The organism is Butyrivibrio sp. AE2005, assembly GCF_000686965.1.
Taxonomy (GTDB): domain Bacteria; phylum Bacillota; class Clostridia; order Lachnospirales; family Lachnospiraceae; genus Butyrivibrio; species Butyrivibrio hungatei_A.
The window spans coordinates 115,072-156,056 of sequence record NZ_KK366043.1; the positions used below are offsets into that span (position 1 = coordinate 115,072).

Annotated in this window: 37 protein-coding genes; 33 read left to right on the plus strand and 4 right to left on the minus strand. The window is 41.6% G+C overall.

Annotation, left to right across the window (positions count from 1 at the left end):
* Positions 1-124 precede the first annotated feature (124 nt).
* Complete coding sequence (locus tag DL92_RS0116345; protein WP_026668316.1) at positions 125-409, minus strand: helix-turn-helix domain-containing protein; 285 nt, start codon at positions 407-409, stop codon at positions 125-127.
* A 378-nt stretch (positions 410-787) separates the two neighbouring features.
* Here DL92_RS0116345 and uvrB point away from each other — a divergent pair, with 378 nt between their 5' ends.
* The 18 genes from uvrB to DL92_RS0116440 all read left to right on the plus strand — a co-directional run bounded on the left by uvrB (position 788) and on the right by DL92_RS0116440 (position 21,182).
* On the plus strand, positions 788-2,779 hold the full coding sequence (gene uvrB, locus DL92_RS0116355) for an excinuclease ABC subunit UvrB (protein ID WP_026656596.1): 1,992 nt from the start codon (positions 788-790) through the stop codon (positions 2,777-2,779).
* 46 nt (positions 2,780-2,825) lie between these two features.
* Entirely contained in the window at positions 2,826-5,702 is a 2,877-nt protein-coding gene (gene uvrA / locus DL92_RS0116360) for an excinuclease ABC subunit UvrA (RefSeq protein ID WP_051625399.1), read from the plus strand.
* Positions 5,703-5,962: 260 nt separating this feature from the next.
* Positions 5,963-6,955: a rod shape-determining protein gene (locus tag DL92_RS0116365; protein WP_026656599.1), complete on the plus strand. Its 993-nt coding sequence runs from the start codon at positions 5,963-5,965 to the stop codon at positions 6,953-6,955.
* Between the two features lie 68 nt (positions 6,956-7,023).
* Complete coding sequence (locus tag DL92_RS0116370; protein WP_026656600.1) at positions 7,024-7,854, plus strand: flagellar hook-basal body protein; 831 nt, start codon at positions 7,024-7,026, stop codon at positions 7,852-7,854.
* A gap of 88 nt (positions 7,855-7,942) precedes the next feature.
* The gene (locus DL92_RS0116375) at positions 7,943-8,773 is read left to right on the plus strand and encodes a flagellar hook-basal body protein (protein WP_026656601.1); all 831 of its coding nucleotides are present in this window, start codon (positions 7,943-7,945) and stop codon (positions 8,771-8,773) included.
* Between the two features lie 16 nt (positions 8,774-8,789).
* Entirely contained in the window at positions 8,790-9,200 is a 411-nt protein-coding gene (locus DL92_RS19770) for a hypothetical protein (protein ID WP_051199173.1), read from the plus strand.
* Between the two features lie 46 nt (positions 9,201-9,246).
* The gene (recD2, locus tag DL92_RS0116385; RefSeq protein ID WP_026668318.1) at positions 9,247-11,508 is read left to right on the plus strand and encodes an SF1B family DNA helicase RecD2; all 2,262 of its coding nucleotides are present in this window, start codon (positions 9,247-9,249) and stop codon (positions 11,506-11,508) included.
* On the plus strand, positions 11,492-12,259 hold the full coding sequence (locus tag DL92_RS0116390; RefSeq protein WP_051625396.1) for a ComF family protein: 768 nt from the start codon (positions 11,492-11,494) through the stop codon (positions 12,257-12,259). Before recD2 ends, DL92_RS0116390 begins: the two co-directional genes overlap by 17 nt.
* 19 nt (positions 12,260-12,278) lie before the next feature.
* On the plus strand, positions 12,279-12,686 hold the full coding sequence (locus tag DL92_RS0116395; RefSeq protein WP_026668320.1) for a flagellar protein: 408 nt from the start codon (positions 12,279-12,281) through the stop codon (positions 12,684-12,686).
* Positions 12,687-12,695: 9 nt separating this feature from the next.
* Positions 12,696-13,091 (plus strand): hypothetical protein, encoded by a 396-nt coding sequence (locus tag DL92_RS0116400; protein ID WP_026656605.1) that lies wholly within the window; start codon positions 12,696-12,698, stop codon positions 13,089-13,091.
* An 88-nt stretch (positions 13,092-13,179) separates the two neighbouring features.
* Complete coding sequence (locus tag DL92_RS19775; RefSeq protein WP_242838981.1) at positions 13,180-14,034, plus strand: hypothetical protein; 855 nt, start codon at positions 13,180-13,182, stop codon at positions 14,032-14,034.
* A gap of 16 nt (positions 14,035-14,050) precedes the next feature.
* Complete coding sequence (cdaA, locus tag DL92_RS0116410; RefSeq protein WP_026668321.1) at positions 14,051-14,911, plus strand: diadenylate cyclase CdaA; 861 nt, start codon at positions 14,051-14,053, stop codon at positions 14,909-14,911.
* Positions 14,908-16,233 (plus strand): CdaR family protein, encoded by a 1,326-nt coding sequence (locus DL92_RS0116415; protein WP_026668322.1) that lies wholly within the window; start codon positions 14,908-14,910, stop codon positions 16,231-16,233. The genes cdaA and DL92_RS0116415 overlap by 4 nt, the downstream gene beginning before the upstream one ends.
* A 14-nt stretch (positions 16,234-16,247) precedes the next feature.
* Positions 16,248-17,597, plus strand: a complete 1,350-nt coding sequence (glmM, locus tag DL92_RS0116420; RefSeq protein WP_026656609.1) for a phosphoglucosamine mutase — start codon at positions 16,248-16,250, stop codon at positions 17,595-17,597.
* Positions 17,598-17,861 (plus strand): HPr family phosphocarrier protein, encoded by a 264-nt coding sequence (locus tag DL92_RS0116425; protein WP_026656610.1) that lies wholly within the window; start codon positions 17,598-17,600, stop codon positions 17,859-17,861. It abuts the gene before it with no gap.
* A gap of 127 nt (positions 17,862-17,988) precedes the next feature.
* On the plus strand, positions 17,989-18,864 hold the full coding sequence (gene rfbD, locus DL92_RS0116430; protein WP_026656611.1) for a dTDP-4-dehydrorhamnose reductase: 876 nt from the start codon (positions 17,989-17,991) through the stop codon (positions 18,862-18,864).
* A gap of 32 nt (positions 18,865-18,896) precedes the next feature.
* Complete coding sequence (locus DL92_RS0116435) at positions 18,897-19,349, plus strand: divergent PAP2 family protein (RefSeq protein ID WP_026656612.1); 453 nt, start codon at positions 18,897-18,899, stop codon at positions 19,347-19,349.
* 30 nt (positions 19,350-19,379) lie between these two features.
* Positions 19,380-21,182, plus strand: a complete 1,803-nt coding sequence (locus tag DL92_RS0116440; protein WP_026668323.1) for a DUF8201 family protein — start codon at positions 19,380-19,382, stop codon at positions 21,180-21,182.
* Positions 21,183-21,302: 120 nt separating this feature from the next.
* Here the strand turns inward: DL92_RS0116440 and DL92_RS0116445 are convergent, their stop codons facing one another.
* Both DL92_RS0116445 and gmd read right to left on the minus strand, forming a co-directional pair.
* The gene (locus DL92_RS0116445; RefSeq protein ID WP_334291141.1) at positions 21,303-22,244 is read right to left on the minus strand and encodes a GDP-L-fucose synthase family protein; all 942 of its coding nucleotides are present in this window, start codon (positions 22,242-22,244) and stop codon (positions 21,303-21,305) included.
* Between the two features lie 24 nt (positions 22,245-22,268).
* Complete coding sequence (gene gmd / locus DL92_RS19780; protein ID WP_051625397.1) at positions 22,269-23,360, minus strand: GDP-mannose 4,6-dehydratase; 1,092 nt, start codon at positions 23,358-23,360, stop codon at positions 22,269-22,271.
* A gap of 181 nt (positions 23,361-23,541) precedes the next feature.
* Here gmd and DL92_RS0116455 point away from each other — a divergent pair, with 181 nt between their 5' ends.
* The 13 genes from DL92_RS0116455 to DL92_RS20535 all read left to right on the plus strand — a co-directional run bounded on the left by DL92_RS0116455 (position 23,542) and on the right by DL92_RS20535 (position 38,339).
* Entirely contained in the window at positions 23,542-24,474 is a 933-nt protein-coding gene (locus tag DL92_RS0116455) for a glycosyltransferase family 2 protein (RefSeq protein ID WP_026656616.1), read from the plus strand.
* Entirely contained in the window at positions 24,474-25,220 is a 747-nt protein-coding gene (locus tag DL92_RS0116460) for a glycosyltransferase family 2 protein (protein ID WP_026656617.1), read from the plus strand. The genes DL92_RS0116455 and DL92_RS0116460 overlap by 1 nt, the downstream gene beginning before the upstream one ends.
* Positions 25,221-26,666 carry a sugar transferase gene (locus tag DL92_RS0116465; protein WP_026668324.1) on the plus strand — a complete coding sequence of 482 codons (1,446 nt, stop codon included), beginning with the start codon at positions 25,221-25,223 and terminating at the stop codon, positions 26,664-26,666.
* Positions 26,667-26,727: 61 nt separating this feature from the next.
* A complete protein-coding gene (locus DL92_RS0116470; RefSeq protein WP_026668325.1) occupies positions 26,728-27,909 on the plus strand; it encodes a YveK family protein in 1,182 nt (393 codons plus the stop codon).
* Between the two features lie 60 nt (positions 27,910-27,969).
* Positions 27,970-28,782 (plus strand): glycosyltransferase family A protein, encoded by an 813-nt coding sequence (locus tag DL92_RS0116475; RefSeq protein WP_026668326.1) that lies wholly within the window; start codon positions 27,970-27,972, stop codon positions 28,780-28,782.
* On the plus strand, positions 28,779-29,957 hold the full coding sequence (locus DL92_RS0116480) for an EpsG family protein (protein WP_026668327.1): 1,179 nt from the start codon (positions 28,779-28,781) through the stop codon (positions 29,955-29,957). Before DL92_RS0116475 ends, DL92_RS0116480 begins: the two co-directional genes overlap by 4 nt.
* A 14-nt stretch (positions 29,958-29,971) precedes the next feature.
* Positions 29,972-30,880, plus strand: coding sequence for a glycosyltransferase (locus DL92_RS0116485; protein ID WP_026668328.1), 909 nt, complete (start codon positions 29,972-29,974; stop codon positions 30,878-30,880).
* Between the two features lie 2 nt (positions 30,881-30,882).
* The gene (locus DL92_RS0116490; protein ID WP_026668329.1) at positions 30,883-32,172 is read left to right on the plus strand and encodes a glycosyltransferase family 4 protein; all 1,290 of its coding nucleotides are present in this window, start codon (positions 30,883-30,885) and stop codon (positions 32,170-32,172) included.
* 11 nt (positions 32,173-32,183) lie between these two features.
* Entirely contained in the window at positions 32,184-33,374 is a 1,191-nt protein-coding gene (locus DL92_RS19785) for a glycosyltransferase family 4 protein (protein ID WP_051594228.1), read from the plus strand.
* 7 nt (positions 33,375-33,381) lie between these two features.
* A complete protein-coding gene (locus tag DL92_RS0116500; RefSeq protein WP_026656625.1) occupies positions 33,382-34,605 on the plus strand; it encodes a hypothetical protein in 1,224 nt (407 codons plus the stop codon).
* Positions 34,598-35,605 (plus strand): glycosyltransferase family 2 protein, encoded by a 1,008-nt coding sequence (locus DL92_RS0116505; RefSeq protein WP_026668330.1) that lies wholly within the window; start codon positions 34,598-34,600, stop codon positions 35,603-35,605. The genes DL92_RS0116500 and DL92_RS0116505 overlap by 8 nt, the downstream gene beginning before the upstream one ends.
* Positions 35,606-35,610: 5 nt before the next feature.
* Complete coding sequence (locus tag DL92_RS0116510; RefSeq protein ID WP_026668331.1) at positions 35,611-37,221, plus strand: hypothetical protein; 1,611 nt, start codon at positions 35,611-35,613, stop codon at positions 37,219-37,221.
* 161 nt (positions 37,222-37,382) lie between these two features.
* Positions 37,383-38,339: a helix-turn-helix domain-containing protein gene (locus tag DL92_RS20535; RefSeq protein WP_051625398.1), complete on the plus strand. Its 957-nt coding sequence runs from the start codon at positions 37,383-37,385 to the stop codon at positions 38,337-38,339.
* A gap of 94 nt (positions 38,340-38,433) precedes the next feature.
* Here the strand turns inward: DL92_RS20535 and DL92_RS0116520 are convergent, their stop codons facing one another.
* Positions 38,434-39,933: a hypothetical protein gene (locus DL92_RS0116520; protein ID WP_026668332.1), complete on the minus strand. Its 1,500-nt coding sequence runs from the start codon at positions 39,931-39,933 to the stop codon at positions 38,434-38,436.
* Positions 39,934-40,237: 304 nt separating this feature from the next.
* Here DL92_RS0116520 and DL92_RS0116525 point away from each other — a divergent pair, with 304 nt between their 5' ends.
* Together DL92_RS0116525 and DL92_RS0116530 are read left to right on the plus strand one after the other, a co-directional pair.
* On the plus strand, positions 40,238-40,624 hold the full coding sequence (locus DL92_RS0116525; RefSeq protein ID WP_026656629.1) for a DUF5082 domain-containing protein: 387 nt from the start codon (positions 40,238-40,240) through the stop codon (positions 40,622-40,624).
* Positions 40,625-40,645: 21 nt separating this feature from the next.
* Positions 40,646-40,948, plus strand: coding sequence for a hypothetical protein (locus DL92_RS0116530; RefSeq protein WP_026656630.1), 303 nt, complete (start codon positions 40,646-40,648; stop codon positions 40,946-40,948).
* Positions 40,949-40,985 lie beyond the last annotated feature (37 nt).

Consider the following 40,985-nt stretch of genomic DNA (forward strand, 5'->3'; position numbering starts at 1 on the left):
AATTGTTTTAGTACCTGAAGAGATTAAGTGATTAGAATTTTAAAATCTGCGACGGCAGAATGTATTTTATGATAGTAATATAGAAGCCGGAGATTATCATATTCTTTGGCTTTTTGAGAACATATTATTTTTGCGGATCAATAAATTCTACTTTTAACTGCATGCCGAGACCGCGAGCCAGTCTTTTAAGCATTTCGAGGCTTGGATTGCGTGTTCCTTTCTCGATTCGACTTATGTCGGCTTGTGTAATACCGGTGCGGTCGGACAATTCTTTTTGAGTGAGATTTTGACTCTTACGGGCATCAATCATTGCTTGAATGATGTCGTATTCAGGAGCGAGAGCATCATATTCTTTCTTTACTTCAGGGTTTTGAAGAGCTTTCTTTTTATAATCTTTATAACTACTCATTTGGATACCTTCTTAAGTGGTGCAGAATAAGGCCGCCGAAGGGCAGTGCCATTAGCTTCGAGAAGGTCGATTGTTCGAAGCATCTTTGCGAGCATTTTAGGATCCAGTGAGTCGAGAAATTCTTGCACCGGTTCCGTACCGTCCTCGCGTTTATAAAACTCAATATCCATTTATAGATATTCTTTCAATTAAATTATATGTTGCATACGACATATTGACAATTCTCTATAATTATAACAGAATAAAGAAAATATCGCGAACATGTGTTCAATTTTTTATAGACGCGTGAATTCTGAAATGATATACTGTAACGGCAGTATATCATTTCTTTTTTGTTTGATAGAAGATACTTATCAAATTATCGAGGGGAACTGAGATATGGATTTCAAATTACACTCTGAGTTTAAGCCCACAGGAGACCAGCCCCAAGCAATAGAGGAGTTGGTTAAGGGGTTTAAGGAAGGCAATCAATTTCAGACTTTACTTGGTGTTACGGGATCGGGTAAGACGTTCACTATGGCAAATGTCATAGCGGCGCTAAATAAACCCACGCTGATCATCAGCCACAATAAAACTCTGGCAGGCCAGCTCTATGGCGAGATGAAGGAGTTTTTTCCCGAAAACGCAGTTGAGTATTTTGTATCCTACTACGATTACTATCAGCCTGAAGCGTATGTTCCTCAGACAGATACATATATTGCAAAAGACTCGTCGATAAATGATGAGATTGATAAGCTCAGGCTTTCGGCAACGGCATCACTTTCGGAGAGGAAGGATGTTATCGTTGTTGCCAGCGTATCTTGTATATACGGACTTGGAAGCCCTGATGAATTTAAGGGAATGTCAATTTCACTTCGCCCGGGAATGCAGAAGGATAGAGACAAGACGATAGAAGAGCTTGTTGCGATACAGTATACGAGAAACGATCTTGAGCTCGGAAGATGCAATTTCAGGGTAAGGGGCGATACGATAGAGGTTTTCCCTGCTAATGCGGATGATTATCTGATAAGGATAGAGTTCTTTGGCGATGAGATAGACAGGATTACTGAGATTGAACCTGTCACAGCTAAGGTAAGAAGTGAGCTTTCGCACGTTATGATCTATCCTGCTTCACACTATGTTGTTCCTCAGGAGAAGATCAACATGGCGTGCGTTGAAATTGAGAAAGAGCTTGAGGAACAGATCAAGTTCTTTAAGGGAGAGGACAGACTTATTGAAGCCCAGAGAATCTCTGAGCGAACCAATTTTGATATAGAGATGCTTAAGGAGACGGGCTTTTGCTCGGGAATTGAGAACTATTCAAGACACCTTAACTTTATGGCGCCTGGTGAACCGCCGCTTACTCTTTTGGACTTCTTTGACAGAGATTTCCTGATAATCGTTGATGAGTCGCATATGACGATTCCGCAGGTCGGTGCTATGTATCACGGAGACAGGAGCAGGAAACTTACGCTTGTTGATTATGGATTCAGGCTTCCGTCTGCGCTTGATAACAGACCGCTAAATTTTGAGGAGTTCGAATCGCACATTGACCAGATGCTCTTTTGCTCCGCTACTCCGGGAAAATATGAGGAAGAGCATGAACTTCTAAGAACCGAGCAGGTAATAAGGCCTACGGGACTTCTCGATCCCGAGATTTCCGTACGCCCTGTTGAGGGACAGATTGACGATCTCATAGGTGAGATTCGTACAGAGATAGATAAGAAGAATAAGGTTCTTGTGACTACGCTCACCAAGAGAATGGCTGAGGATCTGACAGAGTACCTTGCAGAGTCGGGAATAAGGGTAAAATACCTTCATTCCGATATCGATACGCTTGAAAGAGCTGAGATAATCAGAGATATGCGTCTTGATGTCTTTGATGTTCTTGTCGGAATCAACCTTTTGAGAGAGGGACTTGATATTCCTGAAATATCACTTGTTGCGATAATCGATGCGGACAAAGAGGGATTTCTTCGTTCGGAGACGTCGCTTATTCAGACAATCGGACGTGCTGCGCGTAATGCGGAAGGACACGTTATCATGTACGCCGATAATATGACGGAGTCGATGCAGAAAGCCATCGATGAAACGGCGAGAAGACGTAAGATACAGGAAGAATACAATAAGGAACACGGAATAACTCCGCAGACAATAAAGAAGGCGGTAAGAGAGCTTATCGCAGTTACCAAGGCTATCGCCAAGGAAGAAGTTAAGTTTGAAAAAGATCCTGAGGCAATGGATAAGGATGAACTTGAGAAACTTATCGGACAGGTTCAGAAGAAGATGAAACGTGCGGCCACAGAGCTGGATTTTGAAACGGCGGCGACACTCAGAGACCAAATGATTGAACTCAAGAAAATATATAATGATCTGACGGAAGGTAAATAACCTGAGATAGGTGACAGGAGATAAATATATGCCGGATAACAGTAGAATGACAAAAAAGAATACGACAGCAAAGAGAATTCTTCCCACGGATATTCATGATTACATCAGAGTCCGCGGTGCAGATGAACATAATCTTAAGCATGTGAGTGTTAAGATCCCGAGGGAGACTCTGACAGTTTTTACGGGACTGTCGGGATCGGGTAAGTCTTCACTTGCTTTTGATACTATTTTTGCGGAAGGTCAAAGAAGGTACATGGAGTCGCTTTCATCTTACGCAAGAATGTTTCTGGGACAGATGGATAAGCCTAATGTCGAGAGAATCGAAGGACTTTCTCCTACAATCTCGATTGACCAGAAGTCCACTAACAAGAATCCCAGATCGACTGTGGGAACGGTTACCGAGATATACGATCATTTCAGGTTGTTGTATGCAAGAATAGGTATACCGCACTGTCCGAACTGCGGAAGAGAGATAAGAAGACAGACGGTTGATGAGATGTGCGACCAGATCATGGCTCTCGGTGACGGAACCAAGCTCCAGCTTCTTGCACCTGTTGTAAGAGGCAAAAAAGGTGAGCATGCCAAGACTCTGGACAGGGCAAAAAGAGCGGGTTATGTCAGAGTAAGAATTGACGGAAGTCAGTATGAGCTTTCTGAAGAAATCAAGCTTGATAAGAACATCAAGCATAACATAGAAGTAATAGTTGACAGAATTGTCATAAGAGATGACAACGAGAATCTAAGGAAGAGACTTGCCGATTCAATAGAGAGTGCCCTGCAGCTTGCGGAGGGACTTCTTACTGTTGATGTGGTGGATGGAAAAGAGCTTAATTTCAGCCAGAATTTTGCCTGCCCCGATTGTGGGATCAGTATTCCCGAGATTGAACCCAGAAGTTTTTCGTTCAATAATCCTTTCGGAGCCTGCCCTGACTGTGCGGGACTTGGATATAAGATGGAGTTTGACGAAGATCTCATGATCCCCGACAAGACTCTTTCAATAAATGACGGATGTATCGTTGTTATGGGATGGCAGTCTGCAAATAAGGAGGGAAGTTTTAGTAATGCGACTTTGAAAGCGCTTGCCAAAGCTTATAAATTCAGCCTTGATACTCCTTTCTGCGATCTTCCCGAGAAGGTAAGACATATGCTCATACACGGAGCTGACAAGACTGTCAATGTTCACTACAAGGGTTCAAGAGGTGAGGGTGATTACCCGATTCTTTTTGACGGACTTATCAAGAATGTTGAACAGAGATACAGAGAGACTTTTTCTGAGACGGCGAAGGCTGAATATCAGGAGTTTATGAGAATCACGCCCTGTCAGCTTTGCGGCGGACAGAGGCTTAAGAAGGAATCACTGGCGGTTACCATAGACGATAAGAATATCTATGAGATCACATCAATGTCGGTTGATGAACTTCAGAACTACCTTGAAAATCTCAAACTTAGTGAGCATCAGGAACTTGTCGGTGCACAGGTTCTGAAAGAAATCAGGGCGAGAGTGGGATTTCTTGTGGATGTAGGATTGGGTTACCTTTCGCTTTCGAGAGCCACGGGAACACTTTCAGGCGGCGAGGCACAGAGAATAAGACTCGCTACACAGATCGGTTCGGGTCTTTGCGGAGTATGCTATATCCTTGATGAGCCGAGTATCGGACTTCATCAGAGGGATAACGATAAGCTTCTTAATACGCTTAAGAATCTCAGAGACCTTGGAAATACTCTTATTGTAGTAGAACATGATGAAGATACTATGAGAGAGGCTGATTATATCGTCGATGTGGGACCGGGAGCGGGCTCAAGAGGCGGTAAGATCGTTGCTACGGGAACTGCCGAAGATATCATGAAAGTTGAGGAGTCGATAACCGGCCAGTATCTGGCAGGCAAACTTAAGATTGACGTTCCGGAAGTCAGAAGAGAGCCGAAGGGATGGCTTAAGGTGCTAGGTGCGAGTGAGAATAACTTAAGAAATATAGATATTGATGTTCCGCTTGGCGTACTTACCATAGTTACGGGAGTTTCGGGCTCCGGAAAGAGCTCTTTTGTCAATGAGATACTCTACAAGCATCTTGCGAGAGATCTTAACAGGGCTAGATGTATACCCGGAAAACACAAGGGAATTGAAGGGCTTGAGCAGGTTGATAAGGTCATTGCTATAGATCAGTCGCCTATCGGAAGAACTCCGAGATCAAACCCTGCGACATATACGGGCGTGTTTGATATGATAAGGGATCTTTTTGCAGGTACCCCCGATGCGAAAGCAAGAGGATACAAGAAGGGAAGGTTCTCGTTTAACGTTAAAGGCGGAAGATGTGAAGCCTGCGGCGGTGACGGAATTATCAAGATTGAAATGCATTTCCTTCCGGATGTATATGTTCCGTGTGAGGTCTGCGGAGGAAAACGTTATAACCACGAAACTCTTGAAGTCAGATATAAAGGAAAGAATATTTATGATGTCCTTGATATGACGGTTGAAGAGGCGCTTACTTTCTTTGAGAATGTTAAGACGATTAAGAGAAAGATACAGACTCTTTACGATGTGGGACTTGGATATGTTAAGCTTGGACAGCCCAGTACAGAGCTTTCAGGTGGTGAGGCGCAGAGAATAAAGCTTGCGACGGAGCTTAGTAAGGTGGGAACGGGCAAGACAGTCTATATTCTTGATGAGCCTACGACGGGACTTCATTTTGCCGATGTTCAGAAGCTTGTGAAGATAATGCATGAGCTGGTAGAACAGGGAAATACGGTTGTTGTTATCGAGCATAATCTGGATGTCATCAAAACAGGAGATTACATCATAGATATGGGACCCGAGGGCGGTTCGGGCGGCGGAACGGTTGTTGCGTGCGGCACGCCGGAAGAAGTTGCTAAGTGTAAGAAGTCATATACCGGAGCATACATAAAAAAGATGTTGAAAAAATAATGATTAATTTTAGTATGGTATTTCCCGAAATGCGCGTAATTTAGGTGTTTTCGAAACTCTTTTTTGAGCACATGGCTAAAATACTTAAGATTTTAACAGGATACTTAAGTTTTGATAGGAAATGTCCGATATTAATAGAGGTAGCCCCTTTTAAATCTTTATAAGATGGTTTATAATGGCAATGTATTATTAACATTTTATTATCCGCACTTATGCGCTAAAATAAATGACACACAGTTTTGAAAGGGGTACCTTAAATTATGCAGTATGCAGACATCGGAATTGATTTAGGAACGGCATCTGTTCTCGTTTACATAAGAGGCAAGGGAGTAGTTCTTAAGGAACCTTCTGTAGTAGCTTATGACAGAGACACAGAGGAAATCAAGGCAATCGGTGAGGATGCGAGGCTTATGCTTGGCCGTACACCCGGTAATATTGTTGCCGTAAGACCTCTGAGACAGGGAGTTATCTCTAACTACAAAATCACTGAGCAGATGATGAGATACTTCATTAAGAAGGCTATCGGAAGGAAAATTCATAGAAAACCTTTTATCGCTGTATGTGTTCCCAGTGGAGCTACGGAAGTAGAGAAGAAAGCCGTAGAAGATGCTACAAGACTTTGCGGTGCGAGAGATGTTAAGACTATCGAGGAACCTATTGCAGCAGCGATCGGAGCAGGAATTGATATTACAAAGCCTTGCGGAAACATGATTGTTGATATAGGTGGAGGTACATCTGATATTGCAGTTATCTCACTCGGCGGAACGGTTGTAAGCACATCCGTTAAGGTCGCAGGAGATGATTTTGATGAGGCAATTGTTCGTTACATGAGAAAGAAGCACAATCTTCTTATCGGTGACAGAACTGCCGAAGATATAAAGATTAAGATCGGTTCAGCTTATCCGAGACCGGAAGATGATTTCCTGGATGTAAGAGGACGTAACCTTGTTACAGGTCTTCCCAAAACTGTAAGAGTATCTTCTGAAGAGACAGAAGAGGCACTCAGAGAGCCTACATCTCAGATCATCGAGGCTATTCACAGCGTTCTTGAGAATACACCTCCGGAACTTGCAGCGGATATTGCTGACAGAGGAATAGTTCTTACAGGTGGCGGAGCACTTCTTCGCGGACTTGAGGATCTTATCTATTCCAAGACCGGAATCAATACTATGACAGCAGAGGATCCTATGACAGCGGTTGCCATCGGAACCGGCCGTTATGTAGAGTTTATTGTAGGTTATCATCAGGATTGATGATCTGCGATAATATATATCAAGGATTGAACTATAAAGAATAACCAGGACGGTATGAGGGAAAGAGAATGGTAAAAGGTCTTTATACTGCTTACACAGGAATGATCAACGAGCAGCACAGAATGGATGTGCTGACCAACAATCTTGCCAATGCCAACACAAACGGTTTTAAGAAGGAAGGCACAACATCACAGTCTTTCAGTGATCAGCTTGCGCTTAAAATTAAAGATTATACTGATGCCCCGTTCACTGCGCGTGGACTGGGCATTATTAATCCCGGTGTAAAGATTGGCGAAGGCTATGTTGATTGGTCCGAAGGTCCTATGAAAGAGACCGGAAACAAATATGACATGGCTATCGGCGGATATGGTTTCTTTGGAATCGAATATACGAACAAGGCTAAGAATATTGAGAGAGATCTTCCGAATCAGACCAATATAATGTATACCAGAGACGGTAACTTTACGGTTACAGCTGAGGGAGAGCTTGTTACTCAGGACGGGGACTTTGTTCTTTCACAGGACGGAGGACATATTGAACTTGATCCGTCACTTCCCGTAGAAGTCAGCATGAACGGTAATATCGTGCAGGACGGTGAGGTTGTTGCCCAGATTGGAATATTTGATTTTGAGAAGACAACATATCCTGACGGACGTATCTCATATGACAATCTTGAGCACTACGGAGAAAATATGTATATTCCCGTAAACGGAGCCAATCCTATAGAGGGAACGGGACGTGTTTACTCGGGATTTTTGGAGCAGTCAAATGTTTCTGTTGTTGATGAGATGGTAAACATGATCGCGGTTCAGAGAAACTACGATACAAACCAGAGAATGATCACAACAATCGATGATACACTTGATATTGCTGCAAATCAGCTTGGCAGACTTTCATAATTTTTTGATCGATTAAAAAATTTATACTTTTTTTATAAAGTATCACGGCCTTTGTGTCGATACATACCAAAGAGAGGGAGGTATGTCTATGGTTAGAAGTTTATGGTCAGCGGCAACAGGAATGAATGCCCAGCAGACAAACGTAGATACTATATCGAACAACCTTGCAAACGTTAATACAGTCGGATATAAAGCTCAGGGAGCACAGTTTAAGTCTCTTTTGTATCAGGAGCTTCAGACAGTTACAACTACAGCAAACGGCGAGCCTAAGCCAACCAATTCACAGGTAGGTCTTGGTACCCGTACATCTTCAATAAATCAGTTCTTTAAACAGGGATCTTTGCAGAACAACGAAAATCCTGCAGCTCTTGCTATAAGCGGTGACGGTTTCTTCGCTTACACAGCAGCTGACGGAGAGACTGTTCAGTACACCAGAAACGGTAATTTCACATGGGCTCTTCAGGAGACAGGCGGAACAACTCTTGAGCTTACAACAGCTGAAGGTAATCCGGTTCTTGGAATTGACGGCAATCCTATCGTGGTTGACGGAAATGCTTTAGCGAGCAGAATTGAGATTGGCGGAGACGGTAAGATCTATTATCCCGATGATGAGAGCGTTCCTCAGGCAATCGGACCTCAGATTGGCCTTTGGCAGTTCCGTAACAGGGAAGGCCTTGAGAGAGTGGGCGGAGCAGCTTGGCAGGAGACTGCAGCAAGCGGAGAACCTATTCTTGAAGCTGAGGCAGCCGGAGAGGTTAAGCTTAGCACAATTGAACAGGGATATCTTGAAGGCTCCAACGTTAATGTTGCAACAGAGATGGTAAATCTTATCGTTGCACAGAGAGCTTACGAGATGAACTCAACAGCAATCCAGACGACAGACGAAATGATGCAGACTGCAAATGGTCTTAAGAGATAATTGATGGAGAATAGCCATGGCAGGATTTGATATCAGTGGTATAAATGCAACGGGCATAACTGAATATGCGATGCGTGAGAGTAAGAATGCCTCTACAGAAGCTCTTAAAAATAAGCTCGAGCAGACAAATGAGAAGTCATCCGATGATGAACTTTGGGCTGCGTGCAAGGGCTTTGAGTCATATTTTCTTGAGCAGATATTTAAGGAAATGCAGAAATCCGTAGATGCTCTTAAACCTGAAAAGTCAGATAATTCAACATCTACTCTGGTTGATTTTTTCAAAGATCAGACACTTCAGGACGTATGTGCTACATCTGTTGATAAGCAGAGCAACGGATTTGCTCAGATGCTCTATGAGAATCTCAAGAGAAATTATGACATTCCGGAGGCTACGACTGAGAATAATACAGAGGGATCCAATTCTTAAGAAATCTTAAGAATCGGATCCTTTTTCTTATGCTATACTATTCACTATGGAAAAAGAAAACGTTAAGGGATATATTGAGCATTTTATTTACAGAAATGCGGAAAATGGATATTCGGTGGCTAATATTGTCACGGAAGATGATGAGATCACCTGCATAGGGAATTTCAAGGATGCGGATGTCGGAGATACTTTGGAGATGGAGGGAGTGTATGTTGAACACCCTGTCTACGGCCATCAGCTCAAAGTGGATTCTTATAAGATAGTTGTACCTGACGACGCGGTCTCAATGCAGAGATATCTTGGATCCGGAGCGATAAAGGGAATAGGAGAAGCCCTTGCCGCAAGGATCGTCAAAAAATTCGGATCGGATACATTCAGAATAATAGAAGATGAGCCTGAAAGACTTGCTGAGATCAAGGGAATCAGCGAGAAGAAGGCAATTGATATATCTATCCAGATGGCGGATAAAAGAGAGATGCGCGATGCGATGATCTTTTTGCAGCAGTATGGAATAACAAATGCTATGGCAGTTAAGATATACAACAGGTACGGAACTCAGATTTACGGGATTATAAAAGAAAATCCGTACAAGCTTGCGGATGACATAGCCGGAATTGGATTTAAAATAGCAGACGATATTGCTGAAAAAGTTGGCATTTGCGTAGATTCAGAGTATAGGATCAGGAGCGGTATCATGTACACTCTTTTACAGGGGACGATGGATGGAAATACTTATCTTCCTATGAAAGAGCTTGCATATAAGACATCGCTTCTTTTGCAGAATAGTCCGGAGGATGTAATTGATACGGATGACATAATGACGCAGATCCAAAACCTTATCATGGACCAAAAGCTTGTGTGTAAGGGTGAAGACAATGTGTACGCATCGTCTTATTTCTATGAGGAACAGGGATGTGCGGCTATGCTGCACGGTCTTAATATATCGGAAAAGATCGGCCCTCAGGAAGAGGAACTTTATAAAAAGCGCATCTTGGAAATTGAGCACAAAAAGGGGATCGAGCTCGACGACCTTCAGAGAGATGCGGTCATAAAGAGTATTGCAAACGGAGTGGTAATAATAACCGGAGGACCCGGAACAGGTAAGACCACTACTATTAATACAATAATAAACTACTATGCTTCGGAAGGACTCGATATCATGCTTGCAGCACCCACAGGACGCGCAGCTAAGCGTATGACTGAGGCTACAGGGTACGAAGCAAAGACGATTCACAGACTTCTCGAAGTTACAGGTCAGGTCGAGGATGATGACGAGAGTCGTCAGGGCGTAAAGTTTGAGAGGAACAGAGATAATCCGCTTGAAACGGATGCGCTTATAATCGATGAGATGTCCATGGTTGACACACATCTCTTTAACGCACTTCTAAGGGCGCTTGTGCCCGGAGTTCACCTGATACTTGTTGGTGACAGTTCACAGCTTCCGAGCGTAGGACCGGGACAGGTTCTCGGGGATCTGATATCAAGCGGCAAGTTTCCTACGATCTTTCTTAAGAAGATATTCAGACAGGCGGAAGAAAGTGACATTGTAATGAACGCTCACAGAATCCACAGAGGAGAGAAGCCTGTTCTGGATAATAAGAGTAAGGATTTCTTTTTCTTGGAGAGAAATGACGCCGATGTCATATATAAGCATATGATCCAGCTCATAAGGGATAAACTTCCCGGATATGTCAAAACTTCGCCATATGACATTCAGGTTCTTACGCCGATGAAAAAAGGTCCGCTCGGTGCGATACAGCTTAACCTCGTTCTTCAGAAATATCTGAATCCGCCTGATTCTTCCAAGAAAGAGCATGCATACGGTGACCTCATCATAAGAGAGGGCGACAAAGTAATGCAGATAAGGAATAATTATCAGGCTAAGTGGGAAGTTGTCGGCAAATATAATATTCCTGTTGATTCCGGAATGGGCGTGTACAACGGAGATATGGGAATTGTCAAAGAAATAAATGAATATTCTCAGGATATCGTAGTGGAATTTGACGAACACAGAAGAGTAAGGTATCCTTTTTCCGAGCTTGATGAAATAGAACTGTCTTATGCAATAACGATACACAAATCCCAGGGCAGTGAGTATCCGGCGGTCATTTTGCCTATTCTCGGCGGACCCAGGATGCTTCTTAACAGGAACCTTCTCTATACGGCTGTTACAAGAGCCAGGAGCACGGTCTGCGTCCTCGGAAGCAGTAAGACGCTCTGCGAAATGACGGAAAATGAAGAGCAGCTTAAGAGATATACGGGACTTGCGGATAGGATAAAAGAAATATTTGATGCAGACAGTAACTAAAGAAATAAAAGACATATTTTGTGTGGTAAAAGAAATTGTATACCCCGGAAGATGTCCTGTATGCGACGGAATATTAAATACTTTTGAGATTAGAAACGGCAGGATAAAAAGAGGGCGTCTTATTCATGAAGACTGCATAAAAAAGATCAAGTTTGTAAAAGCTCCGACATGCATAAAATGCGGAAAAGGACTTACGGGTGCGGATGCTGACAGAGAGTATTGCGATGACTGCGCAAAAATGAAGCATGCGTACGACAGAGGCTTTTCTCTTTTTCAATATAGGAGTGTTTCCGGATCTGTTTACAGATTCAAGTATATGGGAAGGCAGGAATATGCGGATTTTTATGCAAGGGCAACCCAAAAGGCTCTTGGGAAGAAGCTTTCCGGTCTTGGCATAGATCTGATAGTGCCTGTTCCCATGTACGCGCGCAAAGAGGCAGAGAGAGGATACAACCAGGCTGAGGTCTATGCAAGGAAAGTGTCTGAAATGCTTGATATACCAATGAAAGCAGACCTCATACAAAGAACCAGAAACACTTTGCCCATGAAGAATCTGGATGTCCGCGGGCGGCGCAATAATTTGAAAAAGGCTTTTAATATACAACGAAATGATGTAAAATTTAAGTGCATACTTATTATCGATGACATCTACACAACGGGAAGTACCATTGATGAGATTGCCCGTTTGTTAAGATTGGCCGGAGCTGAAAAAGTTTATTTTTTAACACTCGCAATCGGGCAAACTACATAGTCTAGCGGAGGTTATGTATATGAACTTACGAAATTGTTCCAGATGTGGCAAAATGTTCAATCATATCGGTGGTCCTACGATATGCGATCAGTGTAAGAAGGCTATTGAAGAGGATTTCCAGAAGGTTAAGCAGTACATCCAGGATAATCCCAGCGCCAGTCTCAGGCAGATCGCAGACGATAATGAGGTTTCCTCTAAGCAGATTCAGCAGTGGATACGTGAAGAGAGGCTTATGTTTTCAGAACACTCACCAATTCAGCTTCAATGCGAGAATTGTGGAGCGTCAATTTTAACAGGAAGATTCTGTGCTAAATGTAAGACATCAATGGCAAACAATCTGGCGACCAGCTTCTCAAAGCCTAAACAGGTTATGCAGGAGCAGATTAAGAAAGACAACAAAGCCGGAATGCGTTTCCTGGATACTTAAGGAGCAAAGATGTTAAATGAAGAGAAAGTCATTTTGATGACCAAGATGGCTGCATTTATTGATCGTGAAGGAAAAAATAATGACGCGATAAACTCTTATTTTAAGAGTGATTACGTGGCTTTTAATGTTATAAAGTCGCTTATTAGTGCAACAATTGTTTTCGCAGTATTTATCGCTGCATATGTTTTATACGATTTTGAAAAAGTGTTATCTGATGTATATAATACGGAAAATCTTATTGCAACCGGCAGGAGGTGGCTAATATACTACCTCCTGCTTGTTGGCGTGTATTCGCTTGCTTCATATATAATATATTCTTATCGCTATTCCAGAATGCGAAGGAGTATGAGAGCATATTATGAAAATTTAAAGAAACTGGCAAGAATGTACGAAAAGGAACAGTGACATGACTTCATTATTGGAATTAAAGATTTATATCAAAAAATTTTATATTAAAAACGAGGTTTACATTAGCTACGCGTGGAAATTCCTTTTGGCACTTATCACAATCTGCATAATAAACAGCAAATTGGGATATATGGACAGCCTTAAGAATTTTGTGATAGTTCTGATGGCATCGCTGCTGTGTTCTATTCTCACGCCTAATTGCATAGTATTTATCGCGGCGTTATTTATCACGGGACATCTTTTTGAATTGTCTTCGGAATGTGCACTTTTCGCACTTATAGTGTTTGTGCTTATGTTCCTGTTGTATTTCAGGTTTTCGCCTAAAGATACACTTGCGGTTCTTTTGACCCCGCTGTTTTTCTTTATGCATATACCGTATGTGATGCCTTTGGCTATGGGACTTTTGGGTGGACCTACATCAATGGTATCCGTATCATTCGGACTTATAATTTCATATATGCTTGCGTTCTTCTCCAAGAACTCACAGTCTTTCGGAAGTGAGGGTGTGGAGGAAGCTGCAAATGCATTCCAGTCTGTAATAACAGGATTGTTGGGTGATAAAGCAATGCTCGTTTCGATAGTTGCATTTTCAATAACTATCGCTATTGTATACGCTATCCGCAGATCTTCTGTTGATAAATCATGGAAGATTGCAATTATTGCCGGAGCAGTTTCACTTATTATGTGTACTATGATCGGAGATCTTATCTATGATACACAGATGTCGCTCGGCGGAGTTGTTGTCGGAACAATTATTTCCGCACTTCTTATGTTTGTGGTTGAGTTTTTTGCATTCAATCTGGACTACAGCAGGACTGAGAAAGTTCAGTTTGAAGATGATGAATATTATTATTATGTAAAGGCGGTACCAAAGGTTACAGTTTCTACGCCGGAAAGGAAGGTTAAGAAGATCAACCGTGCAATGGATCAGCACAGGTGATTTTTAAAGGATTGATATGGAAACAGTTCAGCAGTTTTTTGATCTTGAAGCGTTTCGTATACCTTCCGTGAGACCTACTGATATTCTGGAGATACTTATTATCGCGTTTCTGGTTTATCATGTTTTGTTGTGGGCAAAAAACTCCAGACTTTGGTCAATGCTTAAAGGCGTAATAGTCATTATTGCATTCATCTTGTTTGCGGAATTTTTCCAGATGAATACAATATTGTGGATTGTTGGAAATTTCTTTAACGTTATCATCATAGTAGTAGTTATTATATTGCAACCTGAGCTTCGAAGAGCGTTGGAAGAACTTGGAAGAAAAAACTTCTTCTCCAATGCATTCTTCTTCGGAGATATGAAGTTCCAGGAGCGTTTTTCTGATAAGACACTTAATGAGATTGTAAGGGCCTGTGTCGAAATGTCAAAAGTTCGTACGGGAGCACTTATTGTTATTCAGCAGGATTTTTCACTTACTGAATTTGAGAGAACGGGTATAGCTGTTGACGGAATTGTTACGAGTCAGCTTCTTATAAATATTTTTGAACATAACACACCTCTTCATGACGGTGCTGTAATAATACGCGGAGACAGAGTTGTATCCGCAACATGTTACCTTCCTTTGTCAGACAACATGGGAATTGGTAAAGAACTTGGAACCAGACACCGTGCTGGTATCGGTGTATCTGAAGTGACTGATTCACTTACTATCATTGTTTCTGAGGAAACAGGAAAGATAAGCGTTGCATATGAAGGCGAACTCGATAAATCTGTTGACAGTGACAGACTAAGAGACAGGCTTAAGGTTTTGCAGAACAAGCATGCGGAAGAAACGCATATTAAGCACTTTGCCAGAAAGGCCAGGGTGAAGAGATGAAGAAAATCATGTCAAATTTTGGGCTTAAGCTTGCTTCGCTGGTATTTGCTGGTGTTATATGGTTGTCTGTGACAAATAATCAGGACCCTCAGATTTCAAGGCAGATCAGAGATGTTCAGGTCAAGATTGTCGATAACAGTAACTATTTAAAGAATAATAATCTTGTCGGATGGGCAGTGGATTCATCAGATCTTAGCCAGAGCGTAAAGGTCAAAGGAAAGAAATCTATAGTTGATACATTGACCAACAATGATATAAAACTGGTAGCGGATTTAAAAAATTTGCCTGTTCAAGGTACCGACAGCACAGTAAGAGCAATACCTATTGAAGCGGTGGTAGAGAACAACAACGGTACTGATATCGTAGATATAGAATTAAGCAACGATAAGTTGGAGTACAACGTTGAAAAGAAGATAAGTAAGACGCTTGAACTCAAGCCTGTTCAGATCGGACATCCCGATGATAAATATATTGTCGGTGATAAAGCAATTGAGCTTGATCAGGTTAAGATAGAAGGCCCCGAATCGGTGGTCAACAATGTTACGAAAGCAACAGCGGAGATAGATGTAGCGGGACTTACACGTACAATGAACGTAACCGCCAATATCGTACTTCGTGATAAGAATGATGAAGTTGTCGAGACAAATGATGTTGATGCTTCACGTGTAAAGATCATAAATAATAATGGAAAACCCACTGTAAGGGCGGAAGTTGAGATACTTGAAGGTAAATTTGTGCCGATCAGGTGTGTTGTATCGGGAGAACCCGCAGACGGTTATGCGGTTACCGGAACAGTGAGCACGCCTGATAAGGTTCAGATAGCAGGTGATTCAAAAGTTATATCTAAGATAAAAGAGATCACGATAAACGACTCTGAGCTTGATATAGCGGGTAGAACACAGGATCTTAACTATACCGTGGAACTTGATAAATATCTTCCCGACGGCGTTCGTTTCGGAGAGGATTCAAAAGCAAAAGCAACGGTAGTGGTAAGTATCGGTAAGTTATCATCCAAAAACTTTGCGGTTGATATAAAGAATATTGGTGTTGAGAACCCTGTTCAGGGATATGATATTAAAGTTGATACCAATGAATATGATTCCGTAGCGCTTACTCTTCTTGGTTTGGATTCTGCGCTTGCGGCTGTTGATGAGAATGCTTTGAAAGGTTCCGTTGACGCTACGCAGTTAGTCAAAGAAAACGGCACAGAAACACTGAGAGACGGTGTTTACAGTGCAAAAGTTAAATGGAACAACCTTCCTGAAGGGGTTAAAGCTTCGGACGACGTTGAAGTATACGTTCGTGTTAATAAAACTAATTAAATGAGGTTATTTCGATGGGCAGATTATTTGGAACAGATGGTGTAAGAGGCGTAGCAAATGATGAGTTGACACCGCTTCTTGCAATGCAGCTTGGACAGGCAGGAGCCTATGTTCTTTCAAAAGAAGTTAACCACAGACCAACCATAATGGTGGGATGTGATACAAGATTATCGGGAGATATGCTTGCAAGTGCACTTATGGCAGGTGCATGTTCTGTAGGTGCAGATGTAGTAAATGTAGGAGTTATCCCTACTCCCGCCGTTGCATATCTTACAAGAAAATACAGAGTTGATGCCGGTGTAGTTATTTCGGCTTCACATAATCCGATGGAATTTAATGGGATAAAGTTTTTTGATGCAAATGGTTATAAGCTTCCTGATGAACTTGAGGATGAGATTGAGGCACTTATAAAGAACAATATGGAAGGCGTTAAGATGCCTACAGGTGCCGGAGTCGGCAAGATCAAGAACAGAAGTGATGCAAAAGAAGAATATATAAATCACAATCTTAGAGCAGTTGATATCAGCCTTGCAGGAATGAAGATCGTAATGGACTGCGCAGAGGGTGCTTCGTATTATACTTCTGTTGAGGCAATAAGACAGTTAGGCGCAGAAGTTGTAGTGATTCACAACAATCCCGACGGAACCAACATTAATGCGGGATGCGGCTCAACTCATATGGAAGAGCTTATGGGAAGAGTTGTTACCGAGAAGGCAAATATCGGACTTGCTTTCGACGGAGATGCTGACAGATTCCTCGCTGTTGATGAAAAAGGTAAGATGGTCGACGGTGACGAGATAATGGCTATTATCGGTAAGTTTATGAAGGATAACGGTAAACTTGCCAAGAATACAATCGTTGCCACTGTAATGAGTAACCTTGGATTCTTTAAGATGGCAGAGAGAGAAGGCATCCAGGTGGATAAGACTAAGGTCGGTGACCGCTATGTGCTTGAGCATATGAAAGAAATCGGTGCGAACCTTGGTGGAGAGCAGTCGGGACATATCATTTTCCTTGATGACAATACTACCGGAGACGGTCTGTTGTCGGCTTTGCATCTTCTTGAAGTTATGGTAGTTACAGGCAAACCGCTTTCAGAACTTTCACAGGTCATGGAAGTAATGCCTCAGGCATTGGTAAACGCGCATGTTCCTACACACAAGAAAGATGCGTTCATGGAATATCCGGAGATTGCAAGTGCTATCGCAGAACTTGAAAAAGAATTTGCGGGAGACGGAAGAGTGCTTATAAGACCTTCGGGAACAGAACCGCTTGTAAGAGTAATGATCGAAGGTAAGGAGCAGACTAAGATTGATGAAGAAGCTAAAAAGCTTGCGAAGTTGATCGAGGAGGTTATGTTATAAATGGTTAGTAAGAAGGTAGTCATTACAAACCCTACAGGTTTGCACTTGAGACCTGCGGGAAATCTTTGTAAAGTGGCTATGAATTTTAAATCACATATAACTTTTTCGTACGGTGACAATGTTGCCAATGCAAAAAGTGTTTTGAGTGTTCTCGGCGCTTGCGTTAAATGCGGCGACGAACTTGAGTTTAATTGTGAAGGCCCCGATGAAGAAGAAGCCATGAGTGCAATGGTTGAAGCAATCGAGGGAGGACTTGGCGAATAAGCCGTACATGTGATAATATATGTCACATGCGCAGATTGACAAGAATATAAGGCGGACGGCAGTTATGCCGTCCGTTTGCTAAGTTAACTACAAGATTAATATATACAGGAAGTAAAAGGGAGTAGCGATGGATAAGATAATTGTTACGGGATGTAATGGACAGCTTGGAAGAGCGATAAATAAGGAACTTGGAGCAACAGGAAAATATGAGATCGTAAATACCGATGTGTTTGAGGGAGAGGGAATTATTCCTTTGGACATTACAAATGTTGATTCCGTAATTAAGCTTGTTAAGGACGTTAAGCCCAAGGCAGTGATAAATTGTGCTGCATATACCGCAGTAGATAAGCAGGAGAGCGATGTTGACCTCTCATATAAGATTAATGCCATTGGACCAAGAAATCTGTCTATAGCATCAACAGAGGTTGGTGCAAAGCTTGTACATGTGTCTACCGACTATGTATTTGCGGGAAATGCAACAAAACCATACACAGAGTTTGATGCCACAGGCCCTGTGAGTGTTTATGGTAAGACAAAACTTGCCGGAGAAGAGTTTGTAAAGCAGTTTGCGAAAAACTACTTTATTATCAGAACCGCATGGCTTTACGGAGACGGCAAGAACTTTGTAAAGACAATGCTTAAACTGTCTGAGAATCACGACGAGATAAGCGTTGTAAACGATCAGCTTGGTAATCCTACAAGCACGACTGAGCTTGCAAAAGCTATTCATTATCTTATGAATACGGAGAACTACGGAATTTTCCACGGAACATGTGAAGGCGATACAAACTGGGCTGATTTCACAGAAGAAATTTTCAGAATTGCAGGAAAGAAAACTAAGGTCAATCATGTGACCACAGCTGAATATCAGGCAAAGAATCCTCAGTCCGCCCCCAGGCCGGCATACAGCATTTTGGAGAATTATATGTTGAAACTTACAACAGACTTCATGTTTGCAGACTGGCACGATGCAATTGAGCAGTACCTTAAGGAACTTTTGTAATAATAGTAAAATTAAGCAAAATAGAGGTTTGAATGCAGTTTTGGAATGACATACTGGGTAACAAAGTATTGGTTGCTGCTTGTAGCGGATGGTTTGTTGCACAGGTACTTAAAACAATATTATATGTGATTGTAAATAAGAGCTTTAATCCCGAGAGACTTATGGGTGATGGAGGAATGCCCAGTTCACATTCCGCGACGGTCATGGCAGTCGTTTCATCAACATGCGTGTTGTACGGAGCAAGTTCATTTGAATTTGCTATTTCGGCAGTTCTTGCGCTTATCGTAATGCATGATGCAATGGGAGTAAGATGGGAGACAGGCATTCAGGCTAAGGTGATTAACAATATGATGGATTGGTTCCTTCAGCTTGATAAGGATATACCTGTAGAAGAGAAGCTCAAGGAGTTTGTCGGACATACTCCTATGCAGGTTCTCTTTGGAGCTTTACTTGGAACATTGATAGGCTATTTGATGACTATTTGATTATCTAATGGATCGGGGGCTAGTTGCAGCATGTTATCAGTTGTTCTTATTTGGTTGTATGTCATTGTAACAACATACCTGATAGGATATGGTTTCATAAATATTATGCTGTCTTTTTCAAAGCGTGGTAAAGCTATGCAAAAAGGCGGTGAAAAAGCCTACCGATTTCATTCTCACACCGGCTACATAATGAGCGGTGTCTTGATTTCAACAGTTTATGCACAGATCTGGAGTATATTTGACAAAGTTGAGTTGAATTGTCATGTTTTTCTAATGTTCTTCGCTTGTATCTTTGGTGTTGTTTACAGGGATAAAATGAGTGAAGAACTCAGGATGCTTCTTCGAATTATCCGTTCATACAAAAGCAGAATACTTTACCTGGTCGTTTTCTTTTTGATGGCTTACGGAACTTCAAGCGGAATCATGCATTATGATTCCGACCTTTATCATGCGCAGGCTATTAAGTGGATAGAAGAGTACGGAGTGGTAAAAGGACTTGGAAATCTTCATGTAAGACTTGCATATAACAGTGCTGCGTTTCCGCTTTCTGCGCTCTTTAGCATGAAATTTCTGCAACTTGACCGGTCTTATCATGTTATGGCCGGATTCTTTGCACTTGTCCTTGCGTGGGAATGTGTTGAGTTAAAGAGCATTATACGGAGAGGAAATATCATAATATCCGATTTTGCAAGACTTGCTGCGATCTATTATCTTTTTGGAATATTTGATGAGATGGTCGCGCCTGCATCAGACTACTTTGTTGCAACGCTGGTATTTTATATAGTGATCAAATGGCTTGACCTGTATGTGCGACACGAGCATTCATATGTGCCGTATATCTTCCTGACCTTTTTAAGCGTCTATGCAACAACTATAAAGCTGGTAGCGGCTCCGCTTATGCTGGTGGCTACCATTCCGATATACAGACTTTTGAGCAACAGGACAAAACACAAACTTCAGGTTTTCTATTCATCAATTCTGGGGGCGCTTATCATTGCTGTTCCGTTTTTTGTGAGAAATGTGATCATATCGGGATGGCTGATGTATCCTGTGACTGCAATAGATCTTTTTGACGTTGACTGGAAGATTCCAAAGGGCGTTGCGGAATATGACGCGCTTGAGATAAAGACATTCGGAAGAGGCTTTTCGGATGTGCCGAATCATGTGCATATGTCATTTACAGAGTGGTTTCCGAAGTGGTTTTCGGATCTTTCATCCTTTAATAAAATGGTCATTATTCTGGATGTTGTGGCTATTTTTATATATGTACTTCTTTCAGTCCACTATATTCTGGTGGATGCCAGGGAAGGAGCACTTGGTGATAAAAAAATCACCGGAAAAATATTTGATATCAAAATGCGAAGCATGCTTAGGACAGGTGACTTTTTCGCTATCGGCGGAACAATGATAACGTGCTTCCTTTTCTGGATGGCAAGTGCTCCGCTTATAAGATACGGTATTGTATTCGCGCTACTTACAGCTGTAGTCATTCTGGGAAGAGTAGTTATCCTTATCATAAATAAATTCGATAAGCGCAAAAAAGAAGTCTTTTTCAAGAGCTTCACCGCCGTAGTGCTTTTATGGATTACATTCAAAGGTGTTAATCTCGTCGCTGAAGCAGAAAAAAGATTTAATCCTTTGTATCTTTTAAAACAACAGGACTACGGAGTATACGAAGTTAAACCCTACGAAGTAAACGGAGTCACATTCTATTATCCGACAGAAGGCGACCGCGTAGGCTACGAGCCATTCCCGTCCTCCCCTGAAAACCTCACAGGAAAGCTGGAATTCAGAGGAGACAGAATAGAAGACGGATTCAAAAAAGCAAATTAAGCATCGAGAAAAAATAAGAATTATGGTAAGCTGAATGCCCGGCTATAGAATAGCCACAGGTACATTTATCTGAATATGGGAGCATTCGGATAAATATACCTGTGGCCACTAAGGCGGACATCAGCGCTCCGCGCGCATAGGATTTTCAAGGAAATCTTTGTAGGCAAGCTTGATACCGTCATCAAGCTCAGTTTTGTAGGTCCAGCCAAGTGCTTTTGCTTTTGATACGTCAAGGAGCTTTCTGGGAGTTCCGTTCGGCTTCGAAGGATCCCATCTGATCTCGCCTGTGTAGCCGATGATCGAAGCAACTTTCTCTGTGAGCTCTTTTATCGTGAGCTCTTTTCCTGTACCTGCATTGACAGTCTCATCGCCGCTGTAGTTATTCATAAGGAATACACAGAGGTTTGCGAGATCGTCTACATATAAGAATTCTCTCAAAGGACTTCCGTCGCCCCAGCATGTTACATAGGGGAGATTCTGTTCCTTTGCCTCATGGAATCTTCTGATAAGTGCCGGAAGAACATGAGAGTGAGTGGGATGGTAGTTGTCATTAGGTCCGTAAAGGTTTGTGGGCATTACGGAAATATAATCGGTTCCATACTGCTTGTTAAGGTACTCACAGTACTTAAGTCCGGATATCTTAGCAAGAGCATATGCTTCATTTGTTTTCTCAAGAGAAGATGTCAGAAGGCAATCCTCTTTCATCGGCTGAGGAGCCATTCTGGGATATATGCAGGATGATCCGAGGAATTCAAGCTTTCTACATCCGTTCTTCCATGCTGCGTGTATAACGTTCATCTCAAGGATCATGTTCTCATACATGAAATCAGCGAGAGCTTCGGAGTTACCCATGATTCCGCCAACTTTGGCAGCTGCAAGGAAAACGTAGTCGGGCTGTTCTTCTTCGAAAAATTTCTCAACAGCATCCTGTCTTGTAAGATCAAGCTCTTTGTGGGTTCTTGTAACTATATTGAAATAGCCCTGGTTTTTGAGCTCTCTGACAATTGCGGAACCAACCATTCCTCTGTGTCCCGCAACATATATTTTGTCATTTTTCTCCATCATGTTATTCGCCTCTTTCTTTGATTACTTATCAATACCTTTTTCAAGAAACTCTGCGAGATTAAATTCAACATGCTCGTTGGCTCTTTCAACCGCAACTTTGGCCATATCGTGTTCAACCATGATCTTAACGAGCTCTTCAAAAGATGTTGTCTGAGGATTCCAGTGGAGTTTTTCTTTTGCCTTAGTGGGATCGCCCCAGAGATTAACAACGTCTGTAGGTCTGTAGAAATCGGGTGATACTTCAACAAGTACCTTGCCTGTTGCTTTGTCATAACCCTTTTCTTCAGCGCCTTCGCCCTTAAATTCAAGCTCGATTCCTGCATAGTGGAAAGCAAGCTGTGCAAATTCACGGACTGAGTGCTGTACACCTGTTGCGATAACAAAATCTTCGGGTTTGTCATTCTGAAGAATGAGCCACATACATTCTACGTAATCTTTTGCGTAGCCCCAGTCACGAAGGCTTGAGAGATTACCGAGATAGAGCTTGTCCTGTTTACCCTGAGCGATACGTGATGCGGCAAGAGTGATCTTACGTGTAACGAAGGTCTCTCCGCGGCGCTCTGATTCGTGATTAAAGAGGATTCCCGAGCAGCAGAACATATTGTAAGCTTCTCTGTACTCTTTTACGATCCAGTAGCCGTAAAGCTTGGCAACAGCGTATGGACTGTATGGATGGAAAGGAGTGTTCTCATTCTGGGGAACTTCTTCAACCTTTCCGTATAATTCTGAAGTTGATGCCTGATATATTCTACATGTATCTGCAAGACCACACTGACGTACAGCTTCAAGAACTCTTAATACGCCGGTAGCGTCAACATCTGCCGTAAACTCAGGCGAATCAAAAGATACCTGCACATGTGACTGTGCTGCGAGATTGTATATCTCGTCAGGTTTTACTTTAGAAACAACGCCAAGGATACTCATTGAATCTCCGAGATCTCCGTAGTGAAGATGGAAGTGAGGCTTTCCTTCAAGATGCGCGATTCTTTCACGAAAATCTACAGAAGATCTTCTGATGACTCCGTGCACATCATATCCTTTCTCCAAAAGAAATTCTGCAAGGTAAGAACCGTCCTGTCCTGTTATACCTGTAATAAGTGCTGTTTTACCCATGTGTACTCCTAAATTTTATGATAAATTCTTCTTATTAAGTGTTTATTTTATCATAGTTTATCACTTTTTAACATGGGACATCAAATTTTTGTTCGTTGAAAGACAGGCGCTTTAAGTGTAGAATATTGAATAGGACTGCGCATTTATACATTTTTAAGACAGGACGATTTGGAGAAAAATTATGAAACTTTTGAGCGTTATAGTTCCTTGTTATAACGAGCAGGAAAACATACAGGATTTTTACGACGAACTAATGAAGAACGAAGCTTTTTTCAAAGAGCGGGATGTCGATATTGAGCTTGTCTATGTAAATGACGGTTCGACGGATAAGACTGTAGATATGGTAAAAGAGCTCAATAATAAGGACAAACGTGTTAAGCTTGTCAGCTTTTCAAGGAATTTTGGAAAAGAGGCGGCTATATATGCGGGACTTGAAAAGACGGCGGGAGACTACGTTGTTATAATGGACTGCGATCTTCAGGATCCGCCGGCGCTTCTGCCTGAAATGTATAAGGCTGTTGAGGAAGAAGGATATGACAGCGTGGCTACAAGGAGGGTAAACAGAAAAGGTGAGCCTCCAATCAGATCATTTTTTGCAAGGATGTTCTATAAGATGATAAACAGAATGTCCAAGACTGAGATTGTTGACGGTGCAAGAGATTATAGATTTATGACAAGGCAGTTTGTTGACGCGGTGCTGTCTGTTAAGGAATACAATCGTTTTTCCAAGGGAATATTCGGATGGGTAGGCTTTAAGAATAAGTGGATTGAGTTTGAAAATGTGGAGAGAAGAAAGGGTGAGACTAAGTGGTCTTTCTGGAAGCTCTTTATATATGCGGTTGACGGAATAATGGCGTTTTCAACGATACCGCTTTCGTTTGCGGCATTTACGGGATTGTTTTTCTGTTTGTTTTCTTTTGTCTTCATAATATTTACGATATGGAGAAAGTTGGCATTTGGCGATGAAACAAACGGATGGCCTTCGCTTGTGTGTATAATCTCACTTATAAGCGGAATACAGCTTTTTTGCATAGGAATTGTAGGTCAGTATCTTTCCAAGACCTATACCGAGGTGAAAAAGCGTCCTTTATATATAGTTAAAGAGGAAATTTAATGGTAAGTATAGTAGTACCCGTATACAATGCGGCGAGATATATCAGGAAAACTATCGACATGGTATGTGAGCAGACCTACAAGGACTGGGAACTCATCCTTGTTGATGACGCATCGCCTGATAACAGTGCGGAGATCATATCCGATATAATAGAATCAAGCGGAAAGAGAATAAGACTTATCAGAAAAGAGAGAAACGCCGGAGCTGCAGAAGCCCGTAACACGGGAATTGATGCATCGGCGGGAAGATATATCGCATTCCTGGATGCGGATGATGTCTGGATGCCGGATAAGCTTGAAAAGCAGATAGCATTCATGGAGAAAACAGGAGCGGCATTTGCTTTTCATTCATATGAGTTTGGCGACGGACTTGCAAGACCTACGGGAAAGATAGTTCATGTTCCCGAGACAATGAATTTCAGACAGGCACTTTCAAGAACGGTTATATTTACAACTACTGTCATGTTCGATACGGAAAAGATCGACATGGAGATCATACATATGCCGGATGTTCCGAGTGAGGACACAGCCACATGGTGGAGAATACTTAAGAGTGGAATAGTCGGTTACGGACTTGATGAGAATCTTGCAATATACAGAAGACCACCAAAGTCGCTTTCATCTAATAAGTTTATTGCAATAGAGAGAATCTGGTTCCTGTACAGGAATATAGCTAATCTGTCGGTTTTGGAGTCATTATTTTATTTTGGAGGATGGGCGCTCAGAGCAACGCTTAGAAGGCTTTGATTGTCTGTAAAAGATATGAAACATAGTGAATCTGTAAAAAGAATTATGGTTTTATTGCTGGGGGCAGTAGGACTTGCCATGCAGACCGCAGTATATGCCTGGTCTTGGTATATGGTTTATTACCCAATCTTACATGATTGGAGAAGATATATTATAAAAGATGATGGTAATTATGGTGGTGATGAGTATATGGGTAGAGGTATTACCTATAGTTTTTGGGGACATATATTTACCATACTTCTTTATTTCGCGTTATTGGTAGTTGTTGCTAATGCGTATGGCGGTCTTAAGATAGGCTATCTGAAGCCTATGGATGTATTTATGTCACAGGCTTTCACGCTTCTGGTAGTAAACGTCATTACATATTGTCTGTTTTTGATCATCAAGGTCAATTATGTTGATGTATTTCCGCTGCTTGGAGTATTTCTTATCCAGCTGGTTATTTCTTTTGTCTGGGCATACATCACAAATTACATTTACATGTCGATATTCCCGCCGAGAAAACTCCTTCTCATAAACGGAGAATATGCGGCTGATGATATCATTGCAAAATTCAACACAAGAAAAGATAAATACAGGATCATCAAGAAGATGAACATTTCTGAGGGCATAGAAAAGATATATAAAGAATGCCTTGAAGATTATGACGGAGTTATTATCTGGGATGTTCCAAATCAGTATAGAAACGGGATTGTTAAGTTCTGCTACGGAAATAACAAGAGAGTCTATGTCATGCCTAAGATAACAGATGTTCTTCTTAAAGGCTCGACGCAGCTTCATCTTTTTGACTCACCTGTTTTCCTTTTGAGAGATTATTCCATTAAGGTAGAGCAGAGATTTTTAAAGAGAGTTATGGATATTGTGCTTGCTCTTGTACTCATAATTATCAGCTCACCTTTTATGCTTTTCACCGCTATTGCCGTAAAAGCATATGACGGAGGTCCTATCCTCTATAAGCAGGTCAGATGCACCATTAACAGGCGAGAATTTAAAATCATGAAATTCAGAAGTATGCGTGTTGATGCTGAGAAAGACGGTGTAGCAAGACTTGCTTCCAAGAACGATTCAAGAATAACCCCTGTAGGCAGCTTCATCAGAAAGTGCAGATTGGATGAGCTTCCTCAGTTATTTAATATTCTTAAGGGTGATATGTCATTTATTGGACCAAGACCTGAGAGACCTGAGATTATAAATCAGTATCTTAAGGATATGCCTGAGTTTGCTTTCAGAACAAGGGTAAAAGCGGGACTTGCGGGTTATGCGCAGATTTATGGCAAATATAACACTACGCCTTATGACAAGCTTAAGCTTGACCTTACATATATAGAGAATTATTCTATCTGGCTTGATATTAAGCTTTTACTGCTTACTCCAAAGATCATGCTTACGCCGGACAGTACCGAAGGTATTGAGGATGATCAGACAACAGCTATGAAGAACTCATAATGCGCAGAGAAACTGCGGATTACAGGGCAGATTGTGTAACTGCATACGGAGACAAAAATACATGGACACAAAAAAAGTTAAGTATACAGATGAAAGCTTGAACCTTAGGAGTTTTTACCTGAGGTTCCTAAAAAAAATATGGATTCTTCCGGTTGCTGCGCTTATCGGTGCGATCATTGCAGGAGGAATCTATTATCTTGTGACGGTAACTTTCGGACCGGAGAGAAGATATGAGGCACAGGCAAGATTCTATCTGACTTACTCAGATGATGCGTATATTCGAAATGCTGAGGGTGAGAGAGTCCTTGACTGGTATAACGGAGCTACATGGACCAATTTTATTTTTAACGACCACGATTTCCTTCTTGAACTTGTTAAGACTATGAAAGAAGAGGGAGTGGATATATCGCAGGAAAGGATGAAAGTCCTTGAAGCCGCCGGCGGACCGGATATATCCAATCAGTTACAGGCTTTGGAAGAAGTCGGAGTTGATGTGATAAAGGATGAGTCCAAGATCAATGTAAAAGGAGACATAATCTCAAACGAGCGTTTTCTCCTTGTTACGATCAATGAGACTGATAAAGAACTCGTGGAAAAGCTGACGGATGCATTTATCAAAAGTCTTGAAAGCTACCCGACATACAATGCGTCAAAGGCTTTTGAATCTATAGTATGTACATCAAAAAGTGATGTTTATCTTGAGAAGACCGATAACAGGATTGCGGTAGCGATTATATTTGGAGCAATTCTTGCGGCTGTTTTGGCTTTTTTGGCAATTCTTTTGATTGATGCCGTTGATGAAGCAATCTACGTACCCGAAGAATGCGAGAAAAGATACGGCATAAGAGTGCTTGGAACCGTATTTCAGGGAAATGAAGCATGTGACCTGTTAAGAGGCGAGCTTGCCAAACTTTACGATAAATATGTTGCAGATAAAGAGAATATAGTTTTGATCTCATCCGATGCGGCAGATAATGCATCTTTTTCCGAAAAAGACCTTGAATCGGTTAAGAAGACTCTCGGAAGTGATTATGATGAAAAGCTTTCCAAGATAAAAGCAATTTCGGCTTCGGATATAGGGGCAGCAGAAGGCGCAATACTCGCGGTTCCCTATGGAAAGAAAAATGCGGCAATGACTGAGCATTTGATTTCACAGCTAAAAAAGATTGAATGCCCGGTGCTCGGAATTGTATTTACACGTGCGGATCTTAAATTTATTAAGAGATACTACGGAATCAAATGATGAAGGTGGCAAAAAGTAAATTTTGACACCGTATGATATATGAATTAAGCGAAAGAGACTATGTCAGGAAGATTGCAGATATTGGTGTCATCCGTTAATAAGGATGTGCACGAGCTCCCGGATAAAATGAATATTGAGACGGATGCAGTAATAGTAAATCAGCTTGTTGGAACCAAAGGGGAATCAAAAGATGAGACCTTCGAAGCGGGAACAAAGATGATACGCGCATTTATAAGATGTGAAAAAGGTGTAGGACTTTCGAGAAATACCGCTTTATCCAAGGCTGACAGCGAACTGATCCATTTTGGCGATGATGATATTATCTATGACAAGGGCTATTCGGATAAGATCGTAAAAGAGTTCGACGATCACCCTGAGGCCGACATGATTCTTTTTAACGTAAAGGCTCAGGAGGGCAGAGAAACATATTGGAATGTTGATTTTGCCCCCGTTACATGGAAGAACTACGGCAGATATCCTGCGTATGCGATCGCTGCAAGGAGGGAGAAACTCTTTGATAGAGGGGTAAAGTATTCTCTTTTATTCGGAGGCGGAGCGCCTTACATGAACGGAGAGGACAGCCTTTTTTTACATGATTGTTTAAAAGCGGGACTTAAGATATACAGGACTACTGTGGTTCTCGGTCATGAAGAAGCGGGTGAGTCCACTTGGTTTAAGGGATATACGGATAAGTTTTTTTATGACAGAGGTGTCTTGTATGCGTTTTTGTACGGAAGCCTCGCTGATATTCTCGGTTTTAGATTTCTTTTCAAATATAGAAAAGAAATGTGTGCGGAGAAGGGATTGTTTAAGTGTTTCAGGCTTCTTTCCGACGGCATCGGAAAGGGAAGGGAACTTAAGAAGGCAAAATGATAGTATATTTTACATTGACGGTAGCTGTGCTTGCGCTGCTTCTTTTGGTAAAAAAGAATACCGTATCCGAATGTGCGGGTTACGGACGTATCGGATTTTACAGAGGTATGACAAGGCAGGAGGCTATAAATGCCATCGTACTTACGGCTATATTTCTGGGGCTGTTTGCGGTATCCGCGCTTCGTCTGAATGTCGGAAACGACTACGCAACGTATGTTGAGCACATGCATCTTATCAACTCAAAATCGGACGGATGGATTCCGAAAGTTCCGGAAGAAGAGGGGTTTAAAGCCTTAACATATGTTATTTATAAGCTCTGCGGATTTGAGAACTATGTTTTGGTATTTGCCATATTTGCTTTTCTTACAGTTCTTTTTTTTATGAAAGGGATATGGAGACAGAGTAAGTGGTTTGAATTGTCATTTGCAATGTTTATGCTTCTTGGCTTTTATTTTCAGTCATTAAGTACCGTTCGTTATTATTTCGGGCTTGGTATTGCCTTGCTTTCAATAGAATATCTGGTGAAAAAAGATTACCCGAGATTTGTTCTTATGATCCTTGTGGGAGCTCTTTTTCACAAATCTCTTCTGATAATCTTGGTGCTATATCCGATCGCGGTGATAAACTGGAAGAAATGGATGTATGTTTTGGGAGCTGCTTTGGGAGCTTCGTGTTTCTTTTTAAGACCGATTTATGCGAAGATTGCGGTTAAGATCTATTCAGACTATCAGGGAACGGCAACTTATGACAGGATGGTCGCAGGCCCGATACATTACAGTTATATCAGCATTGCAAGGTGCGCACTTATTCTTGCGGCATCGATCTATTTGTACAAGGATGAGATAAAAGGTAACAGGGAAAACATTTTCTTTTTCCACTGCAACGTAATGTCACTTGCGCTTTATGTGTTTGCGGCGTTTTTGACGGATGAAGTGATTTCGAGAATATCTTATTATCTTACGATAACACATGTATTGTTTGTACCGGCGCTTCTGCTTGGTATCAAGGATCCTAAGAAAAGAAAAATCTGTACGTCGTTGGTACTTCTTGGATGCCTTATGTATTTTGTGATATTTATGAAGAGGATAGCGCCTGCGAACGGAACGAGAATACTTCCGTATACGACCATAATGTTTGATGATATGCCACCGATTCTTTCTGAGACAGGGTATTAAAGAGTATGAATGAAATGAAAAAAACTTTTTTTAATATAATAGTGGTTTCATATAACGCCGGAGACAAGCTCATCGATACGATCGAGAGCGTCAGAAGGCAGAGTTATACAGGGTATCGCATCCTTGTCAAGGATGGAATGTCCACGGACGGTTCGATAGAGAAATTAAAGGCTAAGTACGATATCGGCAAAGACCTGATTCTTGTCGAAAGCTGTGATTCCGGGATCTATCATGCGATGAATATTGCTGCATCTTATCTTGAGGAAAAGATAATAAACCAGCGCGCGATCGATCAGGATGCGGAGAATACCGACAAAGTTAAGCTTCTTAGAGCGGGTGAAGAACCTGCCTATATTTTCTTTTTGAACTGCGGAGATACGTTCAGGGACGAGAACGTTCTCAGGGATGTACATGATGCGATCGTAGACAGAAATTCCAAAGAGGGCACGACTCTTCCTGCGATTTACTATGGTGATATATTTGACTGCTCGACAGGTAACAGGATTCATTCAAACCCCAAGATCGACGATCATGCATGTTACAGGAATCTGCCTTCTCATCAGGCTTGTTTCTATGATGAGAGGCTTGTATATAACAATCCTTTTGAGCTCAGGTACAAGGTTAGAGCGGATTATGAGCAGTTCCTTAGGTGCTATTACAGAGACAAAGCAAGCACTTTTTACATTCCGCGCATAGTTGCCGATTATGAAGGCGGAGGTTTCTCAGATCAGAACAAGAAGCTTTCCGAAGAGGAGAGAAAAGAGATCATAAAGCTCTATCTCACAGGTGCGCAGATAAGGAAGTACGACATTATAAGAGTGCTCACTCTTTCTAAGTTAAGGACTGCCATTGCGGAGAATAAAATTACAGCCGGTATATATAATAAGATAAAAAGTGCAGTATACAGGCTTAAGGAGAAATAAATTTGAAAATATTATGGGTCTGTAATATCATGCTCCCTGCCTATGCCAAGGCGCATGGAATTGAATACTCGGTCAGGGAAGGATGGCTTACAGGCTGTCTTGACAGGCTTCAAAAAGAAAAAAGCACGACAGCCGGGGGAAAGATAACTCTCGGTATTGCATTTCCTTCGGAAGGACCTGTGTCCGAGGGAAAAGAAACTGTTGAGGGAATAACTTATTACGGATTTAAAGAGGACCTTGGACATCCGGAAAACTACGATGAAAGCCTGGAATCAAGATTTAAGCAGATAATCGAAGATTTTGTGCCTGACATTGTTCATGTTTTCGGAACCGAGTTTCCGCACGCTCTTGCGGCGCTCAGAACCTTTGGAAGACCGGAGAGAAGTCTTGTAGGGATACAGGGAGTCTGCACAGAGATCGCCAAAGCTTATATGGCGGGGCTTCCAAAGAAAGTACAGGAGTCCACAACTTTCAGAGACAGACTGAAAGAGGATTCGCTTATTCAGCAGCAGGAGAAATTCAAGTTAAGAGCCGAAAATGAGAAAAAAGTTCTTTTGCTCACGGGAAATGTGACGGGAAGAACAACGTTTGACAAAGAGGCTTCTTATAGTATCAATCCGCGTGCAGAGTATTTTGCCATGAACGAGACCATGAGACCCTGCTTTTATTCGGGAAAATGGGAAGAGAGGAAGACTATTCCTCACAGCATCTTCCTTTCACAGGGAGATTATCCGCTTAAGGGATTTCACTTTTTACTTCAGGCAATGCCGATCATACTTAAGAAATATCCCGATGCGCATGTGTATGTTGCGGGAAACAACATAATCGGCAGAGGTAAGAGCAAGTATCCGTACTTTATGCGTGCAAGCGCTTACGGCAAATATCTTAAGAGACTTATCGCGATGAACAGGCTCAGAAAGAAAGTTACGATGGTCGGTACATTGTCGGATGTCGAAATGAAGAACCGCTTTTTGAAGAGCAGCGTGTTTGTGTGTGCTTCTGTTGTTGAGAATTCGCCCAATTCCGTCGGAGAAGCGATGCTTCTGGGAGTTCCTGTCGTTGCGGCCAACGCCGGCGGTATTCCGGATATGATCACGGATGGAATGGACGGCGTTATATTTGAAAATATGGACTACAAGAAACTTGCGGAAGCAATTTTGCAGATGTGGGATGAGCCGGTTATTGCAGCCGTTTACGGAGACAATGCAAGTAAGCGCGCCGCTAAGACCCACAACGCCGATACCAATTACAAGAGACTTCTTGAAATCTACGATGCAATTTGCAGAAAATAAGGGAGAGATCTGTGGTAATAACATTTGTATCAAACTACATAAATCATCATCAGATTCCCTTTTGCGATGCTATGAGCAGCCTGTTTGAGGATGTTGAGTTTCACTTTGTCCAGGCGATGCCCATGGAGGAAAAGAGAATCACCATGGGATGGGCTGTGAATCCAAAGGACTATCCGTATGTTTCCCTTTTCTACGAGGATAAAAAATACTGCGAAGATCTTATTCTTAACAGTGATGTTGTGATCTTTGGATGGACGGAAGGAATCACGTCAGATCTTGAGAGAAGGAGACTTGCGTCAGGTAAGCTTTCTTTTCGCGTAAGTGAGAGAATCTACAGAGGAAGCAGGATAAAGTGGCTTACTCCGAGAGGGCTTTTGAAAAAGTATGACGAGCATATAAGATACCGTAAAAAGCCTGTATATCTCTTGTGCGCAGGAGCTTATGTTTCTGCGGACTTTAAGCTTATTCATGCATATCCCCGTAAGATGCTGAAGTGGGGATATTATCCGGATGTAAAAGACAGAAGTTTCAAAGTGAGCGAGACTGACAATAAGATAAGGCTTTGCTGGGCGGGAAGATTTATAAAACTAAAACATCCCGAGTTTGCGATTGAACTATGCAAAGAGCTGGAGAAATTCGGATATGACTACGAGCTTAAAATGATAGGCGACGGATATATGAGAGCAGAGCTTGAAAAAGCCGTTTCAGATGCAGGGCTCTCAGCGAATGTCAGCTTTCAGGGAAATCTCAAACCTGAAGAAGTGACAACACATATGAAAGATTCGGATATTTTTCTTTTCACAAGTAACTATCTGGAAGGATGGGGAGCTGTTGTGAATGAAGCCATGCAATGCGGATGCGCCGTCGTTGCTTCAAAAGAGGCGGGATCCGTACCGTTTCTTATAAAGGACGGAGAAAACGGGCTTACTTACAAGAATGGCGATTGCGATGAGTTTAAGAAAAAGGTATTGTCTTTATTTCAAGAAAAGTATAAAATTTTGCAGTTCGCGAAAAACGGATATGATACTATAGAAAAGGTCTGGAATGCAAAAAATGCATCTATGGAATTTGTCAGATTTTGCAGAGAGTATATTGACGGAGCTGTTCCGCGACCTGCAGATATCGGACCTATGAGTAAAGCGGAAATTATAAAACCTGAGAGCATCCTTCGTGCAATGGCCGAAGGGGATTGCCTGGAATGAGGAAAACATGAGATTTATTGATGACTTTTTTACAACGGAAATAAAAATATTTAAGCATAAAATTCCCATCTTTGACATGCTGTTTTTTACCATACTGTCATGTTTGGGAGTTTATTTCAGATTGTCACTTTTTGGTATAAGGTCAGGTGACTATGTGAAGGCATTTGCGGACTGGATGAGAGAGTGCCACGCTGCCGGAGGATTTGCTTATCTTGGTATAAAGCCCGGTGTGTCTGAGGCAAGTACATTTGACTACAACTGTCTTTTTCAGTATGTAATAGTTATTCTTCACTATATCGGCGGCAGTATTCCCGATATATATCTTGTAAAGAGCGTTCCGGTGTTGTTTGACTTTATCTGCGCGATCACTGTTTTCAGGATTGTATATCATATTACCGACAAGAACCTCACTAAAGCAATGATGTCTTACGGTGTTATGATGTTTCTTCCGACAGCTGTACTTAACAGCGCTGCCTGGGCACAGAACGATTCAATCTATACAGCGTTTGTTCTTCTTTCACTCCTTCATTTTATGAAGAGAAATGATAACAGAGCCTTTATTTATATGGCATTTGCTTACAGTTTTAAACAACAGGCGATATTCTTTGTGCCTTTTATTGTCCTTATGTGGTTAAAAAATAAGGTCAAGATCAGATACGTTTTATGGATCCCCGTTGTACATGTACTTGCGATGGTTCCTGCTGCAATTGCGGGAAGAAGCTGGGGAGACCTTCTTGGTACATACGGAAGGCAGGTTCAGATGTTCTCAAGGCTTACAATGAACTATCCCAGCATCTATACGATTGTTTCAGGAGACTTAAGCAGTGCGGGAAGGAAAATTCTGATTTCCGCGGGAACTATGGCAACAGTAATAATCATGGGAGTACTTGCTTATTACGTTTACAAAAAGAACTTTGAAGTGACCGGAAAATACATGGTAACTCTTGTCGTGTTTACTGCAGAGATATGCTGCTTCTGCCTTCCTGCAATGCATGAGAGATACGGTTATATTCCTGAAGTTGTTGCGGTTATTTATGCAATCCTGAGTATTAAGCGTGTTCCTGTATGCGTGGCGCTGCAGGTGATAACAATGATCACTTATACAAGATATCTGTTTGGTTCGACAGTACTTACACTTTGGCCGTTGTCGATCGCAATGCTTGTAGTGATCATGGTTGTAGGATACGATCTCTATCTTCAGATGAGAGAGCCGGAGGTTACCAGTGGCTGAGTCTTTACCAAAGATAACGGTTGTTATACCTGCATATAATATTGAAAAGCTTCTTGAGAAGTGTGTGGATTCCGTTGCGGAGCAGGATTATCCCAAGGATAAATTTGAGATCTTTATTGTTGATGACGGTTCTACCGATTCTACGGGAGCTCTTTGCGACAAGCTTTCTGCCAAGTATGATAATGTAACTGCGCTTCACAAGGAAAACGGTGGTTCAAGCAGTGCCAGAAATCTTGGTATGGAGCATGCAACAGGCGATTATATCGGCTTTGTAGACAGTGATGATTATGTCGATCCCCGTATGTACAAAGTGCTTGCAGAGGCTGCCGTTAAATATGACGCAGATATGGTGCAGATTTCAAGAGATGAGATCTCGGAAGACGGTAAGAGACTTCCCGATGTTGTTATCCCACCTTCCGAAGTGACTGAGTTTTCACCTGAAGAACAGCTCAAAAAACTCTTGCTTCACACGGGTGATGCCTCTTTTTGCACCAAGATAACAAGGAGAAGTGTCTTTTCCGAAGGACTTAAATTTCCTGAAGGCGAGCTTAATGAAGACTTCAGACTTATGATAGATGTGCTTCCAAAGGTGAACAAGCTTATCGTTCTTCCCGAGCAGTACTATCATGTGTTCTACAGACTCGGAAGTAATTCGAGAAAAAAAGCGGAAGACAAAGATTATTTTCCTTCCGTATTTACAGATATAGTGCGCAACGCAGACGTAGCGCTTGATATTGTAAAAGAAAATTATAAGAATCTCATACCTATTGCTGAGAGATTCGGTTATTATCAAAGGCTTGATTATCTCTTGCATATTCCCGTAAGTAAGATGACAAGCGATAATTTATTCTATATTGGTGTTGTAAAAAATATCAGAAAGAATATACTTGGTATTATTACTAATAAGTATTTGACCGGAAAAAATAAGGCTTACCTGTGCATACTTGCACCTGCACCGCGTTTGGTGCGCAGCCTTCATGCAGCATTAAGAGGACTTTGAGGTTTATGAAAAAAAGCATAGTATATATAATTTTGATCGTATCTGTTCTTTTCAGTGTTTTCTTTGGCTTTCAGAAGTCGGGCTTCCATGAAGATGAGTATTATACATATTTTTCATCGAACAGAAGTCAGGGACTTTATCAGCCGGACAGAGAGTGGCAGGACAAGCAGACTATCTTTGATGAGTTTAGTGTAAAGCCGGGGGAAGGCTTTAATTACGGACTCGTTAAACTTGTTCAGTCATGGGACGTTCATCCTCCGATATATTATTTCATTTTTCATACCGTGTGTTCAATGGTCCCTTCCACATTTACCAAGTGGACGGGACTTATTACCAATTTAATTGCGTTTGTTATTTCTTTCTTGGCGTTGTTTGCTCTGATGAAGAGGCTTCGCCTTCCATATTATGTGATGCTGTTCGTACTTGGCTTTTGGGGGCTCAACCCTCAGACTGTTTCGTGTAACATGCTTATCAGGATGTATGCATGGCTCACGGCGGCAGTATTCATCTGTGCATATCTGCATGTTAGATTCATTCAGGAATATGATTCGTATAAAGATGATCTGAAAAACTTCTGTGTTAAACTGTTGCTTCCTATCGCAGTGGTTTCATACATTGGAGTTCTGATTCAGTATTTCTATATATTCTTTTTTGGTTGCATAGGCTTTGCCCTTGCAGTGTGGATGTTCTTTAGGAAAAAAGATTTCAGAAATACCGTTGCGTATGTTGTGGGATGTGGTCTTAGTATGGTGCTTGCGGTTATCACATATCCCGCTATGCTTCATCACCTTCTTGGAGGTTACAGAGGGACAGGAGCAACGGGAAGTATGTTTGATGTAAAGAACACATTCATGCGTCTTTCGTTCTTTACAGGACTTTTGAACGACTTTGTTTTCGGCGGAGGGCTTACAGTTCTTGCGATAATGCTTGCGGTGGGAGTTGCGTATCTTGTTGCAACCCGCAAGGAACGTTTTGATAAAATACGTTTTGATATAAGTGCTGAAGTGGCTATTCTTACGGCCGGAACGGCAGGGTATTTCTTCCTTACGACTAAGGCGGCTCTTTTGGTGGGAAGTGCTTCAAACAGATACGAGATGCCTATATACGGACTTATAATCTTACTTGTGATGTGGGCTCTTTACTATGTTGCTGAGAAGATTGGTAAAGACAGGGTATGCGTTCCCATCGTAACGATTGTTATGCTTGCTTTTCTTATAAAAGGCCATGTTACGGGCAATAATGTTCTCTTTTTATACAAAGAGGACGTGGATAAAATAAATTATGCTCAGGCGAATAGTGGCGAAGTTGCGGTTGTAATGTTCAATCCCGCAACGCCTCACAATGTATGGCGCCTTACGGATGAGCTTTTGCAATACGACAGAGTCTTTTACATGGATGAGGAGAATCTTGATCCGCTTACAGAGCAGGGCGTTGTGAATGCGGGAAAGATCGTGCTTTATGTTGCGGATGATGATTATAAGAATGATGCGATCTGTAACCTCGTCAAGAGTTGTGAAAAACTTGATTCTATAAGAGAAGTTGATTCGGAAGACATGTGGACCACTTGTGAGATAAGCGGTATCACAGAGCATCGCTTTGATACACCGAGAGAATAATACGGAGAGGAAAATGCTGATTTTATCGGCGTTTTCCTTTCTTTTATGTGGGGCAACATTTGAGCGACATGGAATTTCGAGGTGTTGCTTGTAGTTTCTGCGGGCATATCGGATACTAAAATTACACTTGCAGGTGACATTTTGAAAGGAGCGTAGGTAATATGGTCGAATTTGGCGAGCAGTTAAGACGGGCCCGCGAGAAGACGGGACTGACACAGCAGACATTGGCGGAAAAGTTATATGTAACAAGGCAGACGGTTTCGCACTGGGAATGCGGTGACAGATATCCCGACCTTCTTACGACAAAGAGATTATCAGATATTCTGGAGGTGAGCCTTGACGACCTGTTATCCGGGAATGAAATGGATAAAGTTGTTGAAAGAAATCCTGTAGTAGAGAATAGAGTAGCAAATAATGTAATGATCTTTTTTTACGCGGTAATAATATTTTCATTGGTATCAATTATAGGCAGGGAAGTTTTGACTACAGATTGGAAATATATAACCGGATGGGCTGTAAGATGTAATGACGTCGCGACGGTAGTCAGGACTGTATGTGAAATAGTATGCGGAACTTTACAAGTGCTGATTTTTACTTATGGATTGGTTCATTCTATAAAAGTTACTCTTTCGCCCAAAAAGATAGGAGCGGTCATAGCGGCGTATTATGCTATCTTTTTTATTGAAAGTCTTGTGATTGCAGCTAATGATATAACGATGGTTCAAAGAAACAGCGCTTCTATGGTCGGAACTCCTAATTTTGTACCGTATTATTTTGATTGCTTATTGGGAATAATAGGAGCGGTGGCAGCAGTTTTATACTTTATTCGTAAAAATGAGAAAGTCATTGTACCTGTTATGCTTGTAGGAGTTTCGGTATGGAAAATGATCGATGCCATAAAAGAATTTGTTGAATATGTAATCTATATGGCCGGTAGATTTAACGAAGCTAATCAGTTTCATGATGCAATACCATATCAGGGTAAGCTGTTTATTTATCGTGTTGCATTTGGAAGCGTTTCGGTGTTGCTGATCTGCGGTATGATAATATATCAGGTTGTAACACTTCATAGAAAACGTAAAATTGCATCTGAGATAACAGCTGACGCAACCGCATAGAAATTGCATATGCCATGAAAAAAGGTACCTCAACAGTTTAGATGTTGGAGGTACCTTCTATTTTTATAAACTCTGATATGGCTTAGATATTATATTACAGTCCCAGTTCTGTAATTTTGGAAAGTATTGTGTCGTAGTCCATGCTACCTTCAAGCTTCTCCCAGTGTGTATCTGCCAATATTCTATTGGCATCTTCCTCTGTAAGTCCTGAATGTGACAGCGCCATATAATTATTCTCTCCGCTAGTTGATCTGCGAAAACTCTCGCCCATATTCGCTTCTCGACGCGGAGCATCTGCATCTCCTGAAGGTACTACTTCAGCTACTTTAGGCCAGAACGGTAAGAAGTTATACGAACAATCACAAATAATCGTTTCTTCTCCGGCATAGTGATCAATGTATGCAAGGCAGTTGTTGGTGTTCTCAAGGAATCTGTTTTCATAAGGTAAGTAGCAATATGATGTTGTTCCATATCCCTGAGAGCTTACACCATAACGCCAATCTGAAATCATGGTAATAAGTTTTCCGTTTTCAAAAGTATACAAAGAAACAGATTTTCCCGGATTGTCTACAACAAGTTCGGGTGTCTGATCTTTGGTTAAATAAAGAAGAGCATATTTGGCGTTGCTGTTTGCATCATGCGATTTTTTTGCAACTTCGGCAAATGCTTTTCCGCAGCTTCCAAACTTCTCCTCGTTGTGAGCTGTCTGCTTATTCTCTGTTGGTGCAGCAGGCTGGGGAGTTGCTGTAGTTGAAGCAGTAGTTGCAGCGGGCTGAGGAGTTGCCTCGGTTGAAGCAGCTGTTGCAGCCGCAGTCTCTGCAGATTTTGCCTTCTCAGCATTTTTTGATGCCTTATTTTTTGCTTCCACATTTGCTGTGTTATCAATTTCATACCATATTACGGTATTGCTTTTTGCGTTTAAATAGAAGCAGACAGAGAATTTATCAAACTGATATTTGTAGTAATACTCTTTACCTGTCTGACCTGTATAATTGTTCTTTTCAGAAGGCTTTCCGTATGCGGCTTCAATCTCGTCTTTTGTATTGCCGACTCCGATATTACGAGATGTTGTAACACCCGGCTTGCTGACATCAATCGCTAAAGGAAGCACATCTTTTTCGGCAGGATAAGTTGCAAATTCGATACCCGGCGTATCATAAACATAAAAGAATTCATTCGGAAGATCGGTTATTTTTCTATCATAAACACCAAGATCTTCAAATGTCTTTCCTACATCATTTAATACAGAAAGAACTTTGCCGTTGTACATAAGTTCGTGATCTGCAAGCTTTACAGGAGCAGCTTCTTTATTGGCAGAAGCGGCAGTTGTAGCTGCGTTGCTTGATGTTGCAGTGGTTGCAGCGGTCTGCTCACTTGATGATGTGGCTGTTGCAGCTTCTTCAACCGATGAAGCTACAGAAGATGCATCTACAGCTGCGACCATCTCTGATTTCGCAATCTCTCTTTTTTCTTCTTCAGTTACTTCCATTTCACTGCTTCCTTCGGAAGCGCTCATCTCTGCACCACCACAGCCTACAATCGAGAGTGCCATAGAAGATGCAATAATTATTGCAAGTGCCTGTTTTTTCTTCATGTCATTTTTCCTTTCTCTGTGAACCCTCAGAAATACTATATTGTTTACGTGTACTCATACAATGGTAGCATGGAATATTGTTTTTTCTGTGTCTTAGAGAATTGATTCTTGAGAGTATTTAGTAGTAAGCGTATACTTTTTCTAGTCAGGGTTGTTTTGATTTACATCTTATCCGGATTATGCAATAATGTTTGTGAATATTTGTTGAACTATAATAAATTAATATTCACAAAAACAGCAAAAACTTGCATGTGGCACATTTGCTATGTAAAAAATATGTTACAACAACGTATTGGAGGTTATAGTGAGTAGAATCGGGGATTGCAGAAGAAAGATTGAAGAAATCAGAAAAGACATCAGAGCAATGAGGGAGAAACAGACAGTTATCGACGGATATATCAGACAGATTGAGACCCAGAAAGATACACTTGATGGAATAGATCTAAGCAGAGCAGGCGAGTGGATTGGCGTTAACGAGCAGAACGCAGTTAAGGCTAAGAACGTCTGCGTTTTTAGAATGGACGGAGCAAAGGGCGAGTGTACGCGGCTTAGAAGTGCCATAGATAAGATGATAAGAGAAGCCGAGTCTCAGATTGCAGAGCTTGAAGCGGAGATAGAAAGAATTGAAGAAGAGGAAAGACGTGCACGTGAGCGCGAGCGAGAGCGTGAACGTGAACAGGCTCAAAATTAAGGATAACGGGGATGGTAAACAATGAGTGGTAAAGGTGAAAAGATACAGTTGGGGAAACAGGCGGTAGATGCGCTTATTTCAGATATAAAAAATTCTGCAAACGTTCTTGAGATTAAAGATTCTGCTTTGGCAAAAGCCGGACTCATCGGCGAAGATGCCTCACTCCACATGATCAAATACATAGCTGAAAGACAGAAAGATCTGACAGCAACATATAAGGATGTTGTAAGTATTGATACTGCAACACTTCTAGATAAAAGTACCGGCAAGATAGTTGAAACAGATATTGATATTGCCGCAAAAATAGATAGGGAAGAGGGTTAATACTTATGGAAAATAAATGGATAAACATGGCGGAATT

Bases quoted from the DNA above. Each gene is read 5' to 3' on its own strand.
- uvrA (WP_051625399.1), top strand. From the start codon at position 2,826: ATGACAAAAAAGAATACGACAGCAAAGAGAATTCTTCCCACGGATATT.
- DL92_RS0116445 (WP_334291141.1), bottom strand. From the start codon at position 22,244: ATGGAGAAAAATGACAAAATATATGTTGCGGGACACAGAGGAATGGTT.
- DL92_RS0116470 (WP_026668325.1), top strand. From the start codon at position 26,728: ATGGACACAAAAAAAGTTAAGTATACAGATGAAAGCTTGAACCTTAGG.
- DL92_RS0116425 (WP_026656610.1), top strand. From the start codon at position 17,598: ATGGTTAGTAAGAAGGTAGTCATTACAAACCCTACAGGTTTGCACTTG.
- DL92_RS0116345 (WP_026668316.1), bottom strand. From the start codon at position 409: ATGAGTAGTTATAAAGATTATAAAAAGAAAGCTCTTCAAAACCCTGAA.
- DL92_RS0116480 (WP_026668327.1), top strand. From the start codon at position 28,779: ATGATAGTATATTTTACATTGACGGTAGCTGTGCTTGCGCTGCTTCTT.
- DL92_RS0116500 (WP_026656625.1), top strand. From the start codon at position 33,382: ATGAGATTTATTGATGACTTTTTTACAACGGAAATAAAAATATTTAAG.
- cdaA (WP_026668321.1), top strand. From the start codon at position 14,051: ATGGAAACAGTTCAGCAGTTTTTTGATCTTGAAGCGTTTCGTATACCT.
- DL92_RS0116375 (WP_026656601.1), top strand. From the start codon at position 7,943: ATGGTTAGAAGTTTATGGTCAGCGGCAACAGGAATGAATGCCCAGCAG.
- DL92_RS0116365 (WP_026656599.1), top strand. From the start codon at position 5,963: ATGCAGTATGCAGACATCGGAATTGATTTAGGAACGGCATCTGTTCTC.
- DL92_RS0116475 (WP_026668326.1), top strand. From the start codon at position 27,970: ATGTCAGGAAGATTGCAGATATTGGTGTCATCCGTTAATAAGGATGTG.
- DL92_RS20535 (WP_051625398.1), top strand. From the start codon at position 37,383: ATGGTCGAATTTGGCGAGCAGTTAAGACGGGCCCGCGAGAAGACGGGA.
- DL92_RS0116435 (WP_026656612.1), top strand. From the start codon at position 18,897: ATGCAGTTTTGGAATGACATACTGGGTAACAAAGTATTGGTTGCTGCT.
- DL92_RS0116520 (WP_026668332.1), bottom strand. From the start codon at position 39,933: ATGAAGAAAAAACAGGCACTTGCAATAATTATTGCATCTTCTATGGCA.
- DL92_RS0116390 (WP_051625396.1), top strand. From the start codon at position 11,492: ATGCAGACAGTAACTAAAGAAATAAAAGACATATTTTGTGTGGTAAAA.
- DL92_RS0116455 (WP_026656616.1), top strand. From the start codon at position 23,542: ATGAAACTTTTGAGCGTTATAGTTCCTTGTTATAACGAGCAGGAAAAC.
- gmd (WP_051625397.1), bottom strand. From the start codon at position 23,360: ATGGGTAAAACAGCACTTATTACAGGTATAACAGGACAGGACGGTTCT.
- DL92_RS19770 (WP_051199173.1), top strand. From the start codon at position 8,790: ATGGCAGGATTTGATATCAGTGGTATAAATGCAACGGGCATAACTGAA.
- DL92_RS0116530 (WP_026656630.1), top strand. From the start codon at position 40,646: ATGAGTGGTAAAGGTGAAAAGATACAGTTGGGGAAACAGGCGGTAGAT.
- DL92_RS0116415 (WP_026668322.1), top strand. From the start codon at position 14,908: ATGAAGAAAATCATGTCAAATTTTGGGCTTAAGCTTGCTTCGCTGGTA.
- DL92_RS0116400 (WP_026656605.1), top strand. From the start codon at position 12,696: ATGTTAAATGAAGAGAAAGTCATTTTGATGACCAAGATGGCTGCATTT.
- DL92_RS0116395 (WP_026668320.1), top strand. From the start codon at position 12,279: ATGAACTTACGAAATTGTTCCAGATGTGGCAAAATGTTCAATCATATC.
- uvrB (WP_026656596.1), top strand. From the start codon at position 788: ATGGATTTCAAATTACACTCTGAGTTTAAGCCCACAGGAGACCAGCCC.
- DL92_RS0116440 (WP_026668323.1), top strand. From the start codon at position 19,380: ATGTTATCAGTTGTTCTTATTTGGTTGTATGTCATTGTAACAACATAC.
- recD2 (WP_026668318.1), top strand. From the start codon at position 9,247: ATGGAAAAAGAAAACGTTAAGGGATATATTGAGCATTTTATTTACAGA.
- glmM (WP_026656609.1), top strand. From the start codon at position 16,248: ATGGGCAGATTATTTGGAACAGATGGTGTAAGAGGCGTAGCAAATGAT.
- DL92_RS0116370 (WP_026656600.1), top strand. From the start codon at position 7,024: ATGGTAAAAGGTCTTTATACTGCTTACACAGGAATGATCAACGAGCAG.
- DL92_RS0116510 (WP_026668331.1), top strand. From the start codon at position 35,611: ATGAAAAAAAGCATAGTATATATAATTTTGATCGTATCTGTTCTTTTC.
- DL92_RS0116460 (WP_026656617.1), top strand. From the start codon at position 24,474: ATGGTAAGTATAGTAGTACCCGTATACAATGCGGCGAGATATATCAGG.
- rfbD (WP_026656611.1), top strand. From the start codon at position 17,989: ATGGATAAGATAATTGTTACGGGATGTAATGGACAGCTTGGAAGAGCG.
- DL92_RS0116485 (WP_026668328.1), top strand. From the start codon at position 29,972: ATGAAAAAAACTTTTTTTAATATAATAGTGGTTTCATATAACGCCGGA.